The sequence below is a fragment of the Rhodococcus sp. 05-2254-6 genome (assembly GCF_002258565.1).
In the GTDB taxonomy this organism is placed as follows: Bacteria; Actinomycetota; Actinomycetes; order Mycobacteriales; family Mycobacteriaceae; genus Rhodococcoides.
The window spans coordinates 55,494-108,152 of record NZ_NOZF01000186.1 but is presented as its reverse complement, the minus strand read 5'-3'; the positions used below and the strand labels follow the sequence as shown (position 1 = coordinate 108,152).

The 52,659-nt window shown below is 65.4% G+C and carries 38 protein-coding genes and 1 pseudogene (1 of these 39 cut by a window edge); 22 read left to right on the top strand and 17 right to left on the bottom strand.

All coding sequences use genetic code 11. The annotated features are described in order from the left end of the window. The 3 genes and pseudogenes from CH256_RS26120 to CH256_RS26110 form a co-directional block, all read left to right on the top strand. Nucleotides 1-288, top strand: a pseudogene (locus CH256_RS26120) (hypothetical protein); the annotation flags it as partial. Between the two features lie 248 nt (nt 289-536). Further along, nucleotides 537-1,277 carry a lysophospholipid acyltransferase family protein gene (locus CH256_RS26115; protein WP_094671304.1) on the top strand — a complete coding sequence of 247 codons (741 nt, stop codon included), beginning with the start codon at nt 537-539 and terminating at the stop codon, nt 1,275-1,277. A 9-nt stretch (nt 1,278-1,286) separates the two neighbouring features. After that, nucleotides 1,287-1,772 (top strand): GNAT family N-acetyltransferase, encoded by a 486-nt coding sequence (locus tag CH256_RS26110; protein ID WP_094638946.1) that lies wholly within the window; start codon nt 1,287-1,289, stop codon nt 1,770-1,772. Here CH256_RS26110 and CH256_RS26105 read toward each other — a convergent pair whose 3' ends face one another. Together CH256_RS26105 and CH256_RS26100 are read right to left on the bottom strand one after the other, a co-directional pair. Further along, nucleotides 1,773-3,191 (bottom strand): sensor histidine kinase, encoded by a 1,419-nt coding sequence (locus CH256_RS26105; RefSeq protein ID WP_256989554.1) that lies wholly within the window; start codon nt 3,189-3,191, stop codon nt 1,773-1,775. Continuing rightward, the gene (locus tag CH256_RS26100) at nt 3,188-3,871 is read right to left on the bottom strand and encodes a response regulator transcription factor (RefSeq protein WP_094671300.1); all 684 of its coding nucleotides are present in this window, start codon (nt 3,869-3,871) and stop codon (nt 3,188-3,190) included. Before CH256_RS26100 ends, CH256_RS26105 begins: the two co-directional genes overlap by 4 nt. 127 nt (nt 3,872-3,998) lie before the next feature. Here CH256_RS26100 and CH256_RS28255 point away from each other — a divergent pair, with 127 nt between their 5' ends. Beyond that, entirely contained in the window at nt 3,999-4,640 is a 642-nt protein-coding gene (locus CH256_RS28255) for a hypothetical protein (protein WP_179272234.1), read from the top strand. A 64-nt stretch (nt 4,641-4,704) separates the two neighbouring features. Here CH256_RS28255 and CH256_RS26090 read toward each other — a convergent pair whose 3' ends face one another. The 6 genes from CH256_RS26090 to CH256_RS26065 all read right to left on the bottom strand — a co-directional run bounded on the left by CH256_RS26090 (nt 4,705) and on the right by CH256_RS26065 (nt 10,618). Continuing rightward, entirely contained in the window at nt 4,705-6,129 is a 1,425-nt protein-coding gene (locus CH256_RS26090) for an HNH endonuclease signature motif containing protein (RefSeq protein ID WP_094671298.1), read from the bottom strand. Between the two features lie 140 nt (nt 6,130-6,269). Continuing rightward, on the bottom strand, nt 6,270-6,863 hold the full coding sequence (locus CH256_RS26085; protein ID WP_094671296.1) for a DinB family protein: 594 nt from the start codon (nt 6,861-6,863) through the stop codon (nt 6,270-6,272). A 5-nt stretch (nt 6,864-6,868) separates the two neighbouring features. Continuing rightward, on the bottom strand, nt 6,869-7,612 hold the full coding sequence (locus tag CH256_RS26080) for a CPBP family intramembrane glutamic endopeptidase (RefSeq protein ID WP_037187130.1): 744 nt from the start codon (nt 7,610-7,612) through the stop codon (nt 6,869-6,871). Nucleotides 7,613-7,631: 19 nt separating this feature from the next. Continuing rightward, complete coding sequence (locus CH256_RS26075; protein WP_094638941.1) at nt 7,632-8,903, bottom strand: YhgE/Pip domain-containing protein; 1,272 nt, start codon at nt 8,901-8,903, stop codon at nt 7,632-7,634. A gap of 113 nt (nt 8,904-9,016) precedes the next feature. Next, entirely contained in the window at nt 9,017-9,529 is a 513-nt protein-coding gene (msrA, locus tag CH256_RS26070; protein ID WP_068054290.1) for a peptide-methionine (S)-S-oxide reductase MsrA, read from the bottom strand. 57 nt (nt 9,530-9,586) lie between these two features. Beyond that, nucleotides 9,587-10,618: an NADP-dependent oxidoreductase gene (locus tag CH256_RS26065; RefSeq protein WP_094671294.1), complete on the bottom strand. Its 1,032-nt coding sequence runs from the start codon at nt 10,616-10,618 to the stop codon at nt 9,587-9,589. Nucleotides 10,619-10,693: 75 nt separating this feature from the next. On the opposite strand from CH256_RS26065, the gene CH256_RS26060 reads away from it, so the two are divergent. Further along, a complete protein-coding gene (locus CH256_RS26060; RefSeq protein ID WP_094638937.1) occupies nt 10,694-11,530 on the top strand; it encodes an HAD family hydrolase in 837 nt (278 codons plus the stop codon). Nucleotides 11,531-11,609: 79 nt separating this feature from the next. Here the strand turns inward: CH256_RS26060 and CH256_RS26055 are convergent, their stop codons facing one another. Further along, nucleotides 11,610-13,844, bottom strand: coding sequence for an N-acetylmuramoyl-L-alanine amidase (locus CH256_RS26055; RefSeq protein WP_094671292.1), 2,235 nt, complete (start codon nt 13,842-13,844; stop codon nt 11,610-11,612). Between the two features lie 217 nt (nt 13,845-14,061). Between CH256_RS26055 and cobM the strand changes: the two genes are divergently transcribed. From cobM to CH256_RS25970, 16 genes are all read left to right on the top strand, one after another. After that, nucleotides 14,062-14,805 carry a precorrin-4 C(11)-methyltransferase gene (gene cobM / locus CH256_RS26050; RefSeq protein ID WP_094638935.1) on the top strand — a complete coding sequence of 248 codons (744 nt, stop codon included), beginning with the start codon at nt 14,062-14,064 and terminating at the stop codon, nt 14,803-14,805. Further along, nucleotides 14,802-15,551, top strand: a complete 750-nt coding sequence (cobF, locus tag CH256_RS26045; RefSeq protein WP_176460224.1) for a precorrin-6A synthase (deacetylating) — start codon at nt 14,802-14,804, stop codon at nt 15,549-15,551. The genes cobM and cobF overlap by 4 nt, the downstream gene beginning before the upstream one ends. A 67-nt stretch (nt 15,552-15,618) precedes the next feature. Next, nucleotides 15,619-16,848, top strand: a complete 1,230-nt coding sequence (gene glf, locus CH256_RS26040; protein ID WP_176460223.1) for a UDP-galactopyranose mutase — start codon at nt 15,619-15,621, stop codon at nt 16,846-16,848. Then, on the top strand, nt 16,845-18,752 hold the full coding sequence (locus CH256_RS26035) for a glycosyltransferase (protein ID WP_068054308.1): 1,908 nt from the start codon (nt 16,845-16,847) through the stop codon (nt 18,750-18,752). Before glf ends, CH256_RS26035 begins: the two co-directional genes overlap by 4 nt. After that, nucleotides 18,730-19,266, top strand: coding sequence for a phosphatase PAP2 family protein (locus CH256_RS26030; RefSeq protein WP_094638932.1), 537 nt, complete (start codon nt 18,730-18,732; stop codon nt 19,264-19,266). Before CH256_RS26035 ends, CH256_RS26030 begins: the two co-directional genes overlap by 23 nt. Continuing rightward, a complete protein-coding gene (locus CH256_RS26025) occupies nt 19,263-20,168 on the top strand; it encodes a decaprenyl-phosphate phosphoribosyltransferase (RefSeq protein WP_068054311.1) in 906 nt (301 codons plus the stop codon). The genes CH256_RS26030 and CH256_RS26025 overlap by 4 nt, the downstream gene beginning before the upstream one ends. Next, complete coding sequence (gene zomB, locus CH256_RS26020; protein WP_094638931.1) at nt 20,146-22,011, top strand: flagellar motor control protein ZomB; 1,866 nt, start codon at nt 20,146-20,148, stop codon at nt 22,009-22,011. The genes CH256_RS26025 and zomB overlap by 23 nt, the downstream gene beginning before the upstream one ends. Nucleotides 22,012-22,230: 219 nt before the next feature. After that, nucleotides 22,231-23,241: an alpha/beta hydrolase gene (locus CH256_RS26010; RefSeq protein ID WP_176460222.1), complete on the top strand. Its 1,011-nt coding sequence runs from the start codon at nt 22,231-22,233 to the stop codon at nt 23,239-23,241. Nucleotides 23,242-23,568: 327 nt separating this feature from the next. After that, nucleotides 23,569-24,582: an alpha/beta hydrolase gene (locus tag CH256_RS26005; protein WP_068054320.1), complete on the top strand. Its 1,014-nt coding sequence runs from the start codon at nt 23,569-23,571 to the stop codon at nt 24,580-24,582. Between the two features lie 216 nt (nt 24,583-24,798). Further along, nucleotides 24,799-26,700, top strand: coding sequence for an alpha/beta hydrolase-fold protein (locus tag CH256_RS26000; RefSeq protein WP_094638930.1), 1,902 nt, complete (start codon nt 24,799-24,801; stop codon nt 26,698-26,700). An 83-nt stretch (nt 26,701-26,783) separates the two neighbouring features. Next, nucleotides 26,784-27,332 (top strand): DUF732 domain-containing protein, encoded by a 549-nt coding sequence (locus CH256_RS25995; protein ID WP_094671290.1) that lies wholly within the window; start codon nt 26,784-26,786, stop codon nt 27,330-27,332. A 12-nt stretch (nt 27,333-27,344) separates the two neighbouring features. Continuing rightward, a complete protein-coding gene (locus CH256_RS25990) occupies nt 27,345-28,298 on the top strand; it encodes a cutinase family protein (RefSeq protein ID WP_094671288.1) in 954 nt (317 codons plus the stop codon). Between the two features lie 207 nt (nt 28,299-28,505). Further along, nucleotides 28,506-29,504, top strand: a complete 999-nt coding sequence (locus CH256_RS25985) for an LLM class F420-dependent oxidoreductase (protein ID WP_094671286.1) — start codon at nt 28,506-28,508, stop codon at nt 29,502-29,504. A 181-nt stretch (nt 29,505-29,685) separates the two neighbouring features. Beyond that, a complete protein-coding gene (gene fadD32 / locus CH256_RS25980; protein ID WP_068054333.1) occupies nt 29,686-31,584 on the top strand; it encodes a long-chain-fatty-acid--AMP ligase FadD32 in 1,899 nt (632 codons plus the stop codon). A gap of 43 nt (nt 31,585-31,627) precedes the next feature. Then, the gene (gene pks13 / locus CH256_RS25975) at nt 31,628-36,736 is read left to right on the top strand and encodes a polyketide synthase Pks13 (protein ID WP_094671284.1); all 5,109 of its coding nucleotides are present in this window, start codon (nt 31,628-31,630) and stop codon (nt 36,734-36,736) included. A 3-nt stretch (nt 36,737-36,739) separates the two neighbouring features. Continuing rightward, the gene (locus CH256_RS25970) at nt 36,740-38,284 is read left to right on the top strand and encodes an acyl-CoA carboxylase subunit beta (protein ID WP_094638927.1); all 1,545 of its coding nucleotides are present in this window, start codon (nt 36,740-36,742) and stop codon (nt 38,282-38,284) included. 159 nt (nt 38,285-38,443) lie between these two features. Here CH256_RS25970 and CH256_RS25965 read toward each other — a convergent pair whose 3' ends face one another. The 7 genes from CH256_RS25965 to CH256_RS25935 all read right to left on the bottom strand — a co-directional run bounded on the left by CH256_RS25965 (nt 38,444) and on the right by CH256_RS25935 (nt 51,096). Then, a complete protein-coding gene (locus tag CH256_RS25965; RefSeq protein WP_068054628.1) occupies nt 38,444-39,415 on the bottom strand; it encodes a hypothetical protein in 972 nt (323 codons plus the stop codon). Between the two features lie 325 nt (nt 39,416-39,740). Next, complete coding sequence (locus CH256_RS25960; protein ID WP_179272233.1) at nt 39,741-43,058, bottom strand: arabinosyltransferase domain-containing protein; 3,318 nt, start codon at nt 43,056-43,058, stop codon at nt 39,741-39,743. Between the two features lie 76 nt (nt 43,059-43,134). Then, nucleotides 43,135-46,305 carry an arabinosyltransferase domain-containing protein gene (locus CH256_RS25955; RefSeq protein WP_255183189.1) on the bottom strand — a complete coding sequence of 1,057 codons (3,171 nt, stop codon included), beginning with the start codon at nt 46,303-46,305 and terminating at the stop codon, nt 43,135-43,137. A gap of 10 nt (nt 46,306-46,315) precedes the next feature. Continuing rightward, nucleotides 46,316-48,079 (bottom strand): glycosyl transferase, encoded by a 1,764-nt coding sequence (locus CH256_RS25950; protein WP_094671282.1) that lies wholly within the window; start codon nt 48,077-48,079, stop codon nt 46,316-46,318. A gap of 93 nt (nt 48,080-48,172) precedes the next feature. Beyond that, nucleotides 48,173-49,363, bottom strand: a complete 1,191-nt coding sequence (locus tag CH256_RS25945) for an NAD(P)/FAD-dependent oxidoreductase (RefSeq protein ID WP_094638923.1) — start codon at nt 49,361-49,363, stop codon at nt 48,173-48,175. Next, the gene (locus tag CH256_RS25940) at nt 49,364-50,752 is read right to left on the bottom strand and encodes a cytochrome P450 (protein WP_094638922.1); all 1,389 of its coding nucleotides are present in this window, start codon (nt 50,750-50,752) and stop codon (nt 49,364-49,366) included. It lies immediately after the preceding gene. Nucleotides 50,753-50,775: 23 nt separating this feature from the next. Then, nucleotides 50,776-51,096: a 2Fe-2S iron-sulfur cluster-binding protein gene (locus CH256_RS25935; protein WP_094638988.1), complete on the bottom strand. Its 321-nt coding sequence runs from the start codon at nt 51,094-51,096 to the stop codon at nt 50,776-50,778. Between the two features lie 97 nt (nt 51,097-51,193). Here CH256_RS25935 and CH256_RS25930 point away from each other — a divergent pair, with 97 nt between their 5' ends. Next, nucleotides 51,194-52,204, top strand: coding sequence for a helix-turn-helix domain-containing protein (locus CH256_RS25930; RefSeq protein WP_068054762.1), 1,011 nt, complete (start codon nt 51,194-51,196; stop codon nt 52,202-52,204). A 22-nt stretch (nt 52,205-52,226) separates the two neighbouring features. Here the strand turns inward: CH256_RS25930 and CH256_RS25925 are convergent, their stop codons facing one another. After that, nucleotides 52,227-52,659: the final stretch of a galactan 5-O-arabinofuranosyltransferase gene (locus CH256_RS25925; RefSeq protein ID WP_176460221.1), read on the bottom strand. Its footprint extends 1,529 nt past the window's final position; the window shows 433 of its 1,962 coding nt (coding positions 1,530-1,962); its start codon lies off the right edge, out of view; the stop codon is at nt 52,227-52,229.

Sequence of the window (52,659 nt, the reverse complement as noted above, 5' to 3'; positions counted from 1 at the left end):
GCTGGACGGTTCCGCCCACCGAGATCCCGGCGATGTACGTCGACGCCGAGGCCATCCTCGGCCGTTGCCGCCCCCGGCGTCGACGGTCAGTACGCCGTCACGTGGACCGGGCCCATCGCCACGGTCAGCGTCAAGCGCAGTGAGATCGCAGCCGGCTATGCGTGCCCCACCGTCTACCCCACCGGCACCGCTCCCGTGTTCGACGCGACAGACGCCGTCTACACCGTCGATCGTTACCTGGGGCGTGGTGGTGGTCGGGGCTGCCGTGGTCGGAGTTGCCGCCTGTGAGTCGTCGCTCGGTGCCTCGGTGGTGGTGCTCGTCGCTCCCGACTGCTCGGATGGCAGTCCGACTGCGGAATCGCAGGCTCCGACCAGAGCGAGCGTTGCGATCAGCGGCAGCGCGCTTCGGACGACCCTGGTCCGCCGCGGTGATGCCGCACTGTTCTTCACGTCGTTTCTCCCCCGTTGCTTTCGAGCGGACCTGACATCTCCCGGACCTTTTCCCCGGCATCGTCCACCGACTACGCTAACGGACTGTGGAACCCGTCTACCGATCAGTCATCGGCATCGCTCGTGCAGTGTTCGCGTTCGAGGGCCTGAAATTCGATGTCGAGGGCGAGGAACACATCCCTGCCACCGGCGGAGCCGTCATCGCCGTCAACCACACCGGATACATGGACTTCACCTACGCCGGGCTGCCGCCGCGACGGGTCAAGCGCTACATCCGGTTCATGGCGAAGAAGGAAGTCTTCGACAACAAGATCTCCGGCCCGATCATGCGCTCGCTACGGCACATCCCTGTCGACCGTGGAGCCGGTGCCGAGTCCTACAAGGCGGCCGTGGAGAGCTTGCGCAACGGCGAGCTCGTGGGCGTGTATCCCGAGGCGACCATCAGCCGCAGCTTCGAGATCAAGGAATTCAAGTCCGGCGCAGCACGCATGGCCATCGAGGCAGGCGTGCCGATCATCCCGACGGTGATCTGGGGCGCGCAGCGTGTGTGGACCAAGGGATACCCGAAGCGGTTGGGCCGCACCAATACTCCTATCTCGATCGCTGTCGGTGAGCCGCTGCCTCCGGTCGGTCCGCCGAACGAACTGACCGAGAAACTGCGTACGGTGATGCAGAAGATGCTGCTGGAACTGCAGGAGAACTACCACCACGAGCCGGGCGCGTACTGGGTTCCGGCACGATTGGGCGGCAGCGCACCGACTCTCGAAGAAGCGGACAAGCTCGACGCCCAAGACCTCGCTGCCCGTGCCGCGAAGCGGGCCGAGTAGAACTGTGCGATGAACCTCCGCGGTGAACGGGTCGTGTTGCGGCCCGTCACCACCGAGGACGTGCCGGAGCTCCGCCGAATACTGCACACCCCCGAGGTGTACGCGCGGTGGGGCGACGAGGACGCCGACGAGAACTGGCCGTTCGACAACCCCGAAGAGCATCGATTGGTCGTCGAAATCGACCGCGCAACAGTGGGATTGATCCAGTACGGCGAAGAGACCGATCCGATGTACCGGCATGCGTCGATCGACATCTTCTTGGACCCGGCTGTACACGGTCGCGGGGTCGGAAAGGACGCCGTGGGCACGCTGGTGCGATACCTGACAGTCGACCTCGGACATCATCGGTTGGTGATAGATCCGGCCGCCGACAACGCGGTAGCGATTGCCTGTTACAGCGCAGTCGGATTCGAGCCCGTCGGGATCATGCGCAAGTACGAGAAGGGCCCGACCGGCTGGCACGACAGCCTGCTGATGGATCTGATCGTCGAGTAGCTATCGATCTTCTCTCGGCAGTGTCAGGCGGAATCTCGCGCCCGTAGGCCCTGCGGCACAGACGAGTTCGCCTCCGTGCGCTCGCGCCAACGTCCGCGCGATCGACAACCCGAGCCCGACGCCACCGGAGGAACGGTCGCGCGCGGAGTTGAGTCGAACGAGCCGCTCGAAGATGCGCTCACGGTCCGCCTCGTCGACCCCGGGACCGTCGTCGTCGACGGTGACGAACGCCTGTGAGTCGGCCCCTGTCTGCACTCGGATTCTCCCGCCGGGCGGAGTGAACCGAGCGGCGTTGTCGAGGACGTTCGACAAAATTTGCTCGACGCGGCCCACGTCCACCCTGACCGGCACCGGTTGCGATCCGTCCACCTCGAACCGGACCTGCGGGGACAGCAGAGCCGCGCGCTCGACGGTGCGTCGAACCACGTCGGTGAGGTCCACGTCGGTCAGCTCCAACTCCGAAGTATTCTCTGCGCGAACGGAATCGAGCATATCTCCCACCAGGCGCGACGCCCGCGCGGATTCGCCGACCAACAGCTCGCTCCACCTACCGACCCGATCGGGGCGGTGCTCGGCGTCGCGCTGCAACGACTGAGCCAGCGCCGAGATCCCGGCTACCGGCGTACGCAATTCGTGTGCCGCGTCGGCCAGGAATCGGCGCATGTCTTCCTCTGCTCGACGCGCCGCCTGCGCCGCGGCAGCCTCCTTGCGCTCGGCGTCCTCGAGGGCGTCGAGCATCTCGTCGACGGCCGATGCTGTGCGCCCCAGATCGGTGTTCGGCTTCGATGGAAGCAGGCGACGTCCCCTGTCGCCGTTGGTGATTCGGCGTGCGACCGACGTCATCGAGTCCAGCGGTGACAACGCGCGCCTCACCGCGTAGATCAGCGCGGCGGCGGCCAGCAGCAGAGTGACGGCACCGGCACCCACCATCAGAATGCGCAATTGTTGGCGGACATCGGCGATCGCGGTGGTGTCGCCGAGGAGTGACAGTGTCGATCCGTCGGGTAGGGGCTTCGTGATCTCCAGCGAATCGGAACGTGGGGCAGGCGGATTGGGCGGTCCCGGGGGAGTGGGCGCATTCGACGGGCCGGACGGAGGGTTGGGTGCCGCGGGCCGATCGCCCTGCGCGGGAGGCTCGCCACCGGGCACACCGTAGACCGTTCCGTCGGCGGTGGTGATCCGAACTCGGATAGCGTCACCCTGCAGGGCTTGCACCAAGTCCTGCGCGCTGACCCCGCTGTCGACCAGTTCGACCGCTCGGTCGGCCCGATCGCTCAAGCGAGCATCGAGATCGCGTCGAAGCTGCTGGCCCAGAACCACATCCACCGATGCGCCGACCACAAGTAGCAGCACCGCGAACAGGACGACAACGGTGGCGACCACTCGCGTACGCAACGAGGGCGTGGGTGTGCGGTTCACTGCGGTGCCCGCAGGGCGTATCCGAGGCCACGGACAGTGTGGATCAACCGCGGACCGTGCGCTTCCATCTTGCGACGCAAGGCACTGATGTGCACTTCCACCAGATTGCCGTCGTACGCGCCGTAACCCCAGACCGACTCGAGGATGGACGTTTTCGAGACAGTGCGACCGCGCTGCACGACGAGGAAGGTTGCCAATCGGAGTTCGGTCGCCGTCAGGTCGAGGACGTGGCCGGCGCGGGTGACCACCCCCGCGGATTCGTCCACGAGTAGATCGCCCACTTGGATTGCGTCCGACGACCTGCCGCGTCTACGCAGCACCGATCGCGCTCGGGCAACCACCTCGTCGAGTTGAAACGGCTTGACCACGTAGTCGTCGGCACCGTCGCTCAAACCGCGCAGTCGGTCCTGGAGCTGGTCCTTCGCGGTGACCATGATGATCCCCGCGTCACTGCTCTGACGGACGACGTCGATGAGCGCGAACCCGTCCCGCGCACCGGGCAGCATGACGTCGAGGATCACCACGTCAGGGCGGAAGCCTGCCATCGTGGTTTCGAAGCCGTCGCCGTCGGGCAAGGACGCGGCGGTGAATCCCGCGTCCTCGAATGCGGCCACCAGCGCTTCTCGGATGGGCAGCGAGTCCTCCACCACCATCACCCGGGGAGCGGAACTGTATGTCATTCCTCGATTGTCACTCACCAGCTGAAGTGATCCTGAAGATGCGCCCAGCTTCAGGGTGACTTCAGCTAGCGGCGGCAGGGTCGGTGACAGAACGAATCGAACGAGACAGTGCGAACAAGGAGTGAACGTGAACGATCAGACCCAGCCGATCCCCGCCGCCTCGAACCCGGCCGAGCCCGCTGCTCCCCAGCAGAACAAGCCGAAGCGATCGAAGGGCCGTGTGCCACTGGTGGCAACAGCGGCGGCGGGACTCGCAGTAGGGGCGCTTGTCGCGTCGGCAGTATTTGCTGCCACCGGGCCGGACGTCTCGCCCGGAGTGTCCACGGTCGCGTCGTCGTCGACGCTCGGGGAGCGGACCGACGGCGGTGGCGGGTCGGATGCACCTGCGGTGCCGGCCGCTCCGGACTCCGGCGACGGATCGACGGCTCCCACCCCGTCCGATGATGCGACGCCGCCTGCTCCGGGTAACGGCGAAACCCCGCCTGCTCCGCCCGCGGGTGGTCCGGGCAAGGGTGGACCGGGAGAGGGTGGCCCAGGTCCGAGTGGGCCGGGTAAGGGTGGACCGGGTGCCCTGTGCGCACCGGAAGACGGTGCGACGCCGCCCGCTCCGGCTGACGGTGCGACGCCGCCTGCTCCGGCTGATGGTGCGACGCCGCCTGCGCCGCCGACTCCGGGTACTGAGGGAGACGGCGCGACTGCGCCTGCACCCCCGGCTCCGGCAGATGGCGCTACTCCTCCCGCACCACCTGTCGCTCCTTCTGGTTCCTGATCCAACCTTCTCCAGCCCCGCACCGGTGTTCTCGGTGCGGGGCTGGAGTGGTCTTTGGGCGGGTTCAGGCGATGTGGGGGCCGGCTCGGGCGTGGGATGGTCGGGGTTGTCGGTAGGGGTCGACGGTTGCGGGCGGTACGAACCAGGGGTGGTTGTCGGTGCCGATGAACACTTCCCAGTCACTGTGGTGGATCAGTCGGTGGTGGAACCCGCAGAGTAGGACGAGGTTGTTCATGTCGGTGGGGCCGCCGTCGCCCCAGTGCCAGATGTGGTGTCCTTCGGTCCAGGCGGCAGGTTTTCCGCAGCCGGGGAACGCGCAGCCGTGATCGCGGGCGGTGAGGGCTCTGCGTTGTTTGGCGGTGACGGTGCGGGCGGTGCGGGCGAGGTTCAACGGGTTGCCGTTCTCGTCCATCACGATCGCGGTCAGGACACAATCACACGCCAACTGGCGGGAGGTGTTGCGCGAGAGCGGCCCCATCCATGGCAGCCACCCGACCGAAGCGCCGTCGCCGAACAAGTCTCGATACGCGCCACGATCAGCAGCTCCGCCTTCACCGTGATCGCCACTGCCACTGCCACTGCCGTTTTCGTTGTCCGGTTCGGTTTCTGCGTCGGTGTCTACGGGGTTGCCGGTAATGATGTCGACGAGATCGACTGTGTCGGTCTCGGATTCGGCTGCTGCGCGTGAGGTTTCGTCGTCGGTGATGTCGTCTTCGCCTCCGCAGGTCTGGAGGTCGGTGAGGTCCTGCAACCGGATGTGCAGGTTCAGGTGGGGGCGTTCTCCGCCTTCGATGGGGCGATCACTGGAGGCGAGGTATTGGTCGAGGATGTGTCCGAAGGCGTCGGCTCTGCGCTTGGCGGGGCTGCGCTGGTCTTGGGTGCCGTCGGCGGCGGGGTGGGGTTCGGTCAGCGGGGAGAGTGCGGTCAGCAGCTTTTCGCCGGTGATCGCGTCGAAGTCTCCTTTGAGTACCAGCCGCCCGTTCAATGTCTTGGAGGCGAAGAGTTCGTTGCGGTCGGTGTTCTCGGCGGGTGGTTTCTTGGTGCCGAAGCTGTCTTCGAGTCTGGTGATCGCTGCTCGAATGCGGCCGGTGCGTGCGTCGGGTCCTGTCGCAGCTTTGATCAAGGCGGCGCGCGCGGCATCGCGACCCTTTTGCGGCAGGTGTTCCGGTGGGGTTTCGGCGAAGGCAAGGATCAGGGCAGCGTGGTCGATGGTCATCACGCCGGTGTTCACGGCGTCGGCGATGTCGGGAAACGCAGACATGCCGCGGGCGAGGGCGACGATCTTGGTGGCCTTGGACGGTGAGAGCAGGGTGGTGGAGGTCAGCCATCCGGCGGGTCCGGGGAAGCCGAGTTTCTCCCGGCTCACGCGGGTGTCGATCTCGGCGACGAGAGCGATCCGCCGGGCTTCGAGCAACTGGATTTGATGGGAGACCGCGGCGGCGTCGGCGAGCAGTTCGCTCTCGCTCAGTTGCCAGATCTCCGTGGTCATGGAAGCCAGTGTATCGAACGCGCGTTCGACTGGAAACCATAGTGCAATCGAAAACTATTGTCCTGCTTAACTATTCGCTATCCAGAACCTGTCGGTGGCGTGTGCTAGGCGTTGGTAAAACCTGACGTCAGGTGATGCGCTCAGTCAGCTTCTCTGGCAACGGTTTCCAGTTCATCTCGGTAGGCGGCCCACCATGCTGCGTCGCCGTCGGTCATGTTTTCGTTCCCCAGTCGCAGCCCGACGGAATCGTCGATGAGCTCGCGCACGATGTCTGCGTGTCCGGCATGTCGATTCGTTTCGATGCACACATGCACCAGTACGCGGTGCAACGTGACTTCCTGCTTCTCGGCGGGCCAGTGCAGGACGCGTCCGACGGTGTCGAGGTCGTTCGATTCGATGGTCTTGTCGGCGTGCAACCAAGCCTCGCGGTACAGGTCGACGATGAACTCGGAGGATTCGTCGGCGGCTGCCCACATGTCGGAGTTCGATCGCGCCGCAGCTGATTTCTCCAGCTCGGTGAATCGGGCCGGGAATTCGCGGCCGAAGGTGAGGCCGAAGTAGCCGTATTCGACGATCGCCAGGTGCTTGATCAGCCCCAGGAGGTTCGTCCCCGTCGGCGTCATCGGCCGTCGTTTCTGGTACTCGGTGAGGCCGTCGAGCTTCCACAGCATGTTCTCGCGGGCGATCCGCAGGTACTGGTGCAGGTCGTCTTTCATGCTGGTCGGCTCGGTCATGCTCGTCAGCTCACCGACGCGTGCCAGACCAGAGCAGCGGCCAGCGCGCCGAGTCCGTTCAACGACCAGTGCAGGGCGATGGGGGCGATCAAACTTCCGCTGCGGCTGCGCAGCCACGTGAACACCACACCCGCCGCCGCAGTCGCCACGACGGCCAACGCGATACCGACGATCTGCCCGAACAGCCCGCCACCGAGAAATCCGCTCAGCCCCACGTTGCCCGCCGTCAGCCCCAGCGACGACGCGATGTGCCACAGACCGAACAGCAGGGATCCTGCAGCGAACACGCCTCGAGCTCCGTAGATGCGCCCCAGCGTGCCGTGCAGCACCCCGCGGAATGCGAGTTCCTCCGGGATGACGGTCTGCAGCGGAATGACGATCATCGATGCGACGATGGCTGCAGAAACGGTTGCGTATCGGTCGGCCATGAAGAACGGCCGAGTCAGCGGCAGCAACGCACCGATCGCGACGACGGTCAGGACGACCCCGACGGCTCCGAGTGCGTACAGAGATCCGGTCTTCCATTGCTTGGGAGAGAGTCCCAGTTCGGCCCACCCCAGACCGCGCCGGTTCGCCAGGACTACCAGCAGAACCGCGGCGATCGGAACCGTCGCGATGCTGGCCCACACCGTGGTGAAGTGCGCGATGAGGTTGGTGCCCACGAGTACGAGGACGACGATGGCGACGTCGAGGTAAGCGTGGAAGGCGCGTCGGGGTGCCACGCTCCCGGCCGGATTCACAGCAAGCATTGGATCGAGTGTACTGGCGTCAGCTGTGAGCGCCCGGTGAATCGAGGCTTCGGTCGAGGCCTTTGCGGTCGTAGATGCGGGTGAACACCACACCGAACACGAGCCCGATGAGCAGTCCGAGAGACGTCATGCCCACCGAGTGCAGCAGCCCTGCGTCGAGTGAGGCGTTGAAGTACAGGATCGAGCGGGTGCCGAGGAAAATCTGGTGCATCGGCTCGAACTGCGCGAGCCAGGTGAAGAGCCGCGGGCTGGCTTCGAGGGGAATGGTGCCACCCGAGGACGGCAACGCCAGGATGATGAACACGATCAAATTGATCAGCAGTCCTGCGGTGCCGAACGCGGACATCACCGCCAATGCCGTGATGCCGACCGCGGTGATCGCGAACGCGCCGTACATCCACAGGGTCCAGGCGTGGGTGATCGGCATACCGAGCAGATGACTGATCAGCAGATACAGGGCAGACACCAGCATGGCCAGTACGACCATGACGAGCCACTTCACGAGCAGCGTCTGGAAGCGGTTGATCAGGGTCGGTCCCCGATGGATGTACTTGGGACCGATCTCTGTGGGCGTGAATCCGAGTAGGCCGTCGACGAGTGCGCTGACGATGGTCGCACCGGTGAAGCCCGCAAGGACGAGCAAGAGCGCGTAGTAGAAGGCGGACAGGCCACCGCCGGTGCCGTCGGGCAGAGGATCGTATTGTGCAACGATCACATCGATCGGCTGCGCGAGGGTGAGAGCACTTGCACCGGCGAGCTGAGTCTCGCCGAGCTGTTGGCGTACCTGTTCGGTGATCTGCTGTCCCACAGTTTCATTGACCGACTCGAACGCCGGTGTCGCCACTCCGGTCACGAGTGACATTCCGAAACTGCCGGCACGTGGGTTGGTGTAGACCGTGATGATCGGCTTCTCGACGTCCCCGGGAATCACGCTCGCCTGGGCGAGGATTCCCATTCTCTTGGTGAAATCGCTGGGGATGACGATGGAACCGTAGGCCTCGGCCGTCGACAGCAGTGATTGAGCTTGCGCCGGACCGACTTCCCGGAAGTCAACCTTCTCCGAATCGACGTTCTGCAGCAGACCCTCGACGATGTCGTTGCCGATGTTGCGCTGCTCGCCCGCGAGGGTGTCGCCCTCGTCCTGGTTCACGATCGCGATGGGGAGGTCGTGCAGATTGCCCCTGGGGTCGAGCACGCCGCCCAGGTACAGCGCGGCGAGGAACGACATCAGTGCCGACACCACCAGAATGGGCGCGAGCCAGAAACGCGGCGAACGAAGGACGTCGGCCATCGACCGAGGAGTTCTGTCGGAGGTCACCGGATCAGTGTCGCAACTTCGGCTCCCATGTGCGCGTTTATTCGTAGCAGGCTACGAGTAAACGCGCACATACGGCGCAGCCGCTCCTAGGCGTTGGCCCGACGCGGCAGCTTCCACTCCGGACGCACCCAGTGGCAGGTGTATCCCTCGGGGTACTTCTGCAGGTAGTCCTGGTGCTCGGGCTCGGCCTCCCAGAAATCGCCGGCCGGGGTCACCTCGGTGACGACCTTGCCGGGCCACAGTCCCGACGCGTCGACGTCGGCGATGGTGTCCTCGGCGACGCGCTTCTGCTCGTCGTTCAGGTAGAAGATCGCCGAGCGGTAGCTGGCTCCGATGTCGTTGCCCTGACGGTTCTTGGTGGTGGGGTCGTGGATCTGGAAGAAGAACTCCAGCAGGTCCCGGTATGTCGTCTGGGTGGGGTCGTAGACGACCTCGAGGCCCTCGGCGTGATTGCCGTGGTTGCGGTACGTGGCGTTGGGGACCTCGCCGCCGGTGTAGCCGACGCGGGTCGAGATCACTCCCGGGAGCTTGCGGACGAGCTCTTCGGCTCCCCAGAAGCATCCTCCGGCGAGAATGGCGGTTTCGGTGGCTGCAGACATCGTTGCTCTCCTAGTTCTTTATCGGTCGATACGTGGGGTTCAACGAACGAGGCGGCGTCATAATTCCGAGTCGTGGGTGCGTTCGCCGACCTCGAGAACCAGCTTGCCGGTGTTCGCCCCGTCGAACAGCAGGTTCAGGGTCGACCCGAAGGCGGGGACTCCGCCGATCTCGATCTGCTCGCGTGCGGTCATCTTGCCGCTGGTGAGCAGTTCGGACAGGGCCTCGATGCCCTCCTGGTAGCGATCGAGGTAGTCGAAGATGATGAACCCCGTCATCGATGCCCGATTGATCAGTAGCGACAGGTAGTGCGCCGGGCCGGGCTGCGGGTCCGTCGCGTTGTAGCCGGAGATCGCTCCGCACAACACCACTCGCGCTCCCTTGCGCAGTCGGGAGAGGGCCGCGTCGAGGATTTCGCCGCCGACGTTGTCGAAATACACGTCGATGCCCTTCGGTGCAGCCGCCTTCAGGCCCTTGTACACCGACTCGTTCTTGTAGTCGATCGCCGCGTCGAAGCCCAGTTCTTCGGTGAGCCACGCGCACTTCTCGGGTCCACCGGCAATGCCGATCACAGTGGCTCCCTTGGCTTTCGCGATCTGTCCCGCGATACTGCCCACGGCACCGGCGGCTCCGGAGATCACCACGGTATCGCCTTCGGTGAGCTTGCCGACGTCCATCAGACCGAAATAGGCCGTGAGCCCGGGAAATCCGAGTGCTCCGAGCCAGGTGGGAGCAGGCGCGATGGATTCGTCGACCTTCTGTACCCCCGTGCCGTCCGACAGTGCATGCTCGGTGACGCCGAACGAACCCGAAACGATCTCTCCGACTGCATAATCGGGATGGTGGGATTCCAGCACCCGGCCCACGGCGTGCGCTCGCATCACCTCGCCGATGCCGACGGGCGGCACGTACGAGCGCGCATCGTTGAGCCAGCCGCGCATGGCCGGGTCGAGAGAGACGTAGTCGACGGTGACGACGAATTCGCCGTCGCCAGGAGTGGGAATCGGTTCCTCGGTGAGGTTCCACGTCGATTCGTCGGGTCGTCCCACCGGGCGCTGGGCCAGCCGGATCTGACGGTTCACAGATGTCATCTACCGTTCCTTCCACATCGAAGACGTGCATGTCGAAAACAGGGTGCTTCGACACTAGGGCAGAATGACGTCACGATGACCAACGCGCCGAACACCACCCGCCTCGCCCCCCGACTCGTCGCAAGCGACGTCGACGGCACCCTGCTCGACCAGCATGAACGTGTCACCGAGCGCACCAAGCGCGCCGTCTCGGCCGTCGTGGCCGACGGAGTTCCGTTCGTGCTGTCCACCGGCCGGCCGCCGCGGTGGATCCACCCCGTCGTCGATCAGCTGGGATACGCGCCGATGTCGGTGTGCGCCAACGGTGCGGTGATCTACGACGCCGCCAACGATCGCGTGCTCAGCGCCGAGACGCTGTCGGTCGAGACGCTGCAGTGGTTGGCCGACGTCGCGTATCGCGCGCTGCCCGGCTGCGGACTTGCCGCCGAGCGAGTGGGCCGGACGGCGCACGACTCGGCCACACCGCAGTTCGTCAGCTCCCCGGGATACGAGCACGCCTGGCTGAACCCGGACAACGTCGAGATGACCGAGGACGACGTGGTCGACGTTCCGGCCGTCAAGCTGCTGATCCGGTTGTCCGGCTCCACCAGCGGACACATGGCCGACATCCTGTCCCCGCTGATCTCCGGTCGAGCCGACCTGACGTTCTCCACCGACAACGGACTCATCGAGCTGTCGGCACCGGGCATCACCAAGGCATCGGGCTTGGCCAAGGTCGCCGAGACGCTGTCGGTGGACGTCAAGGACATCGTGGCCTTCGGCGATATGCCCAACGACGTGCCGATGCTGTCGATGGTGGGACTGGGCGTGGCGATGGGCAACGCGCATCCCGCTGCCGTCGCGGCGGCGAACGAGGTGACCGTCACCAACGCAGAAGACGGAGTGGCACAGGTTCTCGAACGCTGGTGGTGACCCTCGGGTCTCCCGGCATATCCGAACACGACGAGGGCCGAGTCACCGTGGTGACTCGGCCCTGGTCGACTGTCGGAACTCAGCCCGCGGGTGCGGGCTCCGGTGCGGGAGCAGGCTCAGCCGCAGGAGCCGGTTCCACCGGCGCCGCGACGGGGTTCTGCATCTCCGCGTTGTAGGTGTCGTTGTACGTCTTGATCACGGTGGTGACGATTCCGGTGAGCTCGTTGAAGATCAGCGAACCGTTCTCGAAGTCGGTACGGAAGCCCTCCGGCACCCGGAACTCGTCGGTGATCGGCAGGCCGAGGATGCCGTCTACGCCACCCTGCTGCACGTACTGCTGGAAGATCTTGCCGATGACGGCCACGGCCTGACCGGCCATGTTGGTGATGATCTCGCCGTTGGCGAACTGCGCCTTCTCGCGGCCGCCGCTCACCTGCACCAGGCCGCTCACCGGAACGCCGAGCGAGCCGGTTTCTCCGCCCGATTCCAACCACTTCTGTGCGACGGGACTGGTCGACGCCAGTCGCTGCAGCTCGGCGACCAGGGCCGGGATGTTCTCGCCCAGAGTGGAACTGGCGTCGGTGCCCGGGCGTGACGGTGCCGGGTCGGTCACCGCGGTGTCGGGTGCGGTATCGGGAGCGTCGGGCGATACCGGAGTGGCATCTCCGCCGCCGCCGAGGTTTGCCGCAGCGATGTCGCGGATTTCTCCGAGTCGTGCGTATCCGGCGTCACCGGGGCATTCGGTGTTGCCTACATCGCGGTGGCCGAAGATCACCGGCAGGTCGACACTCTGGCCGCGGCCGACAAACGTGAAATCCGTTCCCTCCGAGGTCATCGTGGTGGTGCCCTTCGGGTCGAGACCGGCCTTGCCGAGTCGCCATCCGAGGAACTTGCCGACCGAATCGATGGTCTCCTGCGAGGGATCCTCGTTGGAGTAGTCGCCCATCATGGCGATGCCCATCGTGTTCTCGTTGAACCCGCCCGAGTGTGCGCCCTGGACCGGCTTGTCCAAGCCGCCCGCGCGGCCCTCGAAGATCTGGCCGTACTTGTCGACGAGGACGTTGTAGCCGATGTCGCACCAACCGAGTGTCTGCGCGTGGTATGCGTAGATGGCGCGGACGATCTCGGCCGATTCGGACTTGGAGTAGTCGTTGCTGCCTGCGGTGTGGTGCACTGTGGCACCGCCGAGGAAGTCGTCGACAGTCGGTGTGGCGCAACGGATCGACTCGTCGGCACCCCACTGAGCGCGGGTGATGACCTTGGGGCCTGCGTCACCGGCGACGGGCGTGGCGATGTCGTTCAATGCCGAGTCGACCGGCGACGTGCCGGGGGTGATGAGTACGGCACTGATGTCATCGACCGCAGCAGCCAACTGATCCACCGTGCCTTCCGGCGCGGCTTCGGGCTGGGCGCGATCTGCTGCAGGTGCCTCGACTGCAGGTGCCGGTGCCGCGGGATCGACAGGTGCCGGATCCTGTTGACGCAGAGGCGTGCTCGACGACGCCGGGGTGTAGCCCAACGGCTGTTCGGCAGCAGCGGGCACCTCGGCCGGGGCGTCGGCAGCAGGCAGCTCGACGACCGGAACCTCGGGAACCGGTGCAGTTGCGAAGCTTTCGGGAGCTGCACTACTCGTCAGCGGCGTCAGCAGCACCTGCACTGCATTGGTCAGTCCGACGAAGATCGGTTCGGTGCCTTGCTTTTCCGCAGCGGGAACGGCGTCGCTCGCAGTGGTGTCCACCGGCGCGGTCTCGAGCCACGGGCCCCAGGATCCGTCCTCGAGTTGCCGGCGAACCTGAGCGGCTGCACCGTCGAGCTGCTCGGAGGTCAGGGCCACCATGCTGAAGGGAGTGTCCTGCTTGATTTCCTTGACGGCGGCACCGAGCGGCGGGCCGGTCGGATCGGCAGCTTCCGGATTCACGGGCAGGGGACTGACCGGCGCGGATGCATCGACCCGGGGAACGGGTGCCTGTGCTGTCGCGTTGCCCGGCGCGGGCGTGGTCAGGCCCGGGATGTCCGGGATTTCGATCGGCGGGATCACGATGGAATCCGGCAGCGGTAGGTACTTCAGATCGGAGAGCCGCAGATCCGGCAACGGCAGTCCGGTGAGTTCCTGCAACGGAATGACGATGTCCGGTGCGGAGCTCAGCGCGGTCTCGACGATCTTGGTCGGCACGGTGACCGGGGTTGTCTCGTTGGCCGGTCGAACTCCGGTTGTCGTGCTGTCGGTGAGGCCTGCGACCGCAAAGGGGGTTGCGACGGCCAGTAGTGCGACAGCACCGAGAACGATCGACGGCTTCGTTCGACGGTTCGGCAAGGCGGTACTCCCTGGTTGTTGGTAGGTACGCGTCGTAGGATCTCCAGCTACTGAACAACATGAATCACATCAGCAACATGAGTCCCATCAGACACAAGGCTAAACCTTAGCTTGACAGTTAGCCATCGGCGGGAAGTTCGAGTGGCGCGGCGCGTCGGGGCTTGCACTCCTGGGTCGTTCCGCAGGCTCCACTCCTGCCCACCTACGCTTTCGAGCTGTGACTGTGCACTTCATCGGAGCCGGACCGGGCGCTGCCGACCTGCTCACGCTGCGAGCGGTCGAGCTCCTGCGATCGAGCCCGGTCTGCGTCTACGCCGGCACCTACATCGACGACGCGATCCTCGAACACTGCTCTGCAGGCACCCGGCTGGTCGACACCGCGAAACTCGACCTCGATGCCATCACCGAAGAGTTGGTCGCTGCCCACGAGCGCGGCGAGGACGTCGCGCGCCTGTGCTCGGGCGACCCGTCCCTCTACTCCGCGTTGGCGGAGATGTCCGCTCGACTCGACGCTGCAGGCGTGCCCTGGGACGTCACCCCTGGTGTTCCTGCCTACGCGGCCGCAGCCGCCGCACTGGGCGTCGAGCTGACGGTTCCGGAGGTGACGCAGTCGGTGGTGCTCACCCGCGCACAGGCCCGCTCGACGGCGATGCCCGATACCGAGGCGCTGAAGAACTTCGCCGCCACCAGGGCAACGCTTGCGCTGCACCTGGCGATCACCCGCACTCGCATCATCGCCGACGAACTGATTGAGTTCTACGGTCCCGAGTGCCCCGCCACGGTCGTCTTCCATGCCAGCAAGCCGGACGAGCTGATCCTGCGCGGCACCCTGGCCGACATCGCAGATCAGGTCGAGGCCGCCGACCTACGACAGGCGGCGGTGATTCTGGTGGGGCCAGCCCTGGCTCGACGCGTCGTCACCGAATCCCACCTGTACGACGCGTGCCGGGACCGCTCGTGAGAATCCATCTGATCGGCATCGGCGGTGGACACCCGGATCAGGTGACCGTCCAGGCCGTCGAGAAACTGCGGGCCGTCGACGTGTTCATCGTCGCGGACAAGGGTGCCTCCGTCGGCGATCTCGCAACAGCCAGGCAGGAGATCCTCGAACGCCATCACGGCGGTAGCTACCGGGTGATCGAGGTGCCCGACCCGCCACGCGACCGATCGCCCCGGCAGTACGAGACCGCTGTCCTCGATTGGCACGACGCCCGCGCCCGCGCCTACGCCGATGTGCTCGACGGCCTCGCCGACAGCACCGTCGTCGGATTTCTCGTCTGGGGAGACCCCGCGCTGTACGACAGCACGATCCGCGTCGTCGAGCGACTGGCCGCGTTGCGCGGTGACATCGAGTTCGATGTCACACCCGGTATCTCCAGCGTGTCGATGCTGGCGGCGAGTCACCGCCTCGTGCTCAACCGCATCGGCGGGCCGATCGTCATCACCACCGGCCGCAACCTGGCAGGCGATGTCGCGGCCGGTCTCGACAACCTCGTGGTCATGCTCGACGGCAAGCTGGCCTGCAGCGCGCTGACCGGCGCAGGGTGGGGCATCCACTGGGGTGCCAACCTGGGGACGGCGGACGAGAAGCTGGTGTCGGGTCCGCTCGACGACGTGCTGGGCGAGATTCGCCGCGCCCGCGAGGAGGTCAAGTCCCGGCACGGCTGGGTGATGGATACCTACCTGCTTCGACGCCTGCCCGGTTGACATCCGACCGGCCGACCGACGCCTGGCGGGGCAGAGCGGTCACGATCGTCGGATACCCTGGTTGCCCGTGACTGCTGTAAGCCCCGAGACCACCTCTTCCGACGCCTCCGTGACCGGCCGATACGACCTCATCGTCGTCGGATCCGGGTTCTTCGGACTGACCGTGGCGGAGCGGGCGGCGTCCCAGTTGGGCAAGCGTGTCCTCGTGCTGGATCGGCGGCACCACCTGGGTGGCAACGCGTACTCCGAGGCCGAGCCCGAGACGGGTATCGAGATCCACAAGTACGGCGCGCATCTGTTCCACACCTCGAACAAGCGGGTCTGGGACTACGTCAACCAGTTCACCGACTTCACGAGCTACCAGCACCGTGTCTTCGCCCTGCACAAGGGCCAGTCGTATCAGTTCCCGATGGGCCTGGGCCTGATCTCGCAGTTCTTCGGCAAGTACTTCTCGCCTGCCGAGGCGCGGGCACTCATCGAAGAGCAGTCCGACGAGTTCGACTCGAAGGATGCGCAGAACTTCGAGGAGAAGGCGATCTCGTTGATCGGGCGCCCGCTGTACGAGGCGTTCATCAAGGACTACACCGCCAAGCAGTGGCAGACCGATCCGAAGAACCTGCCCGCGGGCAACATCACCCGATTGCCGGTGCGGTACACGTTCGACAACCGCTACTTCAACGACACCTACGAGGGACTGCCGGTCGACGGCTACACCGCGTGGCTCGAGAAGATGGCCGCCGACGAGAAGATCGAGGTCCGATTGAACACGGACTGGTTCGACGTCAAGGCCGAGCTCGTGGCCGAGAGCCCCGACGCTCCCATCGTCTACACCGGCCCACTGGACCGCTACTTCGACTATTCCGAGGGCGAACTGGGTTGGCGCACAATCGATTTCGAGACCGAGGTACTTCCGACGGGTGACTTCCAGGGCACCCCGGTGATGAACTACAACGACGGCGACGTGCCGTTCATCCGGATCCACGAGTTCCGTCACTTCCACCCCGAGCGCCAGTACCCGACCGACAAGACGGTCATCATGCGCGAGTTCTCCCGCTTCGCCAAGAGCGGCGACGAGCCGTACTACCCGATCAACACCCCCGACGATCGGCAGAAGCTCGAGGCCTACCGCGACCGCGCCAAGGCCGAAGCCGCCGCGAGCGGAGTGCTGTTCGGTGGCCGACTCGGCACCTACCAGTACCTGGACATGCACATGGCCATCGCGAGCGCGTTGAACATGTACGAGAACACCCTGGCTCCGCACTTCGAGACCGGTGCACCCCTGGCAGGCGACAAGTGACCGCCAAGCACCTCCTCGAGGACGGCATCGCCGACGCCGCGCCGGTTCTCGGCAAGTCACTGCTGCAGCGGGTGTTGCTGCCGCGCTCCGGTGAACCGCTCGACGTGCGCACGCTGTACCTCGAAGAGGCGCTCACCAACGCCAAACGGGCACACTCGCTCTCGCGGACCTCGGTCACGATCGGCTCCGAGTCCGAGGTGTCGTTCTGTACCTATTTCAACGCGTTCCCGGCGAGCTACTGGCGGCGCTACAGCGTCCTGAAGTCCGTGGTGCTGCGCGTCGAGGTCTCCGGACACTGCCGAATCGACGTCTACCGGTCCAAGGCCGATGCGTCGCGCATCCACGTCGAGGGCCGTGAAGCCGTGGACGGCGATGCGGCGCAAGAGTTTCTGATCGATCTCGGTCCGTTCGAGGACGGCGGCTGGATCTGGTTCGACATCACCTCCGATTCCGAGGTGGTTCTCGAGAGTGCGGGCTGGTACGCGCCGATCGAGGCTCCCGGTGAGGCCACCGTTGCCGTCGGTATCCCCACGTTCAACCGTCCGGCCGACGCAGTCAAAGCCCTTGTGGCCCTTGGCTCGGATCCGTTGGTGCTCGACGTGATCCAAGCCGTCATCATGCCGGATCAGGGCACCCGCAAGGCCAAGGACGAGCCAGGGTTCGACGAGGCGGCAGCAGCCCTCGGCGGCCGACTCGCCATCCACGATCAGGCCAACCTCGGCGGGTCCGGCGGATACAGCCGCATCATGTACGAGGCACTGAACAACACCTCGTGCCAACACATTCTGTTCATGGACGACGACATCGAGATCGAGCCCGACTCGATCCTGCGGGCGCTGGCGATGTCGCGATTCGCCAAGGTCCCCACGCTCGTCGGTGGCCAGATGCTCAACCTGCAGGCGCGCAGCCACCTGCACGTCATGGGCGAAGTGATCGATCGCGGCAACTTCATGTGGACCGGCGCACAGAACGTGGAGTACGACCACGACTTTTCCGAGGACCCGCTGCGCACCAGCAAACTGCTGCACCGCCGCATCGACGTCGACTACAACGGCTGGTGGATGTGCATGATCCCCCGCGTCGTCGCCGAGGAACTGGGGCAGCCACTGCCGCTGTTCATCAAGTGGGACGACGCCGAATACGGGTTGCGCGCACGGGAAGCCGGCTACCCGACGGTGACACTGCCGGGCGCGGCCATCTGGCACATGGCGTGGAGCGACAAGGACGACGCCATCGACTGGCAGGCGTACTTCCATCTGCGCAACCGCCTCGTGGTCGCATCGCTGCACATGCCGGGCGACGGCAAGGGCCTGGTGCTCGACACGATCAAGGCCACGGTCAAGCATCTGCTGTGCCTCGAATACTCGACGGTCGCCATTCAGAACCTCGCGATCCGCGACTTCTTGGCCGGCCCCGAGCACATCCTCGAGATCCTCCCCACCGCGCTGCCGACCGTGCACGCACTGCGCAAGGAATTTCCCGACGCCGTCGTCGTGGGCAGTTCCACGGAGCTGCCCCTCGCGTCCGGTGAGGAGGTGGGAGCCGTCGGGCTGCCGACCAACCCGCTCGCCAAGATCAGCCGATTGGCAAAAGGCTTGCTGCACAACGCAAAGCCTGCGCACACTCAGCATCACGACCGCCCACAGCTCAACGTCCCGACTCTCGACGCGCGCTGGTTCCTGCTCTCCCAGGTCGACGGCGTCACCGTCACCACCGCCGACGGCCGGGGCGTCGTCTACCGCAAGCGAGACCGCGCTCAGGCCGCGGCGTTGCTCAAGGAAGCACTGTCGCTGCGCAAGCAGTTGGCGGCCGAATTCCCCGCCCTCAAGGCTCGGTATCGCGATGCCGTGCCGCACCTGACCAGTAAGGAAACGTGGGAACGTGTCTTTCGTTACCAGGCGTAAGGGCCAGACCGAGGCCCCGACGGAAGTCAGGATCCTCGAGAAGGTGCAGAGCACCGTCGGCAGTACACCGGGCGCGATCACCGTCGCCCGCGGCATGTCGCACTTCGGCGAACACGCACTCGGCTGGGTCGCGATCGCCGGTATCGGTGCTGCGCTGGACAAGCCGCGTCGGCGTCAGTGGGCCTCGGTGGCAGTCGGGGCAGTGGGCTCCCACGCCGCGTCGATCGTCATCAAGCGAATCGTGCGCCGGCCACGTCCCCACGATCCGGCCGTGCGCATCAACGTCTCGACGCCCAGCAAGCTGAGCTTTCCGTCCTCGCATGCGACATCCACCACAGCCGCCGCGGTTCTCCTCGGCCGGGTGACCGGGCTACCGTTACCGGCGGTCCTCGTCCCACCCATGCTGCTCTCGCGCTTGGTGCTCGGAGTCCACTACCCCACCGATGTGCTGGCAGGATCTGCACTCGGCGCGTTGACGGCTGCGGCCGTCGTGAAGTTCGAAGGAGACAAATGAGCGAGGATGCCGCACCCGTAGGCGCGCCGCCGAAGAACCTGGCGGACGGCATCGTCAAGGCGCTTCGTCCGCGTCAGTGGGTCAAGAACGTCCTGGTGCTCGCTGCACCGCTGGCGGCGGGCTCGGTCACCGACCCCGACGTGCTGCTGTCCGTCGCGCTCGCGTTCGTCGTGTTCTGCTTCGCCGCGTCCGGGGTCTACCTCGTCAACGACGCCCTCGATGTCGAGGCCGACCGCGCACACCCCACCAAGCGGTTCCGGCCGATCGCCGCGGGCGTGCTGCCCGTCAACATCGCCTACGCGATGGCCGTGGTGTCCTTCGCCCTCGCCATCGGTCTGTCGTTCCTCGCGAACTGGAAGCTGGCGCTGGTCATCGGCGTCTACATCGTGATCCAGCTGGCGTACTGCTTCGGTCTCAAGCACCAGGCCGTGCTCGACATCTGCATCGTGTCCTCGGGCTTCCTGTTGCGCGCGATCGCCGGTGGCGTCGCCGCGTCGATCCCGCTGTCGCAGTGGTTCCTGCTGATCATGGCGTTCGGATCGCTCTTCATGGCTGCCGGCAAGCGCTACGCCGAGCTGCAGCTCGCCGAACGCACCGGAGCGAAGATCCGCAAATCGCTCGAGAACTACACCACCACATACCTGCGATTCGTCTGGACGCTGTCGGCAACGGCCGTCGTCATCTGTTACGGCCTGTGGGCGTTCCAGGAAGACGCGGGCACGGACGCCAACTGGTTCGCGATCTCGATGATTCCGTTTACCATCGCAATCCTGCGATACGCAGTGGATGTCGATGGCGGCGAGGCAGGCGAACCCGAAGAGATCGCGTTGGGAGACAGGGTTCTCCAGCTACTCGCCATAGCGTGGATCGGAGTGGTTGGTGTCGCTGTCTACCTCGCCTGACCAGCGAGACGCGCGAGAAGAGAAGTCCGCTCGGGCATCGATCACCCGGCCCGTCTTCTGGATCGGGACCGTGGTCACCGGGGCGTTGTTCCTCTGGGGTGCGTGGGAGCGCCGCTGGATCGCCGACGACGGGCTGATCGTGCTGCGCACCGTCCGCAACCTGCTGGCCGGCAACGGACCGGTGTTCAACGCGGGCGAACGAGTCGAGACCAACACCAGCACCATCTGGACGTACCTCGTCTACGCAGGCAGTTGGCTGAGCGAGGGACGCCTCGAGTACGTCGTCCTGACGATCGCGCTCGTGCTGTCCACGGCCGCCGTCGTCATCGCGATGATCGGCACGTTCGCGCTGCGAGGACGTACCGCATCGAAGACCCTGTTCCTGCCCGCAGGCGTCCTGGTCTACATCGCGGTTCCTCCTGCCCGCGACTTCGCGACGTCCGGCCTCGAGACCTGCCTGGTCATCTTCTGGCTGGCGATGCTGTGGCTGCTGATGGTTCGCTGGGGCCAGCGCCGGAGCGGTGGCGCCGAGCTGCTGCTGCTGGCGTTCTTCGCCGGCCTCGGCCCGCTGGTGCGTCCGGAACTGTCCATCGTGGCGGTGCTCGCGCTGGCGATGATCTTCCTGGCCCCGCAGAGTTGGTCGTCCAGGCTCCGAGTGTTCGTTTTCGCCGGAGCCGTGCCGGTGCTCTACCAGATCTGGCGCATGGGCTACTACGGCCTGCCGTACCCCAACACCGCGGTGTCGAAGGATGCCGGCGGAGCCAAGTGGTCGCAGGGGTTCGAGTACCTGTCCAACCTCGTGGGCCCGTACCTGCTGTGGCTGCCACTCCTACTGCTCGTCGTCGGTGCCGTTCTGTCGGCCTCCCGAGTGCGGTTGTCCCTGCCCCGCACCGTCGGCGGCTGGCTCGCAGCGCTACGGACGCCGACCGCCGTGGTCGTCTTCGTATTGATCAGTGGCCTTCTGCTGGCTTTGTACGCGATTCGCGTCGGCGGCGATTTCATGCACGGCCGCACATTGTTGCCGGCATTGTTCACGCTTTTGTTGCCGATTTCGGTGCTGCCGGTCGCCCTTCCGAAACGATGGTCTGCAGACCGCGCCACCGCGATATTCTTCGCCGATCTTTTCGTCTGGGGCGGCATCGTGGTCTGGGCCGTCGTGGCTGCCAATACGACGGGTATGCCGCAGGGTTCGATCGTCGGCCGCAGTGGCATCGTCGACGAGCGGGCGTTCTACTCGCTCAACACCGGGCACGCCCACCCGATCCTGGCCGCGGACTACCTCGACTACCCGCGGATGCGCGGGATGGTCGAGGCGATCGAGGACACTCCGGACGGCGGCCTGCTGTTGCCGTCGGCGCAGTTCACGTACTGGGATGTCGTTCCCCCACCACTCCCCATCCCGGAAGGTGGCTTCGGTCACACCGTCTTCTTCCTGAACCTCGGAATGACCAGCATGAACGTCGGCCTCGACGTGCGGGTCATCGACCAGATGGGACTGGCGTACCCGTTGGCGTCGCACACCGAGCGGCTCGAGAACGGCCGGATCGGACACGACAAGAATCTCTATCCGGACTGGGTGGTGGCCGATCTCGGCCTCGTCGCCGTTCATCCGTACCTGCCCTGGTACATGGACGAGGACTGGGTCACCGAGGCTCAGGTTGCGCTGACCTGCCCCGACACCCAGGAACTGCTCACCTCGTATCGAGCGCCGTTGACGAAGGATTTGTTCGTCCGGAATGTCAAGCGTTCGCTCTTCTACGCCGGATATCGGTTCGATCGGGTGCCGAAGTACGAAATACAACGATGTGATCTTCCGGCTCCGATATTGAAGGCGGACAATTAGGTGTCCGAACACGAAAAGGTCACCGGGTTGCGCCGAATTGGTGTCGACGCCAAGATGAGCTATCTCGATCATGTAACGGGGGTCGTCCTTCGCGCGATAAGTGCGGAGGATGTGTATGCGTCCGACCTGTGTGGTCGGGCGGCAGACATGATGGACTTGCGAGATCAAGCGTTGATTGCGTAACCGATGTGACGACGAAGCAGCTGAGAGGTCGAGTGCATGCTGGGTAGAAGGAAGAGCCGGTCCGAGGACAAGCGGGGTGGGTCCTGGGGACGCCGCGCCGCCACGTCCATGCTGATGGCAGTGGTCCTACCACTGGGATTGGCTGTAGCCGGCGGTGGCGCGACTGCAAACGCGGCCTTCGACGGCAATGCCATCGACGTGTGGACGGACTCGTCGATGGGTCCGATCAAGAGCCGCGTTTGGCGCGCCGCGGACGGTAACACCGACCGCGTCGTCTACCTCCTCGACGGGCTGCGGGCCACCACCGACATCTCCGGTTGGGAGCACGAGACCGACGCCGGTGCCGTACTGGCCGGATACAACATCAACGTCGTCCAGCCGGTCGGCGGACAGTCGAGCTTCTACTCCGACTGGTACGCACCGTCGAACTTCAACGGCCAACAGACCACGTACAAGTGGGAGACCTTCCTGACGCAGAACCTGCGTGAGAACCTGCGCGCCAACTGGGGCTTCAACCCCAACCGCAACGGCGTCATCGGTATCTCCATGGGCGGATCGGCAGCTCTGACGCTCGCCGCCTACCACCCGGACCAGTTCAGCTACGCGGGCTCGCTGTCCGGCTACCTGAACATCTCTGCTCCCGGCATGCGTGAAGCGATGCGTCTGGCGTTGCTCGACTCCGGTCGCTACAACATCGACGCGATGTGGGGACCGCCGTGGGATCCGGCGTGGCTGCGCAACGACCCGTTCGTCTTCGCGCCTCGTCTGCGCGACAACGGAACCCGCGTATGGGTGTTCGCAGGTAGCGGTCTGCCCGGCGGACTCGATCGCCCGCAGAGCTTCATCGACTACTACAACACCGCCAACGGCATGGGCCTCGAGGCCATCGCGTTGGCGAACAGCCGGGCGTTCCAGATCCGGATGGCAAGCATCGGCGCCAACAACGTCACGTACGCGTTCCCGGCCGTCGGTACCCACCAGTGGGGTTACTGGGGCGAGCAGATCCGCATCATGGCACCGGACCTGAGCGCCAACATCGGTGGCTGACCAGCCGCACTTCGTTTCGGTCGTTTCGCCCGCTTTTCGGCCCTTCGTGAAACTTCACGACTTTTCAGGCCTGTTCAGCGGGGGCCGAGCAGGATAGTCTCCTGTTTCAAGGAAACGTCGAGGTGAAACTGGGACGCTGATCACAGTTTTGCCTTGGAACCGCTCGATGGAATAACCTCCATCGAGCGGTTCGCCTGTTTTCACAGCAGAACCTCAGTTTTTCGGGACCACATCGTCCCTGGCCTCGAGGGGCCACCCAGAAAGCCCTGTTCGATTGCCGGGGGCCGCATGTCGCGGAGACCGCGTAGATGAGAGAGAGCACGATTCATGCGATTTGCCGGCCTCAGCAGAACCCCGAAGGCGTCTTCACGCTGGCGTCAGCGCCTGCTCGGCGTCGGTGCTGCCGCGCTCGTCCTTCCCATCGCAGCCGGTGTCGTCGGTGGAGCGGTCGCTGTTGCAGCGCCTGCTCCCGTCGTGCACCAAACGCCCGCCGGTGGCCGTGAGGACCTGATCGTTCCGTCCGAGATGGGCCCCATCAAGGTTCAGGTCCAATGGGCGGCCCGCGGTGGCAACGCTGCTCTCTACCTGCTCGACGGACTGCGCGCACGCGACGACCGCAACGCCTGGACGTTCGAGACCAACGCGCAGGATCAGTTCGCCAACGACAACGTGACCCTGGTCATGCCCGTCGGCGGTCAGTCGAGCTTCTACAGCGACTGGTACACCTCGTCGAACTTCAACGGCCAGGAAGTCACCTACAAGTGGGAGACGTTCCTGACCCAGGAGCTGCCCGCGTTCCTCGAGAACTACGGCGTCTCGCGCAGCAACAACGGCGTACTCGGACTGTCCATGGGTGGCTCGGCCGCTCTGACGCTCGCCGCGTACCACCGCGATCAGTTCAAGTTCGCCGGTTCGCTCTCGGGCTACCTCAACATCTCGGCACCCGGAATGCGCGAGGCCATCCGCGTCGCCATGCTCGATGCCGGACGCTTCAACGTCGACTCCATGTGGGGACCGCCCTGGAACCCGGCGTGGCTGCGTAACGACCCGTTCGTCTTCGCACCGAGGCTCGAGGGCATGTCCCTGTACATCTCGGCCGCCAGTGGTCTGCCCGGCGAGTTCGATCGACCGGCCGCGCCGATCGATTTCTACAACACCGCCAACGGCATGGCGCTCGAGGCCCTCTCGCTCGCCAACACCCGTGCATTCCAGATCCGCATGAACACTCTCGGCATCCCGGCCACCTACAGCTTCCCGTCCAACGGCATTCACGCATGGCCGTACTGGGGAGCCGAGCTGTGGAAGGCTCGCGGCCAGATCCTGGAAGCCCTGAACGCCTGACGTTCACCATCGTCATGTTCTCCGGAAGTGCCGCCCGCGTCCCTACGCCGGGCGGCATTTCTGTTCCAGCGGATCGTTAGCGGCACCTCTGTTCACAATTGCACCACCAGTCACAGCGCGTCTGCTTCTCGTCGGCAGCGGGCACGTGTAGAAAGACATACGAAGCATGTCTCGATAGGAGACCTTCGAATGTCACGTCGAAAGAGAGTCACCATCATGCGCACTGAGCTTGTTCGGTTCGGTCGGACTACATCGGCCGGTACACGGGCTCGGCGAGCGGCAGCAGCATTGACCGTCGCTTCCGCGCTGATGATCCCCTTCGCGACGACGACCGTTGCCTCCGCGGCCCCCGTCGCCAGGACGGCCCCTGTTGCACTGGCCGGCCCCGCCTACACACAGACATCCGGTGCCACCGTCACTTCGGTGGACTGGCTCTCCGATCGTCGCGTCGCGCTGTGGATCCAGTCGCCCTCGATGGGAACGCCCATCCAGGTTCAGCTACTGCTCGCGCGTGACTGGAACATCAACCCTCAGGCGACGTTCCCGCAGGTGTACATGCTCGACGGCCTGCGCGCGACCGACCAGGAGAACGGCTGGACGGCCGAGACCGACGCCGAGTCGTACTTCGCCGACAAGAACGTCAACGTGGTCCTGCCCATCGGCGGCCAGTCCAGCTTCTACTCCGACTGGGTCGATCAGGACAACGGCAAGAACTACCAGTGGGAGACGTTCCTGACCAAGGAACTCCCGCCGATCCTCGAACGCGACTGGCGCAGCACCGACAACCGAGGAGTCGTCGGGTTGTCGATGGGCGGCACGTCCGCGATGTTCCTCGCCGCGCGCAATCCCGGCTTCTTCAAGTTCGCCGGATCGCTCTCGGGCATCCTGAGCACCACTTCGCTTGGTATGCCGCAGGCAATCCAGTACGCGATGACCGACGCCGGTGGGTTCAACTCCAGCGCCATGTGGGGACCGCCGTCGAACTCGCTGTGGGCACAGCACGATCCGTACATGCTGGCCGACAAGCTCGAAGGTGTCAGTCTCTACATCTCGAGCGGCAACGGCTCGGCCGGACCCTACGATCAGCCGTCGCCCATTCCCGGCGTGAGCACCAATTACGCAGGTATGGGACTGGAGATTCTGTCGCGACTGACCTCGCAGACGTTCGCCACCAAGCTCAACCAGCTCGGCATCCCCGCTCAGGTCAACTACCGGCCGTCGGGCACGCACTCGTGGCCGTACTGGCAGTTCGAGTTGCATCAGCTGTGGCCGCAGCTCGCCACCGCGCTCGGCGTCGAGGTGGACAAGCCCGCATGCAGCGCCGCCGGACTGATCGGCAACGCGAGCGGTGCCAATTCGTGGCTCGGCCCGTGCTTGACCGCCGAATACAACGTGGCAGGCGGACGCGCACAGGACTTCACCTTCGGTCGGGTCTTCTTCACCCCCGACACCGGTGCGCAGGTCGTCGCCGGTGCCATCGGTGGCATCTATCAGGGCAACAGGGGCCCCGAGGGTGCTCTCGGCTTCCCGACGACCGGCGAGATCGGAACCCCCGACGGTCGCGGACGGTTCAACGCCTTCCAGAACGGCATGGTCTACTTCACGCCGCAGACCGGCGCGCACGCGGTCAAGGGTGCCGTGCTCGACGAGTGGGCCGCCCAGGGTTACGAGGGTGGACCGCTCGGCTACCCGGTGCTCGACGAGGTCGAAACGCCGACCAAGCCCGGATCGGTGCAGGGCTTCGAGATCGGTGCCATCTACACCTCGCCCGAGGCCGGTGTGCACTCGGTGCAGGGCATGATTCTGGGCAAGTACGGCGAATTGGGTTGGGAGGGTGGACCTCTCGGGTTCCCCAAGTCCAACGAGCTCGGTCCGATCAGGGACGGCGGACGCTTCAACCAGTTCGAGACGGGCAACATCTACTGGAGCCCGCTGAGCGGTGCCTGGTCCACTCCGTACGGTCCGATCTTCGACGCGTGGGGATCGGTCGGCTACGAGGGCGGCCGGCTCGGTTACCCCACCAGCGATCAGTTCGACATCGACGGTGGCGGCAAGCAGCAGAACTTCCAGTTCGGCATCATCACGCTGAAGGACGGCGTTGCCACGATCGCGCCGTAGAACCTGCCGACAGCAGCTCAGAGTTCTCACAGAGCGCGGCGGTACTCTCGCCTGCGAACCCGACGACCGAAGGATTTCGATCGATGACGCGTAATTCCCTCACCAGGACTCTGTCGCTCGGTGTGTTCGCCGTTGCGGCGAGTTCGATGCTGGTGGCCTGCGGGAGTGACGACTCGACGGCGACCGGAGCGCCGACGAGCACCACCTCGGCCGTCGAGACGACGACCGAGGCGAGTTCGACGACGTCGGCTGCAGAGAGCACCACCACCGCTGCGCCGACCACGAGTCCGGGGGAGGCGGCCACTGCGCCGCCCGAGCAGCCTCAGCCCGTCCCGGACGATTTCCCGGGGCCCACGGAAAGTCAGATCGACGACCGCGGTCAGAGTTTCCTGGACGAGTTGAGGAAGCAGGGCATCACCCCGGCCGGCAACGGCGACATCGCGGTCTCGACGGCCAACTACATCTGTGCCGCGCAGGCACAGGGCGTCACTGCCGAGGAGATCTCGACCTTCGTCACGGCGAACGTCGGCGTCGAGGCCAGCGCCTCCGGAACCCAGATGAGCGAGACGCAGGCTCAGCAGGCGGCTCAGACCTACATCGCCGCCGCGCAGGCGACGTACTGCAGGCCGTAGAGATCCACGGTGATGGCCAAGCGTAAGCGCAGAATTCTTCCGGTGATCGCCGTTGCGGCGATCATCGGTCTGATCATCGTCGCCCTCTGGTACCTGCTTGCCGGAAGGCTGCCGAAGGAACCGGGAATTCCGGTGCCTCCGGGCCCCGAGGAGCCGACGTCGCAGCCGGCCGATTGCCCCGACGTTCAGGTCATCGCCATCCCCGGTACCTGGGAGTCGTCTGCCACCGACGATCCGTACAACCCGACGGCCAACCCGGTGTCGTTGATGCTCAACGTCACTCGCCCGTTGCAGGAGCAGTTCCCCGGCTCGCGAGCGGACGTCTACACCGTGCCGTACGTGGCGCAGTTCTCGAATCCCATCGCGCTGCCGCCGGACGGCCAGGAGTCCTACAACAACAGCCGCACCCAGGGCAAAGCCGTCGCCGTGCAGAAGATGACCGATGTCAGCGCGCGTTGCCCGTTGACCAATTTCGTCCTCGCCGGCTTCTCTCAGGGCGCGGTCATCTCCGGCGACATCGCAGCGGACATCGGAGCGGGCAACGGTCCCATTTCCGCCGATCGTGTTCTCGGCGTCACCCTCATCGCCGATGGCCGACGCGACGGCGTCTCCGGCACCGATGTTCCGGCCCCGCTCGACGGCGTCGGTGCCGAGGTTGCGCTCGGCGGACTCGACCTGCCCGGTATCACGATGACGGGGCGTCGCGAAGGTGGCTTCGGTGCGCTCGACGACCGGACCAACCAGATCTGTGCTGCCGGCGATCTGATCTGCTCGTCGCCGTCGGATGGATTGTCGCTCCGCAACATTCCGCAGAGCATCCAGATTCTGATCGGTGCTGCAGGCAACCCCGTTCATGCGTCGTACAACAGTTTCGTCGTCGACGAATCCGGTACGACGGCTACTCAGTGGACCGCTTCGTGGGCCGCCGGACTGATCGAGAACGCCCCGACGCCCCCGCATTCGTGAGCGCTGACGCTTTTATAACGGAAACGTCACAACGCGACGTGTGGCGATCTATTGCCGGGCACAAACCTGGGTCGGGAAACCCCCAGCCGGTGTGATCGACTCGGGCCAGCGGCTAGAGTGGCGCCTTGGACCTGCGCAGATCGGCCCCGGCCGGGCTGCTCTCGCCACCCGAAACAAGACCGCTCCACACTCCGAGGAGAGCAATAGATGAGTTCCGCCGAGGCCGCGACCGCAGGGCCGCGTAAATTCCGATTCGCTGCAGGCGGAGAGGGAAACGCCGAGGAGGGTGGGGCTCGGAAGTTCATCAAGCTGGCGCAACAGGCCGAGGAACTGGGCTACGACAGCTTCATGATTCCCGACCACCTGGGCAACCAGGTCGGTCCCATCGCAGCCCTCGGCGCGCTCGCCGTCGCCACCGACAAGATTCGGCTCGGCACCGCTGTGTTGGCCAACGGCTTTCGGCATCCGGCTGTGCTGGCCAAGGACGCGGCCACCATCGATGTGCTGTCGGGCGGGCGGCTCGAACTCGGTCTCGGCGCCGGTTGGATGCGTGAGGAGTACGACAAGGCGGGCATCACGTACGACCGCCCGGGCGTGCGCATCGAGAAGTTGGAAGAGACGCTCGAAATTCTCGACGTGCTGCTGCGCGGTCAGGAATGCAATTTCGAGGGCAAGCACTACACGATCACCGGTCTCAAGGGCAGTCCTCGGCCGCGGCAGGGACCGCGTCCTCCGATCTGCATCGGCGGTGGCGGTCCGAAGATGCTCGCGTTGGCGGCCAAGCATGCCGACATCATCTCCGTGGTGCCGAGCACCTCGAAGGAGGGCAAGCTGTTGCTCTCGGGCATGACCATCGAGAAGACCCTCGAGCGAGTCGAGCTCATTCGCGCGGCCGCGGGCGATCGGTTCGACGACATCGAACTGAACTGGGCCATCACCACGATCGTGGTCACCGACGACCGTGAACAGATGGCCGAGATGGCGCTGGCGGCACTCGACAACGGCTATCCGCCGAACGTGGACGTCGACGTCAAGCTCACCGTCGAGGACATCCTGTCGTCTCCGTACCTCGCATTCGGGACATACGAGGAAATTGCCGATCAGATCCGTAACGTTCGCGCGCGGACGACGATGTCCTATGTCGGGGTTTTCCCTACTCAAATGGAAGCATTCGCGCCGGTTGTCGACTTGCTGAAAGGCGAGTGACGCAGGCGCGTGTCGGTACCATGTAGCTGGCCTTTCAAACCAGGTGCCAAACCGACACCGTAAGAGCTACTAGTCAGTAACATAAAACGCTGTTCGGTGTCTGCATGCACGCAGCCGGTGGTGCGGGCCCAGGTCACGCAGGCTGTGTGGCAGCGGATTCGTGTCGGAGGAGATTGAAGTAATGAGCCACACGTTCGATGATTTCATCGATGAGAACGGCCACATCACCATCGGGGAAGGGCAGACGCTCGTCCGCCACGTCGAGGTGAACGTGCAGGAGAATTCCGACACGCTCGCGTACCGGTTCGTCGACTACTCCCGGGAACGTGACGGCGAGGCTCACGAGCTGACCTGGGCCGAGTTCGGTACTCGCCTCAAAGCGGTCGCGGCTCGCCTGCAGCAGGTCACCCAGCCCGGTGATCGAGTGGCGATCCTGGCACCGCAGGGCCTCGAGTACGTCATCGCCTTCTTCGGTGCGATCTACGCGGGCACCATCGCGGTGCCGCTGTTCGATCCCGACGAGCCGGGCCACACCGACCGCCTGCATGCCGTCCTCGGTGACTGCAAGCCGAGCGCCATCCTCACCGCGAGCAACTCGGCCGCAGGCGTGCGCGCGTTCTTCCGCGCCCTGCCCGCCGCGGAGCGTCCCCGGATCATCGCCGTCGACGCCGTCCCGGACAGCGTCGGTGAGACGTGGGTCGAGCCCAAAGCCGGGCTCGACGACATTGCGTATCTGCAGTACACCTCCGGCTCGACGCGGACGCCGGCCGGCGTCGAGATCACGCACCGCGCAGTGGGCGTCAACGCGCTGCAGATGGTCGACAGCATGGAGATCAACCACGACTCCCGCGGCGTCACCTGGCTGCCGATGTTCCACGACATGGGCCTGCTGACCGTCATCCTCCCGGCGCTCGGCGGCAAGTACATCACCATCATGAGCCCGCGCGCCTTCGTGCAGCGGCCCTGGCGCTGGATCAAGGAACTCGCCGCTGTCTCCGACGGCGCAGGCACCTTCGCGGCAGCACCGAACTTCGCGTTCGAGCATGCCGCCCAGCGTGGATTGCCGAAGAACGGCGAGAGCCTCGACCTGTCCAACGTCATCGGTCTGATCAACGGCAGTGAGCCCGTCACCACGTCGTCGATGAAGAAGTTCAACGAGGCGTTCGGCCCCTACGGACTGCCCAAGTCCGCGATCAAGCCGTCCTACGGCATGGCGGAGGCGACCCTGTTCGTCTCGACCAGCAAGCACGCCGACGAGGCCAAGGTCGTCTACGTCGACCGCGTCGAGCTCAACGCAGGCAACTTCGTCGTCGTCGCCCCCGACGCCCCCGGTGCCATCCCACAGGTGTCCACCGGAACCGTCGCACGCAGCCAGTGGGCTGCCATCGTCGACTCCGAGACCGCCACCGAGGTTGCCGACGAACACGTCGGCGAGATCTGGTTGCACGGGGAGAACATCGGCAAGGGCTACTGGGGCCGCGAGACCGAGACCACGGAGACCTTCCACAACAAGCTCGTCCACCGCAACTCCGAGGGCTCGCACGCAGAGGGCGCTCCCGAGGGTGGCAATTGGATGCGTACCGGCGACTTCGGCGTCTACCACGACGGCGAGCTCTACATCACCGGTCGCGTCAAGGACCTCGTCATCGTCGACGGCCGCAATCACTACCCGCAGGACCTCGAGTTCTCGGCTCAGGAAGCCAGCAAGGCGCTGCGTCCCGGCTTCGTCGCGGCCTTCGCCGTACCGCTCAACCAGCTCCCGGACATCGTGTTCGAGTTCAGCGGCGCAGCCCTGACCAAGGACTCCGACGACAGCTCCGAGCAGCTCGTCATCGTCGCCGAGCGTGCACCCGGCTCGGGCAAGGCAGACCCGGCTCCGATCGCCGACGAGGTGCGTACCGCGGTATCGGCACGGCACGGGGTCACCGTGCGCGACGTCCTGCTCGTCCCGGCCGGTTCCATTCCGCGTACGTCCAGCGGCAAGATCGCTCGACGCGCCTGCAAGGCCGCGTACATCGAGGGCACGCTGCGTGGCGGTTACCAGCAGACGGCCTTCCCGGATGCAGAACTGCCCGACTGACGGACGCATCCTCCGTTCTTCCTCCGATACGACTTGGTGAGTAATGGCTGAACAAGAGACAGACAAAATCGAGCGCGTGGACGGCGGGGACCTCACGGTTGCGCAGCTGCGGGACTGGCTGCGCAACTGGGTTGCGGACGCGACCGGGCAGCCGGCGTCGGCCATCTCCGACGACCGCCCGATGGAGGAATTCGGTCTGTCCTCTCGCGATGCCGTCGCACTGAGCGGCGAGATCGAGGAACTGGTGGGGGTCACGCTGACCGCCACCGTCGTCTATCAGCACCCCACCATCGCCTCGCTGGCCAAGATCATCATCGAAGGCGAGCCGGACGAGCCCGTCGGTACCGTGGACGACGCGTTCTACACCAGCGGCGGACAGTCGGGCGATGCGCACGACGTCGCGATCGTCGGCCTGTCCTCCCGGTTCCCGGGTACCGGACAGACTCCCGAAGAGATGTGGTCGCTGCTGATCGAGGGCCGCGACGGCATCACCGATCTGCCCGACGGCCGCTGGCAGGAATTCACCTCCGATCCCGTCATCGCTGCCGCGGTGGCCGCGACGGTGACCAAGGGCGGTTACCTCGACGACGTCAAGACCTTCGACGCCGAGTTCTTCGCGATGTCGCCCAACGAGGTCGTCAACGTCGATCCGCAGCAGCGACTCGCGCTGGAACTGACCTGGGAAGCGTTGGAGCACGCGCACATTCCGGCCAGCTCGATCAAGGGCAGCCAGGTGGGCGTCTTCATCGGCAGCTCCTCCAACGACTACCAGCTCATCGCCGTCAGCGACCCGGCCGTGCACCCGTATGCCCTCACCGGCACGTCCACCGCCATCGTCGCCAACCGAGTGTCGTACTTCTACGACTTCCGCGGGCCGTCGATCGCCGTCGACACCGCGTGCTCGTCGTCGCTCGTCGCCGTGCACCAGGCGGTACGCAGTCTGCGTACCGGCGAATCCGATCTTGCCGTTGCCGGTGGCGTCAACATGCTGCTCGCGCCGCCCATCACCGTCGGATTCGGTCAGACGGGTGTGCTCGCGCCGGACGGCCGAATCAAGGCCTTCTCCTCGGACGCGAACGGCATGATCCGCTCCGAAGGCGGCGGACTCGTCGTCCTCAAGCGACTCGAGGATGCCGAGCGCGACGGTGATCAGGTGCTTGCCGTCATCGCCGGCTCCGCGATCAACCAGGACGGCCGGTCCAACGGTCTGCTGGCACCGAACCCGGACGCGCAGGCCGACGCGCTGCGGTTCGCCTACCGCGATGCCGGTATCAACCCGTCGGGCGTGGACTACATCGAAGCGCACGGCACCGGAACCATTCTGGGCGATCCGATCGAGGCCGACGCTCTCGGTCGTGTGGTCGGCCGTGGTCGCGACGTCGACAAGCCGGCCCTGCTGGGATCGGCGAAGACCAACTTCGGACACCTCGAATCGGCCGCAGGCGCAGCAGGTTTGATCAAGGTCGTCCTGGCGATGCAGCAGAACAAGCTGCCTGCGTCGCTGAACTACGTGGGCCCCAACCCGTACATCGACTTCGACAAGGCGCACCTGAAGGTGATCCCGGAGGCCACCGACTGGCCGCGGTACACCGGCAAGGCCGTCGCAGGCGTCTCCGGCTTCGGATTCGGTGGCACCAACGCGCACGTCGTCGTCCGCGAGTACGTCCCGGGCGAGACCGCAGACGCATTCGATCCGGCGGCTGTGGATCCGGAAGCCGTTCTCGTCGAGGGCCTCACCGATGTGGCCGGTGAGGAACTGCCGATCGTCGCCGACCCCGAGCCCGAACCCGTCGTGTCGGAGGTCGAGACCGCGGATCCGGTGGCCGAGGCCGAGACCATACTGTCCGACGCTGAAACAGGTTCGGACACAGTGATTCTCGCTGTGTCCGCGGCCCTGCCCTCGCGTCGTAAGCGGGCCGCATCGGAACTGGCCGACTGGCTCGAAACCGAAGAAGGCAGCACGACGCCTCTCGTCGACGTGGGCCGCACGTTGGCTCGCCGGAACCACGGGCGTTCGCGCGCAGTGGTTCTGGCGTCGACCACAGCCGAGGCCATCGCTGGACTGCGCGCCATCGCCGCGGGAAAGCCCGGCCCCGGTGTGTTCTCGGCAGATTCGCCCGCATCGAACGGGGCGGTGTGGGTGTTCTCCGGCTTCGGTTCGCAGCACCGCAAGATGGCGTCGCGGCTCTACCGCACCAACGCGGTGTTCGCTGGCGAGGTCGACAAGATCGACGAGCTGGTCGTCGACGAGGCCGGCTACTCCATCCGCGAGATCGTCCTCGACGACTCGCAGACCTACGAGTTCGAGAACTCCCAGGTCGCCATCTTCGTCATCCAGATCGCCTTGGCGGCAACGCTTCGCGCGCACGGTGCCGAGCCGGCGGCCGTCATCGGACACTCGATGGGCGAGGTCGCGGCGGCATACGTTGCCGGTGGCCTGAACCTCGAAGACGCGGTGCGCATCATCTACGCCCGTTCGCGCCTGCTGGCCGAGGGCCAGGACGGGCTCGGCGCCGCATCGCAGGGTGCCATGGCTCTCGTCGAGTACACCCCGGACGAGGTCAAGACCCTCACCGATCAATTCCCCAACGTCGAACCCTGCGTCTACGCAGCACCGACGCACACCACCGTCGGAGGACCACGCGCCGAGGTCGAGGCTCTCGTCGAGATGGCGGAAGCCGCAGGCAAGATGGCTCGCCTGCTCGACGTCAAGGGCGCGGGACACACCGCGGCAGTCGATGTCCTGCTCGGTGAGCTGGCCGCCGAACTCGCCGGAATCGAACCCGGCAAACTCACTGCCGGGGTCTACTCGTCGGTCGATCGCGAGGCCCACTATCGCGTCGGGCATGCGGCGATTCACGGCGTCGAGTACTGGACCAAGGGAATGCGTCATCCGGTCTGGTTCACTCAGGCCGTCAATGTCGCTGTGGGAGACGGTCACACGACGTTCGTCGAGCTTGCTCCCAACCCTGTCGCGCTGATGTCGGTCGCCGCCACTGCCTGGGCTGCAGGCGTCGCCGATTCGACTCTGATCCCGACGCTCAAGCGCAAGGAGGACGAGTCCGAGACCTTCCTCTCCGCGCTGGCGCAGCTCTACGTCCACGGGCACGCCCTGGAACTGGCCACGCTGTTCGAGTCCGGCCCGTACGCGCCGATACCGCGTACCGCGTACCTGCGCAAGGAGTTCTGGCTGAACTCGCAGGTCAGCTCCAGCGGCAACGCGCGAGTTCCAGGTGCCCGAGTCGCCTTGCCGGATGGCCGCCACGTCTGGGAAGTTCAGGCCTCGGCCGTCACCTCGTTCGATGCATTGGTCACGGCCGCTGCATCGCAGGTGTTCTCCGATGTGGCCCTGGGCGTTTCGGTGTCTCACGCTGCAGTGCCGAAGGTGGGCACTGTCGTCACCACGTTGACCTCGCATCTCGGTGGCGCATCGGTTCAGGTGCACGCACACGAGGGCTCGGCGTTCACCCTGCTGCACGAGGCCGTCGTCAGCTCCGGAGATGCGCGCCCGGAACCCGTTGTGGCGGTGGAGGAGCGATCGTCGTCCCCCATGGAGGAGTTGCCGGAGGTCGTCGAGACCTTCGGTGACCGTTGGGATCCCAACGGCAATCAGAAGCTCGAAGACCGCTTGGCCATCATCGTCGCGGAGTCCATGGGCTACGCGCCCGAGGATCTGCCGCCCGAGGTTCCGCTGATCGAGCTCGGCCTCGATTCACTCAGCGCTGTGCGGATCAAGAACCGGGTGGAGTACGAATTCGACATTCCCACAGTGCAATTGCAGGCCGTGCGCGACGCGAACCTGCGTGAGGTGGAGAAGTACCTGCGCTACGCGATCGAGAACCGCGACGAGGTGCAGGCACTGGCCGACAAGCAGGCGGCGGAGAAGGCAGCCGAACAGGCTGCCGAGAGCGGTGCGGCAGCTCGCGAGGAAGCGTTGGACACCGCTGTTGCGGCGCCCGACGCTGCGGTACCGAGCGCCGAGTACCAGCCTGCGCCTGCTGTTGCTGCTCCGGCGGTTGTTGCTCCGGCGCAGACCGACCTCGGCGGCAAGGAAGCGTTCGCCGAGGCTGCCGGGTCCGACGTGCCTCCGCGCGACAATGCCGAGCGGATGACGTTCGCGACGTGGGCTGTGGTGACGAAGGAATCGGCCAAGGGCATCTTCAACACCCTTCCGATCCTCGACGACGAGACGGCCGAGAAGCTGGCTGCTCGTCTGACCGAGCGGGCCGGCGGCGAGATCACCTTCGACGACGTCCTGGACTCGGAGACCATCGAGCAGCTCGCAGACAAGGTTCGCCCGCACCTCGAAGACGGTGAGATCGACGGCGTCGTACGCAATCTGCGTGCCCGCCCCGAAGGTTCCACCGCCACACCGGTGTTCGCGTTCCACTCGGCCGGTAGCTCCACCGTCGCCTACGAGCCCTTGCTGAGGAAGCTGCCCGCGGGCACTCCGATGTACGGACTCGAGCGCGTCGAAGGACCCATCGCCGTGCGAGCCGCGGAGTACGTGCCGCTGATCAAGGCGATCCAGCCCGAAGGACCGTACGTGTTCGTCGGCTGGTCGCTCGGCGGCATCCTCGCCTACGAGGTGGCGCGGCAGATGGAAGAAGAGGGGATCGAGGTCGCCTACGTCGGGCTGCTCGACACCGTCATGCCCGGCACGCAGATCCCGGACACCAAGGACGAGGTGCGTAAGCGCTGGGAGCGGTACGCGGCGTTCGCGAAGAAGACGTACAACGTCGATTACCCGATTCCGTACGACAAGTTGGTGGACTCGGACGACGAGGGGCAGATCCGCATCATCACCGATCTGGTGAAGCTCAGCGGCGCGAAGATTCCCGGCGGCATCATCGAGCACCAGCGCACGTCGTGGCTCGACAATCGGGCGATCCAGACGGCCGAGCTCAAGAAGTACGGCGGGCACGTGACGCTGTACCTGGCCGACAAGTACCACGACGACGCGATCGCCCTCGAGCCCGCGTATGCCACCCGCGAAGAGCACGGTGGCTGGGGACCGGTGGTCGAGGACCTCGAGATCGTGTACGTCGGAGGCGATCACCTCGCCGTCGTCGACGAGCCGTACATTGGAAAAATTGCGGCCCATTTGTCGAAGACGCTCGAGAACATCGAGTCTGCAAGAACCGGAGCGTAGATCTTGAGTGGCACCACTGCGGAGAAGCTGGCCGAACTACGGACGAAGCTCGAACAGGCCAAGGAGCCGGCCGGCGACATCGGCGTAGCGAAGCGCGCGAAGAAGGGCATCCCCAGTGCCCGCGATCGCGTCAATTCGTTGCTCGATCCCGGCAGCTTCGTCGAGATCGGCGCACTGGTGAAGGCCCCGAACGATCCGGGCGCGCTCTACAGTGACGGCGTCGTCACCGGCCACGGAACCGTCGACGGCCGCCCGATCGCGGTGTTCTCGCACGATCAGACCGTGTTCGGCGGAACCGTCGGCGAGATGTTCGGTCGTAAGGTCGCCGGCATCATGGACTTCGCGATCAAGATGGGCTGCCCGGTCGTCGGCATCAACGACTCCGGTGGAGCTCGTGTGCAGGACGCGGTGACGTCCCTGGCCTGGTACGCCGAGCTGGGTCGACGCCACGAGGCGTTGTCCGGTCTGTGCCCGCAGATCTCCCTGATCCTCGGCAAGTGTGCCGGCGGTGCCGTGTACGCGCCGATCAACACCGACATCGTGGTCGCCACCGAAGAGGCGTACATGTTCGTCACCGGCCCGGAGGTCATCAAGTCCGTCACCGGTGAGGACGTCAGCCTCGACGAACTGGGTGGTGCGCGCGTCCAGGCTGTCAACGGCAACGTGCACCACGTGGCAGCGGACGAGAAGGCTGCGTTCGAGTGGATCCGGAACTACCTGAGCTACATGCCGTCGAGCTGCCAGGAAGAGTCGCCGGTGATCAACCCGGGGCTCGAGCCGGAGATCACCGAATCCGATCGCAAGCTCGACTCGTTCATGCCCGACGCCGACAACGCCGGTTACGACATGCACGACATCATCCTGCGAATCTTCGACGACGGTGAATTCCACGAACTCTCGGGCCAGACGGCACCGAACGTCATCACGGGTTTCGCCCGCGTCGACGGCCGGCCGGTGGGAATCGTCGCCAATCAGCCGATGCACCTGTCCGGGGCGCTCGACGCCAAGGCAGCGGACAAGTGCGCCCGGTTCATCCGACTCAGCGATGCCTACAACATTCCGATCATCTTCCTCGTCGACACACCCGGCTTCCTGCCCGGCGTCGACCAGGAGACCCTCGGCGTCATCCATCGTGGTGGCCGCTTCATCTTCTCGTTCGTCGAAGCGACGGTGCCGAAACTGACTGTGGTGATCCGTAAGTCGTACGGCGGTGGATACGCGGTGATGGGCTCCAAGCAGCTCGGATCCGACATCAACCTCGCCTGGCCGACTGCCCGCATCGCCGTCATGGGTGCCGAAGGTGCCATCAACATCATGAGTCGCAAACAACTCGCCGAGGCCGGAGAAAATGCACCGGCCCTGCGCAAGCAGCTCATCAACTTCTACAACGAACACGTGGCAACGCCCTGGATCGCCGCCGAGCGTGGCTACATCGACGCGGTCATCGAGCCCTCGCAAACGCGCCTCGAAATTCGCAAGGCCCTGCACATCCTGAAAGACAAGGAAGTGCACAAGAGTCCACGGAAACACTCGTTGCTTCCGATCTAGGCGGACTGAAGTGGTGCCCCAGCCCTCGCGGGGGTCGCTTCGCTCCCGTTCGCGTCAATGGACCACTGCACTGCCCAGACGTATGCAATGGTTCATCCACGTGGGGTGGACTCGGCGTCGATGGACCATTGCACTGCCGAGACGCATGCGATGGTTCATTCACGCGCGGGCACCGGTAGATTCACGCGGCACCATCACCACATCCGGTCGTGGTCTGGCGAGAGCGTGCTGGAAGTTCCTCCGTAAGTCTTCGAGCACCTGTGTCGGCCGATCGCGGATGTCTTGCGGTGAATGGGACACGACGATCAGGCCGTGCGCCTGCATTCGATTGCGTCGGGCTTGTGTGCGCTGGTAGTCGGCTGGTGACAGATGGTGGGTCACGGAATCGATTTCACGTGCCAGCGCCACGGCGTCGATCCAGCCGTCCGTGTTGGCGATGAACTCTCCGCTTCGAGCGTAGATGTCGCAGTTGTGCGTCATCGCTGGCAGCCCGCTGGTTCGGTACAGGCGTTGGTCCTCGAGTTCTGCCACCGAGTGCGCGTTGTCCCGTAACTCCAGAAGTACGCGGCGGGTGAGCGCGCTGTAGCGGCGCGGCCCTTCGGCCAATTCGGTGGCGATCTCGTCGATGGACACGCCGCCTCGTTGGAGCACCTCGGTCAGCAAGGCGACGCACCGTGCCTCGGACTTCGCGGCCCGTGTGGCGTCGACCAATGAACGCACCAGAGGAGCAACTCGTATGCTGCCCTTGGTGATCGGCTCGGGAATCCGCCACGTCCGCTCTGCTCGGACGAAAGACACCGATGCCCGACGCATCTCTGCGGGTAGCAGCAGATGAACCTCCCCGGCGGATCCGTTGGTCCCGTATCCGAACGAATCGAGTCCGACGCAGCCGGTGATCATGCTCGTCGGTCCGCCGTATGCGAGCGCCGCCGCTGAGCGTTCGAGCGTCGACGGATGACCGTTGCGCAGCAGTACGACACCCGGCAGCAATCGCTGCCACGGACCGCCGGCCGCGCATCTGCTGTCGATCGCTGCGTCACTCACGCCCGCCTCGCGAAGCTGCCGACGCGTCACGACGCCGGTCGAGCTGAGGTCGAACAATGAACCTGCGTTCCACAATCGTCTTTTCATGCCCGAAGAGTGAAATCCGGCACCGACACGTTTGTCGCGTTCAGGTGCTGTCGCAGCCTCTCTGTGGATGGTCGACCAGTCTGTGGATGGATTGGCCTTCACCAGTCGCGAGTTGCCAAACATTGTCGGGCTCGGATGTTAGGGCCGGCAGATGGAGTCCTATGAAGCCCGCGGTCCTTGCCCCCCACCGGAGGGTGAATGGACCACCTACGCGCTCAGACGTATGCAACGGTCCATTGACCCACTACGGGCCGAAACGTGGATGGACCCTTGCACGGTCGAGACGTGTGCAAGGGTCCATTGACGCGGAGCGGCGGGTGGGAGGTCAGTCCTCGAATACGCGCAGTTGTCCGTCTTGGTACCAACCGGATCGGGTGACGTCGGCGGTTTCGAGTTCAGCGGGCACTGCGCTCGGGTAGTACTGCTCGTAGCGTTCCAATGAACCCCAGTCCCTGGCCCAGTCGTTTTCGAGGTAGGTGGGGACGGTGACGGGCTTGGCGAGTAGTTCGGACCAGCCCAGTGGGCCGCCGTTTTCGCCGGATTGCCAGGTGTCGGTGGAGCTGACGGCGAGTGGGCGGTCGGGGAGGATGCGGTATCCGGGCACCTCGGCGACGCCGTTTCGGTGGTCGAAGGGGCGTTGGCACGGGAATTGCAGTCCGACGGCCCAGTCGAGCAGCACGGGTTGTTCGCTGCCGATCATGGTGTTGAGGTTTTCCATCACGGGCACCCGCGGCGGGGTGAATGCGAGCCATTGGTCGCCGGTGAGGTTGGGGTCGTTGGCGACGATGCGGACGGCGTCGGCGTCGGGTGCGATGTCCGCCAACGGGATTCGGAGATTACGCCACGAGGGTGCGGGTCCGATGTCGCGTGGCAGGTAGGTGCCCTGGGCCTGGACGCTTCCGTCGGGCTGACGCTTGCCGTATTCGAGCAGCAGCGACTGTCCGTAGGTGAGGGCTCCGGTGTCGTCGTAGGACCAGATGCGTCCGGCTGCGGAGAAGACGACCAGCGGTGCGTCGTCGCTGCGAGCGGGTAGTTGGTACCAGCTCGACGTCGCCTCCGCGGGCTCCTGGACGCCTTCCTGGTAGGAGCCGAGGACGGGGGTGGTGGCTGGGTCGAGGCCGAAGGGCAGGGCGGCGGAGGAGCCGTTGACGCCCACTTCGCCGGTGCCGCCTGCGGTTCCGGAACTCTGGCCTTCCTCGAATGCCGGTCCGACGGACTGCTGATCGGTATTGCCCTGTCCTGGTTTGACTTCCACGGCGTCGGCGCTGAGGTCGCTGGGAACACCGTTGGCGGTGAAGTTGCGCAGTGTGCTGCTCGATCCGCCGAGGGGGCCTGCGACAGGGTCGAAGTCTTCCGGCAGTGGGCTCAGTACACCTGCGTTGGGGTTCGACTCTACGAGGACGTCGTTTGCGAGTCCGCACGAATTACCCAGCACCGATTGCACGTTCGACCGGGCCAGCGAGTAGGCGGGGTACTGAGAGACGGCTCCCTTGACGAGCGAGAGCACCTCGAACAGCACCATGATTCCGGCGATGACAGTCAGCGGCGCGGCAGCGAACTTACGGATGCGTTGACCGCGCGCAGACGTCGGTTTCGGTTGCGGCGGAGCGTATCCCTCACGCAAGTACTGGAAAGCTGCAATGGCGAGGACCAGTCCGAACAGGATGAGGAACAGGGTGCCCGATTCGTTGCCGCCCAGCGAGACCGTCTTGTCGAACCACGGCACGCCGTAGCTCGAGACGTACCAGTAGCCGTTGATGCCCGAGAACGACAGTGCCAGAACGAACATCAGTCCGGCGGCGAACAGCGATCGGTTGCGACGCGAGCGCAGGGCACTGGCCGAGACGGCGACGGCCGTCAGTGCCGCCAGTCCACCGGCGATTCCGGCGTAGGAACCGAAGTGGTGAGTCCACTTGGTGGGGTTGAACATCATGAAGAAGATGGTGCCGAGGACGACGCCGAGCAGACGCCACGCCGGCCCGTTCGCAATGCCGGGGATGCGTCGTCGACGAAGCAGCACGAACAGTGTGGTGAACAGGCACAGGATCATCGTCAGGAACGCGAAGCGGCGTGCGACCGAGCCGTCGACGGTTTGGACGAAGAGGTAGTAGTACCGCAGGAAGTCCTGGTACCAGGCCTCGTTGGGGCCGATGATGGTGCGGACTCGGGTGGACTCGATGACCGTCGCGTACGTCTGGTCGGCGAAGACGACGACGAGTACCAGTACGCCTGCTGCTGCCAGCGGGGCCAGCATCGCGAGGGTGCCGACCTGGCGGTGGCGTCGGACGACGATGCGTGCGATGGGCCGGGCCCCGGCGAGAAGTGCTGCCACACACATCAATCCGGTCGGCGCTGCGGCGAGGGTGAAGGCTCCGATCAAACAGGCTGCGGCGGCGGGCAACAACCTGCCGGTGGCGATGGATCGTTCCACCGAGCACCAGGTGAGCAGTGCGCCGAGGGCGACGATCGGTTCGGGACGCAGTCCGTTGTTGTACGGCAGCCAGAAGGCGAGGAACACCAGTCCGCCGGTCCACAGGGCGACGTTGGATTTGCGCACGGCGCGGCCGAGGCGCGGGACCACCTCACGGCTGATCACCATCCAGCAGAGGACGCCGGCGATGAGTGCGGGCAGTCGCATCCACGGGCTGGCGGTCGAGATCTTGGCGAAGACGGCGAGTACGTCGTAGTACCAGCCGAATGGGGCTTCGGGGACGCCGAACCAGCGGAAGTAGTTGGCCATGTAGCCGGAGTGATCGGCGGCGCGGGCCATCGTGAGGAGGTAGCCGTCGTCCGAGGTGTTCGCGCCGACGAAATGCCAGCCGACCAGAACGCCGAGGACGGTGACGTCGACGCCGGTGAACCTCCACCAGTGGGAGGGGAAGAAGCGGCGGTGCGCGCGACCGTCGGTGCCGTCGAGCCGTCCGAGTGCGCCGATGGCCAACAATGTGCAGGCGATCGCGAGGATCATGATCAGAGACTTGAGCAACGTCGGCGACGACGAGAAGCGGGAGTCGACGTCGACGGTGACGGACATGTCGGCCGGGGCCGCGCCGCTGAGATCGCTGAAGATGCCGACGACCTGGGGGCGTAGATCGCCGTCGAGTCTGCCTTGCAGAGGCTGGCCGTCGTCGTCGGTCAGTCCGGTGAAGGCCGCGGAGGTGTACTCGTCGTTCGAGGTGATCTCGATGGCCGCGCAGCGGGTGCTCTCGACGTCGGCGCGCGGTGCCGTCGCGACGACTACGTTGCGGTCGAGAACGTCCACGTTCGATTCGCCCACACGTACGAACAGACTGTTCAGTGCCGCGCCTTCGCCCTGAGGGGGCGCAGTCGCCAGCAGTAGCCCGCCCGACGCGGGGAGTGCTGCGACGGCAGAGCACGGGAGGGTCGCGGTGAGGCTCAGGGGTGCCTGGGACACCAGCGGGGCGTCCACGTCCTGCAGGAGGCCGTTCTGCGGCCATTCGATGGTGGCCGTTGTCTGAGTGACGGGTGCGAACGGAGTGATCAGCGCGAACAGCACACCGAGCACGCCGGCCACGATGGCGATCAGCCGGGGAACTCGCACCTGCGCACGAAGTTCGTCCGAGGCTCGCAGTGGAGCGGGGACGGGTGGACCAGCTGATGAATCTGTCACGACGTCGGGCACGAGAGTCGATGTTATGCGAGCGTGACGAAGAGGTCACACAGGCACCGTCCCCGGGAATAAATACAGAACCAGGGAATCAGTCTGTTTTCATCGGTCCGTCGCTGGCCAATCCGGAACGAGACTGCTGCTCGACGGCGATCTCGGCCGTTGTCGCGTCAGGATCGAGTGGCGTGTATCTCTCGATGGATCCCCAGTCTCGGGCGTAGTCGTCGGCGAGGTACGACGGCAGTGTCTCCGCACCGAGGAGCAGTTCGGTCCAGCCGAGCGGACCGCCGCCGATCGAGTCCTGCCAAGCATTGGTGGATTCGGCACCGGTGCGGTCGGGCAGGATGCGGTACTTCGGTACCTCGGCGACGCCGTCGCGATGATCGAACGGACGCTGGCACGGAAACGCGAGTCCGACGGCCCAGTCCAGCATCACCGGATCGGTCGATCCGACCAGTGAGTTCAGCGTCTGCGTCTTCGGGACGCGCGGCGGGGTGACGGCGAGCCATTGATCCCCGGCCAGGTCGTTGTCCTCGGCGACGATGCGTACGACGTCCGCGTCGGCGGGAAGGTCGTTCATCGGCACGCGCAGGTTGCGCCACGACGGCGACGGACCGATGTCGAGCGGGGTGATGCGTCCCAGCGCGATCACGTCACCGCCGTCGCGGCGTCCGTATTCCAGTTCGACGCGTTGGCCTTCGGTGACGATGCCGTCCTCGTCCACCGATCGGATGCGGCCGGCGGCGGCGATGGCGATCAGGTCGCCTTCCTCCGGCAAGGCGTACCAACCGGAGGTCAGGGATGCGGGCTCGGTGGCTCCGAAGCTGCCGAGTACCGGTGTGGTGCTCGGATCGAGGCCGAACGGCAGTGCGACTGTGCTGCCGTTGATTCCGACGTTCTCGGTGGTTCCGCCGGAGGTGCCCGCGGAGTTCGACGAGGTGGCCGCCGCGCTCTGTTCGGAGTCCTCGGGGCGGATGGAGTTCGCGCTGCCCTGCGCGGTGTCCTCGGAATCGGCCGTCAGGTCCTGGGCGACGCCGTCGGGGGTGAATCCGGTACTCCCACCGGCACCGAGGGCGTCGGCTGCGGGATCGATCGGTTGCAGGACCGAGCCGTTGACGTCGGTCTCCACCTGTACGTCACCGGCGAGTCCGCACGAGTTTCCGGCGAGGGCAGAGAAGTTCGAGCGGGCGATGGAGTACGCCGGGTATTGCGCCACAGCGCCTTTGACGAACGAGAGCACCTCGAAGGCCACGACCCCGCCGGCGACGATGGTCAGCGCGGACGGCGCGAAGCGTCGACGCGTGGTCGGTTCTTCTCTGCGATAAGGCAATCGGACGTGCTGATAGGCCGCATAGAGCAGCGTCAGTACCGTCAGGCCCAGCAGGATCGTCGAAAAGCCCTTGCCGGCAATGGACGGCGGCTTGTCGAACCACGGAATGCCGTAGCTCGAGACGTACCACCACCCGTTCGAGCTGGTGAACGCCACCGCCGTCAGGAACAGGACAGCGGCGGTGAACAGTGTTCTGTTGCGCGGAGATCGGACGGTTGCAGCGGTGACGGCAACGGCAGCCAGCGCGGCCAACGACGCCGCGAGACCGGCGTACACACCGAAGTGGTGGGTCCATTTGGTGGGCGTGAACATCATCAAAGCCAGTGCGCCCAGAATGATTCCGAGGATCCGACGCGACGGTCCGGTGGCTGTCCCGGGGATGCGTCCGTTCTTGCGGAGCATCACCGCGATGCACACGACGATGCACAGCAGCATCGCGAACATGCCGAACCGTCGGGCGAGCGAGCCGTCGGGAGAAATGGTCATCAGCGCGTCCCAGCGGACGCGTTCTTCGAACCACGGCACGTTCGGTCCGATGGCCGAGCGCACTCGGGTCGCTTCGAGGACCGTGGCAAGAGTCTGGTCGGCGAAGATCGCAATCAACACCGCCAGTCCCGACGCGACCAGCGGCGCGAGAACGGCGAGCAGTCCCACCTGGCGAGCTCGCTTGACCACGATCATCACCAGCGGCCGCAGGCCGGCGAGCAGGGCGGCGACGGCGATCAGTCCGGTGGGTCCGGCGGCGAGGGAGAACGCGGCGATCAGGGTGCCGATGGCGGCGGGCAGGAGTCGTCCGGTGGCGATGGCGCGTTCGATCGAGCACCACGTGAGCAGTGCGCCGAGGGCGATGATCGGTTCTGGGCGCAGGCCGTTGTCGTAGGGCAGCCAGAAAGCGAGGAACACGAATCCGGCGGTCCACAGCGCGACCCGGTTGGTGAGAACTGCGCGACCGAGGCGGGGGATGACCTCGCGGCTGATGACGAGCCAGCACAGCAGCGCCGCGATGGTGGCGGGCAGGCGCATCCAGATGCTGGCGGTGCTGACCTTGGCGAGGGCGGCGAGCATGTCGTAGTACGGCATGCCGAACGGCGCTTCGGGGACGCCGAACCAGCGGAAGTAGTTGGCCATGTAGCCGGCGTTCTCGGAGACGCGGGCCATGTTGAGCAGGTAACCGTCGTCGGAGGTGTTCGCGCCGATGAAATGCCACAGCACCAGCACGCCCACCACGACGGCGTCGACGCCGGTGATGGACTTCCAGCGCGAGGGGAGGAATCGGCGGTGGCGTCGACCGTCCATGCTGTCGAGGCGATGCAGCGCGAACAGGGAGGCGATCACAGCGAGTGCGCCGACGATCATGGCCAACAACTTGAACGTGGTGGGGCTCGAGGAATAGCGCGAGTCGATGTCGGCGCGCACGTTCAGGCCGTCGACCGGTGCGGTGAGGTCGGTGTAGACGCCGACGACCTGCGGGCGGACGTCGCCGTCCATCGTGCTCGTTTCGCCGTCGAGGTCGACGATCGTACTGGTGGCGCTGGACGAAATGCTCAGCGAACAGTCGGCGGACAGCTCGGACACGGGAGCCTCGGCGAGAACGCGATCACGCAGCAGCACCTGCAGCCGGTCATCGTCGACCCGCACGATCAGTGCCTTCTGCTCGGTCTTCGCAGCTTCGATGGGTGCGGTGGAGATCAGCGTGCCGCCGTCGGTGAGAGCAGTGGCGGCGCTGCACGGAACGGTTGCCTCGAGGTCGACGGGCGAGTAGCTCACCAGCGGAGCGTTGACGCTGCCGAACGAACTCTGCGGCCACGACAGCGTCGCAACGTCCTGCTGAACCGGCAGCAGGGGTGTCGCGATGGCCAGAACCGCACCGATGATGCCAGTGACGATCGCTATCAGCCGGGCGGTCGCGAAGTTCGGAGCGGTCTCGGGCACGCCGACGATGCTAAGGGACGAGCGTCCGCACGTCCCACACCCATACGCCTCCGGTGTACCGAGGCTCCACGCCGACGAGGTCGGTGACGGTGGTCCGCAGAGCGAGAGTGTTCTTGCCCGGCGGCAGGACGACGACGTCGGCCTCCCAGAACGCCATGTCCTCGGCGGCGTCGCTGCGCTGATCGGCGGTGATCTCGGGGACGGTGCCCGAGTCGTAGACCGAGCCGAGCAGCAGCGCCGTCGGACGGTCCACGGCCCCGTACTTGGCGACCTTCTCTTCCTTGTCGCTCGGTCCGACGAAGTATCCGGCGGCCAGCTTGAAGCCCATGTCGGCGTCCATCTGCCAGCGCAGCGGGCGCGCGTCCTCGGGCCGCGGAAGGGGCACGGTGACGACGGAACCGTCGTCGACGAAGTTCTCCCACTCGCCGTCGGCGAAGAACTCCGGCGTCGGGGACTTGTCGACGGTCACCAGCGGCGTCGGGATCAGAGGTACGAGTGCGAGCGTGAGTCCGGCGATCCAGAACGCAGGCAACGGGCGAAGTCCGTTGCGGAACGTGCGATCGGTGGCCAGGACGACCAGCAGGGCCAGTGCAGGCACCGCGCCCAACGCGAAGCGGGTTTCGAGCACGGATTCGACGAGTGGGTACTCGGCCAGCTTCGTCCACGGCAGTGTGATGCCGGTGTCGTCCTTGCCGATCACCAGCGTCGCGCCGAGTGACAGCACGCTCATGACGATCGCGGCAGCAGCACGGGCGCAGGCGACGCGCCACATCCACACCGCTGCCACCAGGGACAGCACCAGCAGCGGCCAGCCGAAGTACGCGTTCTCCTCGGTGGCGTTGATGCGAACGTTCTGCCCCGGAGTCGCCTCGCCGCCGAGCGATTGCGTCGGGAATTGGAACAGTGCTTTGGCGTCGTTGCCCATGGCACCGTGTTCGAGGAACGAGTACGACTGCGGGCCGAAGAACTGCCACCACAGCGGAAACGCCACGAGCGTCAACGCGATGCCGGCCGAGACCGCGAGTCTGGGCACGGCATTGCGGACGGCAGGCCACAGCGAACGGGGCCTGGACACGTAGTAGACGACGGCGAAGATGGCGAACGACATCGCGAAGATGAGCAGCGGCTCTTCGCCGAGCAGGATCTGCAGCGCGACGATCAACCCGAGTCCGACGGTGTTCTTGGTGGTCCCGCCGCCGTGTGCGATGCGGGTGACCAGCATGGCGATCACCGGAAGCAGGAACAGCACCACGAAGTTGGGGTGCCCGTTGGCGTGTGAGATCGCGCCGGGCGCAAAGCCGCACAGCGCGCCGCCCATTGCCGCGGCGCCCTTGGACGCATTGAGCTGACGGGAAAACAGCCAGAACCACGCGAACGCGGTCCCCGCCAGGCCGACGGTGAGAGCGATCGCCCAGGTGACCGTCGGTCCGAAGAGCAACGTGATCGGGGCCAGGGGGATCGAGACTCCGAACATCGCCGTGTTCGCCATCAGATTCACCCCGAGCGGATAATTCTGCAGGTCGCTCCACAGTGGATTGTCCAGATGCGCGACCGAATTGGCGGCGACGGAGAAGAACCACTCCCACATCGTCTGATCCTGGCCGCTGTTGTAGAGGTAGCCGCCGCCCAGATTGCGCCACTGGCCTTGCAGGACGTAGAAGGCGGCGACCAGAAATCCGACCGCCGCAACGACGTCACCGCGCCCGACGCCGGAGTGTCGAGCCGGTGCCGTTGTCGGCTGCCGCTCGAGAACACTCTGGTCGTGGGTGGTCATCGCGTCGAGGTTACAGAAAGATCACGATGGGCGGAAACTCGAACGACCGGCGTCACACGGTGAGCGAGGTGGTGGTGCAGGGGCGTGAAGTTCTCATCCGATCAATTCCGCGAGTTCGACTGTGGAGTGCTCGGCGATTTTCTTCTTGCTGGTCATGAAATCGCGCGGACGGTTGATGCAGTCCGCGGCGATGAGTTGGCCGTCGCGGAGGTAGTAGCAGGTGAAGTCGCGATCGCGCTCCGGGTCGCCGTTGACGACGACCTCGTCGTATCCGGTGCCCAGTCCGGCGATCTGAAGCTTGAGGTCGTACTGGTCGGACCAGAACCACGGCAGCGCGGTGATGGCGGCGGACCCTCCGGTCAAAGTCGATGCCGCCACCTTCGCGTGTTCGTTTGCAGCGCAGACTCCTTCGAGGCGGACGCGCCGCGAGTAGCGGGCAACGTGGTAGGCGGCGCAATCGCCGGCAGCGACGATATCGGGATCGTCGGTGCGGGTCCGATCGTCGATGACGATTCCGTTGTCGACGGCGATCCCGGCCGCTTCGGCGAGTTCGGTGTTGGGGACGATGCCCACCCCGATGACCACCAGATCTGCCGGGAGCGTGTCTCCGCCGGCCAGCACGACCTCCCGCACACGGCTGTCTCCGCGGAACTCCTCCACGAGCGCACCCGTTCGGATCTCCACGCCCGCCTCGCGGTGGATTCGGGTGAAGAACGTCGAGACCACCGGTGCGGTCACGCGTTCCAGAACACGCTCCGCGGCCTCGACGACGGTGACGTCGAGACCCGATGCCCGGAGGGACGCTGCCGTTTCCAAACCGATGTAACCGCCACCGACGACGACTACCCGTGTTCCCGGCGTCGCGGCGTCGCGTAGCGATGCGGAGTCGGCGGCGGTCCGCAGGTAGTGGATGCCCGCCAAATCTGCTCCGGGAGTTGCCAATCGGCGAGTTCGCGCGCCGGTGCACAGGGCGAGCTTGCTGTACGACTGCGTGACTCCGGAATCGAACGTGACCGTGCGAGCCTCACGATCGATGCTGCTCACCGAACCGTCGACCAGCTCGATGTTCTGCTTGTCGTAGAAATCCGCCCCGCGGATCGCCATGGCCTCGAGCGTCGAGGTGCCGGCCAGATAGGCCTTCGACAACGGGGGACGTTGGTAGGGCAACGTCCCCTCGTCACCGATGAGAACTATCTCCCCGGCCCACTTTTCGCGTCGCAAATGTGCGGCGAGTTGAGCGCCGGCGTGGCTGGCACCGATGATCACCGCGCGCTCGGCGCTCACCTAGGCCTGCTGCTTCGGGGTGAGGCTGACCATCATCTTGGATATACCTCTCACGAAGTTGGACTGAACGTACTCGGGCTTCCCGACCACTTCGATGTTCTCGAACCGGGTCAGCAACTCCTCCCAGAGGATTCGCAGTTGCATCTCCGCGAGCCTGTTGCCCATGCACCGGTGCACGCCGAACCCGAACGCGATGTGGTTACGTGCGTTCTTGCGGTCGATGATGAAGTCGTCCGGCCGATCGAACACGCGCTCGTCACGGTTGCCGGAGGCGTACCACATGACCACCTTGTCGCCCTTGCGGATGAACTGGCCGTTCAGGATCGTGTCTTCCTTCGCGATCCTGCGCATGTAGGCCAGCGGCGTCTGCCAACGGATGATCTCGGACACCATGCCGGGCACCAGATCGGGATTCGCCTTCAGCTTCTCGAACTGATCGGGAAACTCGTTGAGCGCCAACACTCCACCGCTCATCGAGTTACGCGTGGTGTCGTTGCCGCCGACGATGAGCAGGGTGAGATTCCCCAGGAACTCCAGCGGCCGGTCGATGAGATCCTTCGTGTCGTCGTTGGCCTGCAGCAGCGAGATCAGGTCGAAGCCGGGCTCTTCCCCTGCTGCTTTTCGAGCGGCCTTGTCGTGCCAGAGAGCGCTCAGGCCCTTGGCTGCGTCGACCATGGCGCCGAACACCTCGTCGTTGTCAGAAGGACCACCGTTGGTCTGTTCCATTGCCGTCGCCAGGTCCGACCACTCGACGAGCTTGTGTCGCTGCTCGTAGGGGAAATCGAGCAACGTCGCCAGCATCCGTGCCGTGAGTTCGACGGACACCGTGCGAACCCAGTCGAACGGCTGGTTCACGGGAAGGTCGTCGAGAACTTCCTGCACCCTGGACCGGATCAGGTCCTCCATCTCGCGGAGATTCTTCGGGGCCACCACCCCTTGGACCGCGGCGCGCTGAGCGTCGTGACGCGGGGGATCCATCGCGATGAACATCGCGATGTCCATGAAGCGCGGCGGCTTGCCGATGATGATGAACGGCTCCGCCGAGAACACCTTGTGGTTCTTGTCGACGGCGATGATGTCCGCATGCCGGGTGACCGACCAGAACGGCCCGAACGGGCTGTTCGGCTGGAAGTGCACCGGCGCTTCGTTGCGGACGCGCTCGAAGTACGACTTCCAGAGGCCTTGGCGGTACAGGAACGGGTTGCTCAGGTCGATGTCGGCGAGATCGACCTCGTCGACCGGCGGAATCGGTGTCTCGGTGAACATGACCTGGCCGTCGGTGCGGGTCACGATCCGACGCGTCTTGTCGTAGAGGTGCGCGCCGCGGATCTGCAGTTCCATCGGGATGACGGATCTCGCGGTGGTCGCGACGGTGTCGGCGATACTCATGGCTCTCTCCTCCGGTCCGCAGGTCAGATCTGGAATTCGGGCACGCGGACCGTCAAGCCGTCCCAGGATTCGCGCGCGGTCATCTGGCACGACAGCCGAGATGTCGGTTCACGCTCGGGGTTCATGGCGAGCATGTCCTCCTCGACCTCGTCGTTGGTGCCGACGACGTCGCTCCATGCGTCGTCGACGACGACGTGACAGGTTCCGCAGGCTGCCTCGCCGCCGCAGTCCCCGTCGATACCCGGGATGGCGTTGTCGACGGCAATTTGCATCAGGGATGTGCCCTCGGTCAGCGGTGCCTCGTGCTTCTCGCCGTCGTGCGTGACAAAGGTGACGTTGGCCATGGTGTTCTCCTCGCTGAGTAACTGTGTTCCAAGTCTCACTGCGATGGGCTTTCCGAACCAGGCTCGAAAGCGTCGATTTGTTGTTAATTTGGCTCACGTGAGATCAACGGAGTCCGGAGTGCCGCCGCTTGCCTTCGCGCAGCTGCTCGGTAGCGGCGCGCTGGGCGAGCGGGCCGAGGCGGCGTTCCGACGCATCCTGGTGCGTGACGGCGTCAGCATGACGGAGCTGGTCACCCGCGACGGACAGGTGCCGCTGCGGTGGTTTCGGGAGGTGTACCCGGACCTCGACCGTCAACAGGGGTTCCGGCTCGGCGCGACGTTCGCGCAATACGTGCAGCCCACGTCGTTCGGCCCTCTCAGTCTTCCGCTGATCAGTGCCGGATCGGTGGCAGAGATGGTCGAGTTGCTGGAGTTCCTCCCGCTGGTCTCGACGGCTCTCGCCGTGCACATCCTCCATACCGATCGAGGGTTGACCATCGGACTTGCCGGGCGCACGGGGGACGACGGGCTCGACAGCATTGCTGTCGCGTACGGCGGTTCGTGCCTTCTTCGTCTGATCGATATGCTCGCAGGCTTCGCGGACGCGGTCGAACTTCACCTCGATATCCCGGCCCCGGAGCGCGATACGCTCGACGACGACGAGATCCGGCGCATCGTGTTCGATGCGCCGTCACCGTTCGTCTTCGTGCCGGCGGCCATCCTCGACGAGGCATGCCGGTTCTCCGATTCGTTGTCGTATCAACTGGGGATCGCGGAACTGCAGAAGGCCGTCGACGGCCGTCGTACGAAGTCGTACACGGACACCGTGCGCGCGCTGTTCGACACCGACCGCGAGTGCACCAACAGTGCGCACTGTGCCCGGAGAATGGCCGTCTCCACCAGCACCCTCAAACGAAAACTCGGCAACGAGGGAGCCACGTTCCGTGCGCTACGTCAGGCGTTCCTTCAGGAGCGCGCGACCGTGCGTCTGCTCGACGGTTCGGTGACGGTAGGGGAGATCGCCGCCGAACTCGGCTACAGCGACGTCGCCAGCTTCTCGCATGCGTTCACGCGATGGACCGGACGCTCACCGAGGGAGTTTCGATCTCGCACCGCAGCACCGAGGTAGTGCGTTCACGGTCGACGATCGTTCAATTCGTGCGCACGACCAGCGCGAAGGGTCCGATGTCGGTGACGGTGAAGCGAGGATCCTCGAACAGTGACTGCGGGAAGGTGACGGTGTAGCGGCGCACGTTCGGGTCGTTCGGGTAGACGTCCTCGGCCAGGCGCAGGGTGTAGCCGTCGGCACCGCGGCGGAACAGGAACGCATCCGGCGCGCGCCACTGGCTGGTGTCGAGCGCGTCGACCAGCTGATCGGGCGTCTCGAGCTCGGTCCACTGCTCGATGGCGTCGGCTCGCTGATCGAACTGCGCCAGTGGGTTGGCGTAGTGCGAGGTCAGTCCTTGGAAGCCGAAGTACGGGTAGTAGCTGAGGAACGACGTGTCCGCCGTCAGCAGGACGGTTTCGTCGCGCGGACGCTGGGTCTGCTCGGTCAGGGCGGCGTCGACCTCGCGGTAGTACGAG

What these genes read in the sequence shown, in the direction of transcription:
- CH256_RS25950 (WP_094671282.1), bottom strand. Translation starts at nt 48,079, where the DNA reads ATGACCACCCACGACCAGAGTGTTCTCGAGCGGCAGCCGACAACGGCA.
- CH256_RS26025 (WP_068054311.1), top strand. Translation starts at nt 19,263, where the DNA reads ATGAGCGAGGATGCCGCACCCGTAGGCGCGCCGCCGAAGAACCTGGCG.
- CH256_RS25940 (WP_094638922.1), bottom strand. Translation starts at nt 50,752, where the DNA reads ATGAGTATCGCCGACACCGTCGCGACCACCGCGAGATCCGTCATCCCG.
- CH256_RS26090 (WP_094671298.1), bottom strand. Translation starts at nt 6,129, where the DNA reads ATGACCACGGAGATCTGGCAACTGAGCGAGAGCGAACTGCTCGCCGAC.
- CH256_RS26010 (WP_176460222.1), top strand. Translation starts at nt 22,231, where the DNA reads ATGCTGGGTAGAAGGAAGAGCCGGTCCGAGGACAAGCGGGGTGGGTCC.
- CH256_RS25965 (WP_068054628.1), bottom strand. Translation starts at nt 39,415, where the DNA reads ATGAAAAGACGATTGTGGAACGCAGGTTCATTGTTCGACCTCAGCTCG.
- CH256_RS25985 (WP_094671286.1), top strand. Translation starts at nt 28,506, where the DNA reads ATGAGTTCCGCCGAGGCCGCGACCGCAGGGCCGCGTAAATTCCGATTC.
- CH256_RS26085 (WP_094671296.1), bottom strand. Translation starts at nt 6,863, where the DNA reads ATGACCGAGCCGACCAGCATGAAAGACGACCTGCACCAGTACCTGCGG.
- CH256_RS26000 (WP_094638930.1), top strand. Translation starts at nt 24,799, where the DNA reads ATGCGCACTGAGCTTGTTCGGTTCGGTCGGACTACATCGGCCGGTACA.
- CH256_RS25995 (WP_094671290.1), top strand. Translation starts at nt 26,784, where the DNA reads ATGACGCGTAATTCCCTCACCAGGACTCTGTCGCTCGGTGTGTTCGCC.
- CH256_RS26075 (WP_094638941.1), bottom strand. Translation starts at nt 8,903, where the DNA reads ATGGCCGACGTCCTTCGTTCGCCGCGTTTCTGGCTCGCGCCCATTCTG.
- fadD32 (WP_068054333.1), top strand. Translation starts at nt 29,686, where the DNA reads ATGAGCCACACGTTCGATGATTTCATCGATGAGAACGGCCACATCACC.
- CH256_RS25990 (WP_094671288.1), top strand. Translation starts at nt 27,345, where the DNA reads ATGGCCAAGCGTAAGCGCAGAATTCTTCCGGTGATCGCCGTTGCGGCG.
- CH256_RS25935 (WP_094638988.1), bottom strand. Translation starts at nt 51,096, where the DNA reads ATGGCCAACGTCACCTTTGTCACGCACGACGGCGAGAAGCACGAGGCA.
- CH256_RS26100 (WP_094671300.1), bottom strand. Translation starts at nt 3,871, where the DNA reads ATGACATACAGTTCCGCTCCCCGGGTGATGGTGGTGGAGGACTCGCTG.
- CH256_RS26080 (WP_037187130.1), bottom strand. Translation starts at nt 7,612, where the DNA reads ATGCTTGCTGTGAATCCGGCCGGGAGCGTGGCACCCCGACGCGCCTTC.
- msrA (WP_068054290.1), bottom strand. Translation starts at nt 9,529, where the DNA reads ATGTCTGCAGCCACCGAAACCGCCATTCTCGCCGGAGGATGCTTCTGG.
- CH256_RS26005 (WP_068054320.1), top strand. Translation starts at nt 23,569, where the DNA reads ATGCGATTTGCCGGCCTCAGCAGAACCCCGAAGGCGTCTTCACGCTGG.
- CH256_RS26065 (WP_094671294.1), bottom strand. Translation starts at nt 10,618, where the DNA reads ATGACATCTGTGAACCGTCAGATCCGGCTGGCCCAGCGCCCGGTGGGA.
- CH256_RS26060 (WP_094638937.1), top strand. Translation starts at nt 10,694, where the DNA reads ATGACCAACGCGCCGAACACCACCCGCCTCGCCCCCCGACTCGTCGCA.
- pks13 (WP_094671284.1), top strand. Translation starts at nt 31,628, where the DNA reads ATGGCTGAACAAGAGACAGACAAAATCGAGCGCGTGGACGGCGGGGAC.
- CH256_RS26110 (WP_094638946.1), top strand. Translation starts at nt 1,287, where the DNA reads ATGAACCTCCGCGGTGAACGGGTCGTGTTGCGGCCCGTCACCACCGAG.